Origin of the sequence: Streptomyces luteolus (assembly GCF_029968015.1) — a bacterium.
In the GTDB taxonomy this organism is placed as follows: domain Bacteria; phylum Actinomycetota; class Actinomycetes; order Streptomycetales; family Streptomycetaceae; genus Streptomyces; species Streptomyces luteolus.
This window is the reverse complement of sequence record NZ_JASCIS010000003.1, coordinates 112260-166691: the sequence shown is the minus strand read 5'-3', so window position 1 is coordinate 166691 and position 54432 is coordinate 112260. Positions and strand designations below refer to the sequence as shown.

General features: G+C 72.1%; 55 protein-coding genes and 2 pseudogenes (2 of these 57 running past the window's edge). 25 read left to right on the top strand and 32 right to left on the bottom strand.

Translation table 11 applies throughout. From position 1 onward, the window contains the following. Positions 1-1313: the 3' portion of an MFS transporter gene (locus QIT00_RS03995; RefSeq protein WP_282533649.1), read on the top strand. 31 nt of this gene lie to the left of the window's left edge; 1313 of the gene's 1344 nt are visible here — the last part of the coding sequence; its start codon lies beyond the left edge, outside the window; it ends in the stop codon at positions 1311-1313. 466 nt (positions 1314-1779) lie between these two features. On the opposite strand, the gene QIT00_RS03990 is transcribed toward QIT00_RS03995, so the two are convergent. Continuing rightward, entirely contained in the window at positions 1780-2355 is a 576-nt protein-coding gene (locus QIT00_RS03990) for a GNAT family N-acetyltransferase (RefSeq protein WP_282533648.1), read from the bottom strand. A gap of 207 nt (positions 2356-2562) precedes the next feature. Here QIT00_RS03990 and QIT00_RS03985 point away from each other — a divergent pair, with 207 nt between their 5' ends. Next, positions 2563-3132: a GNAT family N-acetyltransferase gene (locus QIT00_RS03985; RefSeq protein ID WP_282533647.1), complete on the top strand. Its 570-nt coding sequence runs from the start codon at positions 2563-2565 to the stop codon at positions 3130-3132. Here the strand turns inward: QIT00_RS03985 and QIT00_RS03980 are convergent. Next, positions 3127-3832, bottom strand: a pseudogene (locus QIT00_RS03980) (helix-turn-helix domain-containing protein). The gene QIT00_RS03985 and the pseudogene QIT00_RS03980 overlap by 6 nt on opposite strands. A 91-nt stretch (positions 3833-3923) precedes the next feature. Here QIT00_RS03980 and QIT00_RS03975 point away from each other — a divergent pair. Further along, the gene (locus tag QIT00_RS03975; RefSeq protein ID WP_282533646.1) at positions 3924-4394 is read left to right on the top strand and encodes a DUF2000 domain-containing protein; all 471 of its coding nucleotides are present in this window, start codon (positions 3924-3926) and stop codon (positions 4392-4394) included. Between the two features lie 300 nt (positions 4395-4694). Next, a complete protein-coding gene (locus QIT00_RS03970; protein WP_282533750.1) occupies positions 4695-5276 on the top strand; it encodes a TMEM165/GDT1 family protein in 582 nt (193 codons plus the stop codon). Positions 5277-5910: 634 nt separating this feature from the next. Here the strand turns inward: QIT00_RS03970 and QIT00_RS03965 are convergent. Next, complete coding sequence (locus QIT00_RS03965; protein ID WP_282533645.1) at positions 5911-6747, bottom strand: SDR family oxidoreductase; 837 nt, start codon at positions 6745-6747, stop codon at positions 5911-5913. Between the two features lie 170 nt (positions 6748-6917). Continuing rightward, positions 6918-7607, bottom strand: a complete 690-nt coding sequence (locus QIT00_RS03960; protein ID WP_282533644.1) for an ArsR/SmtB family transcription factor — start codon at positions 7605-7607, stop codon at positions 6918-6920. Positions 7608-7672: 65 nt separating this feature from the next. On the opposite strand from QIT00_RS03960, the gene QIT00_RS03955 reads away from it, so the two are divergent. Next, on the top strand, positions 7673-8542 hold the full coding sequence (locus QIT00_RS03955) for an isocitrate lyase/PEP mutase family protein (protein ID WP_282533643.1): 870 nt from the start codon (positions 7673-7675) through the stop codon (positions 8540-8542). Between the two features lie 93 nt (positions 8543-8635). Continuing rightward, positions 8636-9139 carry a DinB family protein gene (locus tag QIT00_RS03950; RefSeq protein ID WP_282533642.1) on the top strand — a complete coding sequence of 168 codons (504 nt, stop codon included), beginning with the start codon at positions 8636-8638 and terminating at the stop codon, positions 9137-9139. A gap of 36 nt (positions 9140-9175) precedes the next feature. Here the strand turns inward: QIT00_RS03950 and QIT00_RS03945 are convergent, their stop codons facing one another. Further along, positions 9176-9688 carry a GNAT family N-acetyltransferase gene (locus tag QIT00_RS03945; protein ID WP_282533641.1) on the bottom strand — a complete coding sequence of 171 codons (513 nt, stop codon included), beginning with the start codon at positions 9686-9688 and terminating at the stop codon, positions 9176-9178. 11 nt (positions 9689-9699) lie between these two features. Further along, positions 9700-10683 carry a hypothetical protein gene (locus QIT00_RS03940; RefSeq protein ID WP_282533640.1) on the bottom strand — a complete coding sequence of 328 codons (984 nt, stop codon included), beginning with the start codon at positions 10681-10683 and terminating at the stop codon, positions 9700-9702. Between the two features lie 188 nt (positions 10684-10871). Here QIT00_RS03940 and QIT00_RS03935 point away from each other — a divergent pair, with 188 nt between their 5' ends. Next, positions 10872-11627: a PepSY domain-containing protein gene (locus tag QIT00_RS03935; RefSeq protein ID WP_282533639.1), complete on the top strand. Its 756-nt coding sequence runs from the start codon at positions 10872-10874 to the stop codon at positions 11625-11627. Between the two features lie 68 nt (positions 11628-11695). Here the strand turns inward: QIT00_RS03935 and QIT00_RS03930 are convergent, their stop codons facing one another. The 6 genes from QIT00_RS03930 to QIT00_RS38720 all read right to left on the bottom strand — a co-directional run bounded on the left by QIT00_RS03930 (position 11696) and on the right by QIT00_RS38720 (position 17083). Further along, the gene (locus tag QIT00_RS03930) at positions 11696-12193 is read right to left on the bottom strand and encodes a GNAT family N-acetyltransferase (RefSeq protein ID WP_282533638.1); all 498 of its coding nucleotides are present in this window, start codon (positions 12191-12193) and stop codon (positions 11696-11698) included. Next, complete coding sequence (locus QIT00_RS03925) at positions 12190-12813, bottom strand: maleylpyruvate isomerase family mycothiol-dependent enzyme (RefSeq protein WP_282533637.1); 624 nt, start codon at positions 12811-12813, stop codon at positions 12190-12192. The genes QIT00_RS03930 and QIT00_RS03925 overlap by 4 nt, the downstream gene beginning before the upstream one ends. A gap of 51 nt (positions 12814-12864) precedes the next feature. Further along, entirely contained in the window at positions 12865-13563 is a 699-nt protein-coding gene (locus tag QIT00_RS03920; protein ID WP_282533636.1) for a TetR/AcrR family transcriptional regulator, read from the bottom strand. Between the two features lie 339 nt (positions 13564-13902). Further along, a complete protein-coding gene (locus QIT00_RS03915) occupies positions 13903-14556 on the bottom strand; it encodes an SDR family NAD(P)-dependent oxidoreductase (RefSeq protein ID WP_282533635.1) in 654 nt (217 codons plus the stop codon). Next, on the bottom strand, positions 14556-16193 hold the full coding sequence (locus tag QIT00_RS03910) for a DUF6114 domain-containing protein (protein WP_282533634.1): 1638 nt from the start codon (positions 16191-16193) through the stop codon (positions 14556-14558). Before QIT00_RS03910 ends, QIT00_RS03915 begins: the two co-directional genes overlap by 1 nt. Beyond that, entirely contained in the window at positions 16184-17083 is a 900-nt protein-coding gene (locus tag QIT00_RS38720; protein WP_349017157.1) for a DUF6230 family protein, read from the bottom strand. Before QIT00_RS38720 ends, QIT00_RS03910 begins: the two co-directional genes overlap by 10 nt. A 135-nt stretch (positions 17084-17218) precedes the next feature. Here QIT00_RS38720 and QIT00_RS03900 point away from each other — a divergent pair, with 135 nt between their 5' ends. Beyond that, positions 17219-19711, top strand: coding sequence for an ATP-binding protein (locus QIT00_RS03900; RefSeq protein WP_282533633.1), 2493 nt, complete (start codon positions 17219-17221; stop codon positions 19709-19711). A gap of 126 nt (positions 19712-19837) precedes the next feature. Then, positions 19838-21061 carry a low temperature requirement protein A gene (locus tag QIT00_RS03895; protein WP_408909720.1) on the top strand — a complete coding sequence of 408 codons (1224 nt, stop codon included), beginning with the start codon at positions 19838-19840 and terminating at the stop codon, positions 21059-21061. A 198-nt stretch (positions 21062-21259) separates the two neighbouring features. Here QIT00_RS03895 and QIT00_RS03890 read toward each other — a convergent pair whose 3' ends face one another. Beyond that, positions 21260-22243, bottom strand: a complete 984-nt coding sequence (locus tag QIT00_RS03890; protein WP_282533631.1) for a DUF4436 family protein — start codon at positions 22241-22243, stop codon at positions 21260-21262. Between the two features lie 218 nt (positions 22244-22461). On the opposite strand from QIT00_RS03890, the gene QIT00_RS03885 reads away from it, so the two are divergent. The 4 genes from QIT00_RS03885 to QIT00_RS03870 all read left to right on the top strand — a co-directional run bounded on the left by QIT00_RS03885 (position 22462) and on the right by QIT00_RS03870 (position 26186). After that, entirely contained in the window at positions 22462-23811 is a 1350-nt protein-coding gene (locus QIT00_RS03885; protein WP_282533630.1) for a hypothetical protein, read from the top strand. A gap of 330 nt (positions 23812-24141) precedes the next feature. Then, positions 24142-25137: a S8 family serine peptidase gene (locus tag QIT00_RS03880; RefSeq protein ID WP_282533629.1), complete on the top strand. Its 996-nt coding sequence runs from the start codon at positions 24142-24144 to the stop codon at positions 25135-25137. A gap of 214 nt (positions 25138-25351) precedes the next feature. Next, on the top strand, positions 25352-25582 hold the full coding sequence (locus tag QIT00_RS03875) for a hypothetical protein (protein ID WP_282533628.1): 231 nt from the start codon (positions 25352-25354) through the stop codon (positions 25580-25582). Between the two features lie 127 nt (positions 25583-25709). After that, on the top strand, positions 25710-26186 hold the full coding sequence (locus tag QIT00_RS03870; protein WP_282533627.1) for a carboxymuconolactone decarboxylase family protein: 477 nt from the start codon (positions 25710-25712) through the stop codon (positions 26184-26186). Between the two features lie 99 nt (positions 26187-26285). On the opposite strand, the gene QIT00_RS03865 is transcribed toward QIT00_RS03870, so the two are convergent. After that, entirely contained in the window at positions 26286-26663 is a 378-nt protein-coding gene (locus QIT00_RS03865) for a MerR family transcriptional regulator (protein ID WP_282533626.1), read from the bottom strand. Between the two features lie 61 nt (positions 26664-26724). On the opposite strand from QIT00_RS03865, the gene QIT00_RS03860 reads away from it, so the two are divergent. Continuing rightward, positions 26725-27918: an alkene reductase gene (locus QIT00_RS03860; protein WP_282533625.1), complete on the top strand. Its 1194-nt coding sequence runs from the start codon at positions 26725-26727 to the stop codon at positions 27916-27918. On the opposite strand, the gene QIT00_RS03855 is transcribed toward QIT00_RS03860, so the two are convergent. The 5 genes from QIT00_RS03855 to QIT00_RS03835 form a co-directional block, all read right to left on the bottom strand. Beyond that, complete coding sequence (locus QIT00_RS03855) at positions 27881-29101, bottom strand: LLM class flavin-dependent oxidoreductase (protein ID WP_282533624.1); 1221 nt, start codon at positions 29099-29101, stop codon at positions 27881-27883. The genes QIT00_RS03860 and QIT00_RS03855 overlap by 38 nt on opposite strands. A gap of 254 nt (positions 29102-29355) precedes the next feature. Continuing rightward, positions 29356-30846 (bottom strand): VCBS repeat-containing protein, encoded by a 1491-nt coding sequence (locus QIT00_RS03850; RefSeq protein ID WP_282533623.1) that lies wholly within the window; start codon positions 30844-30846, stop codon positions 29356-29358. Between the two features lie 132 nt (positions 30847-30978). After that, positions 30979-32736 carry an ABC-F family ATP-binding cassette domain-containing protein gene (locus QIT00_RS03845; RefSeq protein WP_282533622.1) on the bottom strand — a complete coding sequence of 586 codons (1758 nt, stop codon included), beginning with the start codon at positions 32734-32736 and terminating at the stop codon, positions 30979-30981. A gap of 46 nt (positions 32737-32782) precedes the next feature. Beyond that, entirely contained in the window at positions 32783-33865 is a 1083-nt protein-coding gene (locus QIT00_RS03840) for an amidinotransferase (RefSeq protein ID WP_282533621.1), read from the bottom strand. 96 nt (positions 33866-33961) lie between these two features. Continuing rightward, positions 33962-34750, bottom strand: coding sequence for a thioesterase family protein (locus QIT00_RS03835; protein ID WP_282533620.1), 789 nt, complete (start codon positions 34748-34750; stop codon positions 33962-33964). Between the two features lie 304 nt (positions 34751-35054). Between QIT00_RS03835 and QIT00_RS03830 the strand changes: the two are divergent. Both QIT00_RS03830 and QIT00_RS03825 read left to right on the top strand, forming a co-directional pair. After that, positions 35055-35505, top strand: a pseudogene (locus QIT00_RS03830) (sigma factor). Positions 35506-35555: 50 nt separating this feature from the next. Continuing rightward, entirely contained in the window at positions 35556-36098 is a 543-nt protein-coding gene (locus tag QIT00_RS03825) for a hypothetical protein (RefSeq protein ID WP_282533619.1), read from the top strand. Between the two features lie 7 nt (positions 36099-36105). Here QIT00_RS03825 and alc read toward each other — a convergent pair whose 3' ends face one another. The 4 genes from alc to QIT00_RS03805 form a co-directional block, all read right to left on the bottom strand. After that, positions 36106-37221 (bottom strand): allantoicase, encoded by a 1116-nt coding sequence (gene alc / locus QIT00_RS03820; RefSeq protein WP_282533618.1) that lies wholly within the window; start codon positions 37219-37221, stop codon positions 36106-36108. A 123-nt stretch (positions 37222-37344) separates the two neighbouring features. Further along, positions 37345-38877, bottom strand: coding sequence for a hypothetical protein (locus QIT00_RS03815; RefSeq protein ID WP_282533617.1), 1533 nt, complete (start codon positions 38875-38877; stop codon positions 37345-37347). A 111-nt stretch (positions 38878-38988) separates the two neighbouring features. Then, complete coding sequence (locus tag QIT00_RS03810; RefSeq protein ID WP_282533616.1) at positions 38989-39318, bottom strand: branched-chain amino acid transporter permease; 330 nt, start codon at positions 39316-39318, stop codon at positions 38989-38991. Continuing rightward, complete coding sequence (locus QIT00_RS03805) at positions 39311-40168, bottom strand: AzlC family ABC transporter permease (RefSeq protein WP_282533615.1); 858 nt, start codon at positions 40166-40168, stop codon at positions 39311-39313. Before QIT00_RS03805 ends, QIT00_RS03810 begins: the two co-directional genes overlap by 8 nt. 62 nt (positions 40169-40230) lie before the next feature. Between QIT00_RS03805 and QIT00_RS03800 the strand changes: the two genes are divergently transcribed. After that, positions 40231-40689, top strand: coding sequence for an Lrp/AsnC family transcriptional regulator (locus QIT00_RS03800; RefSeq protein ID WP_282533614.1), 459 nt, complete (start codon positions 40231-40233; stop codon positions 40687-40689). A 60-nt stretch (positions 40690-40749) separates the two neighbouring features. Here QIT00_RS03800 and QIT00_RS03795 read toward each other — a convergent pair whose 3' ends face one another. Beyond that, positions 40750-41343 carry a 3'-5' exonuclease gene (locus tag QIT00_RS03795; RefSeq protein ID WP_282533613.1) on the bottom strand — a complete coding sequence of 198 codons (594 nt, stop codon included), beginning with the start codon at positions 41341-41343 and terminating at the stop codon, positions 40750-40752. Positions 41344-41567: 224 nt separating this feature from the next. Further along, a complete protein-coding gene (locus tag QIT00_RS03790) occupies positions 41568-42308 on the bottom strand; it encodes an HdeD family acid-resistance protein (protein ID WP_282533612.1) in 741 nt (246 codons plus the stop codon). A 125-nt stretch (positions 42309-42433) separates the two neighbouring features. Between QIT00_RS03790 and QIT00_RS03785 the strand changes: the two genes are divergently transcribed. Then, on the top strand, positions 42434-43015 hold the full coding sequence (locus QIT00_RS03785; protein ID WP_282533611.1) for a sugar O-acetyltransferase: 582 nt from the start codon (positions 42434-42436) through the stop codon (positions 43013-43015). 19 nt (positions 43016-43034) lie between these two features. Then, positions 43035-43595 (top strand): TetR/AcrR family transcriptional regulator, encoded by a 561-nt coding sequence (locus tag QIT00_RS03780; protein ID WP_282533610.1) that lies wholly within the window; start codon positions 43035-43037, stop codon positions 43593-43595. Positions 43596-43742: 147 nt separating this feature from the next. Here QIT00_RS03780 and QIT00_RS03775 read toward each other — a convergent pair whose 3' ends face one another. Continuing rightward, positions 43743-44528: a TioE family transcriptional regulator gene (locus tag QIT00_RS03775; protein ID WP_282533609.1), complete on the bottom strand. Its 786-nt coding sequence runs from the start codon at positions 44526-44528 to the stop codon at positions 43743-43745. Positions 44529-44598: 70 nt separating this feature from the next. On the opposite strand from QIT00_RS03775, the gene QIT00_RS03770 reads away from it, so the two are divergent. After that, positions 44599-45861 carry an erythromycin esterase family protein gene (locus tag QIT00_RS03770; protein ID WP_282533608.1) on the top strand — a complete coding sequence of 421 codons (1263 nt, stop codon included), beginning with the start codon at positions 44599-44601 and terminating at the stop codon, positions 45859-45861. A 36-nt stretch (positions 45862-45897) separates the two neighbouring features. On the opposite strand, the gene QIT00_RS03765 is transcribed toward QIT00_RS03770, so the two are convergent. The 4 genes from QIT00_RS03765 to QIT00_RS03750 all read right to left on the bottom strand — a co-directional run bounded on the left by QIT00_RS03765 (position 45898) and on the right by QIT00_RS03750 (position 49246). Further along, positions 45898-47031 carry a substrate-binding domain-containing protein gene (locus QIT00_RS03765; RefSeq protein WP_282533607.1) on the bottom strand — a complete coding sequence of 378 codons (1134 nt, stop codon included), beginning with the start codon at positions 47029-47031 and terminating at the stop codon, positions 45898-45900. A gap of 214 nt (positions 47032-47245) precedes the next feature. Then, complete coding sequence (locus QIT00_RS03760) at positions 47246-47401, bottom strand: hypothetical protein (protein WP_282533606.1); 156 nt, start codon at positions 47399-47401, stop codon at positions 47246-47248. Between the two features lie 137 nt (positions 47402-47538). After that, entirely contained in the window at positions 47539-48093 is a 555-nt protein-coding gene (locus tag QIT00_RS03755; protein WP_282533605.1) for a hypothetical protein, read from the bottom strand. Positions 48094-48238: 145 nt separating this feature from the next. Then, complete coding sequence (locus QIT00_RS03750) at positions 48239-49246, bottom strand: mechanosensitive ion channel family protein (RefSeq protein ID WP_282533604.1); 1008 nt, start codon at positions 49244-49246, stop codon at positions 48239-48241. 238 nt (positions 49247-49484) lie between these two features. On the opposite strand from QIT00_RS03750, the gene QIT00_RS03745 reads away from it, so the two are divergent. From QIT00_RS03745 to QIT00_RS03730, 4 genes are all read left to right on the top strand, one after another. Beyond that, entirely contained in the window at positions 49485-50312 is an 828-nt protein-coding gene (locus tag QIT00_RS03745) for a metalloregulator ArsR/SmtB family transcription factor (protein WP_282533603.1), read from the top strand. Between the two features lie 169 nt (positions 50313-50481). Further along, positions 50482-51081 carry a dihydrofolate reductase family protein gene (locus tag QIT00_RS03740; RefSeq protein ID WP_282533748.1) on the top strand — a complete coding sequence of 200 codons (600 nt, stop codon included), beginning with the start codon at positions 50482-50484 and terminating at the stop codon, positions 51079-51081. A 59-nt stretch (positions 51082-51140) separates the two neighbouring features. Then, the gene (locus tag QIT00_RS03735) at positions 51141-51425 is read left to right on the top strand and encodes a hypothetical protein (RefSeq protein WP_282533747.1); all 285 of its coding nucleotides are present in this window, start codon (positions 51141-51143) and stop codon (positions 51423-51425) included. Between the two features lie 128 nt (positions 51426-51553). Further along, on the top strand, positions 51554-52594 hold the full coding sequence (locus QIT00_RS03730) for an NAD(P)-dependent alcohol dehydrogenase (RefSeq protein WP_282533602.1): 1041 nt from the start codon (positions 51554-51556) through the stop codon (positions 52592-52594). Positions 52595-52710: 116 nt separating this feature from the next. Here the strand turns inward: QIT00_RS03730 and QIT00_RS03725 are convergent, their stop codons facing one another. Further along, entirely contained in the window at positions 52711-53253 is a 543-nt protein-coding gene (locus tag QIT00_RS03725; protein WP_282533601.1) for an MOSC domain-containing protein, read from the bottom strand. Positions 53254-53353: 100 nt separating this feature from the next. Between QIT00_RS03725 and QIT00_RS03720 the strand changes: the two genes are divergently transcribed. Next, positions 53354-53992: a hypothetical protein gene (locus QIT00_RS03720; protein ID WP_282533600.1), complete on the top strand. Its 639-nt coding sequence runs from the start codon at positions 53354-53356 to the stop codon at positions 53990-53992. Here QIT00_RS03720 and helR read toward each other — a convergent pair. Continuing rightward, a protein-coding gene (gene helR / locus QIT00_RS03715; RefSeq protein WP_282533599.1) for an RNA polymerase recycling motor ATPase HelR crosses the window boundary here: on the bottom strand, positions 53961-54432 show its end. Its footprint extends 1688 nt past the window's final position; 472 of the gene's 2160 nt are visible here — the last part of the coding sequence; its start codon lies beyond the right edge, outside the window — the gene reads right to left on this strand; its stop codon occupies positions 53961-53963. The two genes, QIT00_RS03720 and helR, sit on opposite strands and share 32 nt — an antisense overlap.

Here is a 54432-nt window from a genome sequence, read left to right as displayed (position 1 = left end):
GCCGCCTCTTCACCGCACAGGTCGTGGCGCTCGTGGGCACGGGACTCGCGACGGTGGCGCTCGGGCTGCTCGCGTACGACATCGCCGGGGAGAGGGCCTCGGCGGTCCTCGGCACCGCCCTCGCGATCAAGATGGTGGCGTACGTGACGGTCGCCCCGCTGGTCGACGCCGTCGCACACCGGCTGCCCCGGCGCACGCTGCTCGTCGCCGCCGACCTGACCCGCGCCGCGGTCGCCCTCGCGCTGCCGTTCGTCACGCAGGTCTGGCAGGTCTACGTCCTGATCCTGCTGCTCCAGGCCGCCTCCGCCGCATTCACGCCGACCTTCCAGGCCGCGCTGCCCACCGTCCTGCCGGACGAGCGGGACTACACGCGCGCGCTGTCGATGTCCCGGCTCGCGTACGACCTGGAGAGCCTGTTCAGCCCGGCCCTGGCGGCGGGCCTGCTGTCGCTCGTCTCGTACAACTGGCTGTTCGCGGGCACCACTTCGGGCTTTCTCGCCTCCGCCGCCCTGGTCGTCTCCTGCGTCCTGCCCAAGCCTTCCCCGCAGGGCGGCGGTGCGCGCGGGGCCGCCCGACGGGCCGCGTTCGGCCTCCGGCTGTTCCGGGCCACGCCCCGGCTGCGGGCGCTGCTCGCCCTCGACCTGGCGGTGGCGGCCGCCGGGGCCATGGTCATCGTCAACACCGTGGTCCTGGTCCGCCACGACCTGGGCCGCTCCGCCGGCGCGGTGTCGGTCGCGCTCGCCGCGTACGGCGCCGGGTCGATGCTGGTCGCCCTGCTCCTGCCGCGCGTACTGGACCGGGTCGGCGACCGAACCGTGATGCTGCCCGCCGCGTTCGCCCTGCCGGTCGTCTTCACCGCGTACGGGATCGCCACGCTCGCCGGGCCGTCCTGGCCCGCGCTGCTCGGCGCCTGGTGCGCGTTCGGGGCGGCGAGCTCGGCGCTGCTGACCCCGACGGGGCGGCTGCTGCGCCGCTCGGCGGCACCCGCGGACCTGCCGGCGGCCTTCGCGGCACAGTTCTCGCTCAGCCACGCCTGCTGGCTGCTCACGTATCCCCTTGCGGGCGGGGTCGCGGTGGGCGTGGGCCCGGAGGCCGCGGGGTGGGTGCTCGGTGCGCTGGCCCTCGCGGGCGCGCTCACGGCCACACTGCTCTGGCCGACCCGAGACGTCACCCGACTCACCCACCGCCACCCCGAACTACCGCCCCACCACCCGCACTTGGCCGAGTCGACCGGCTCCGGGCACAGTCACCCGTACGTCATCGACGAACTGCACCGGCGCTGGCCGCGCGCGTACGGGGCGGTGGGCAGGTGAGTCGGGTCAGTGGGGTCAGTCGGGTCAGCGGGTCAGCGGGTCAGTCGGGCTCAGTCGTCGACGGGCGTGAGCGGATCGGGCCGCGCGAGCACCTCGGCCCACGGCAGCCCAAGCCGCTCCGCGACGACCCGCCGGGCCCGCACTTCGGCACGCGTCCGGGGCCGGAACTTGGGCTCCTTGCCGCAGCCGCAGCCGCAGCCGCAGCCGCAGCCGCAGCCGCAGCCGCAGCCGCAGCCGCAGCCGCTGAGCCCCTCGTCCGGCTGAAAGAGCGGTCACCTGCGCTCAGCGCCAGAGGTCTTTCCCCTCCCCGCCCCTTCCCGGCTGTGCAGATATGCGGCTGGCGCCGCGTGGCTGCGGAGCTTCGGGGGCCAGCCCCCGGACCCCCGCTCCTCAATCGCCGGAGGGGCTCGATTTGGCAGGACACCGGGAAGGGGCGGGGAGGGGAAAACCGCAGGCGCCGCACGCCTCACCGCAGATCAAGCCGCATGACCACCCGTGGATGCCCCGCAAGCACCGACGTCGTGTCGGCGGCGTGTGTGAAACCCACGCGTTCGAAGTTCTTGCGCAGGCCCGGGTAGGCCATCGTCAGGTCGACCTTGGCGTCCCCGTTGTCCAGCGGGTACGCCTCGATCGCCGGGGCGCCGTGGGCGCGGGCGAAGTCGACGGCGCCGGCGATCAGGGCGTGCGAGATGCCCTGCTTGCGGTGGCCGGGGCGGACGCGGATGCACCACAGGGACCACACCGGCAGATCGTCCACGTGCGGGATCTTGCGGCTGTGCGCGAACGCGGTGTCCGCGCGCGGTGCCACCGCCGCCCAGCCGACCGGCTCGTCCCCGTCGTACGCGAGCACCCCGGGCGCGGGCTCGGCGCGGCACAGCTCGGCCACGTAATCGCCACGGGCCGGGCCGCGCAGCTCGTTGTTGAGCTTCGACGGGATGCGGTAGCTGAGGCACCAACACACGTTGGCCTGCGGCGACTTGGGCCCGACCAGGGCACGTACGTCCGCGAAGACGGAGGCGGGGCGGACGGTGAGGGTGGTCATGGCGCCACGATGCCACGGTCCGGGCGCGTCCGCCGGGTGGACGGGCACTCGGCGGAACCGGGGAGCAAGGTGTCGGGCCTCAAGCGCAAGCCCCCGACCGCCAGCCCCCGACCGCAAGCCCTCGACCGCAAGCCCCCGGCCGCAAGCCCCCGAGTGCACCCTCAATTCGCTCGCTTCCCCCGCCCACCCCCGGCTACCGTCCGCCCCATGCCAGACCTCCGCACCGACCGTCTCCTGCTGCGCAGTTGGCGGGAGTCCGACCTCGCGCCGTGGGCCGCTCTGAACGCCGACCCGGTGGTGCGCGAGCACTTCCCGGACGTCCTGACGCCCGAGCGCAGCGCCGCCTCCCTGGCCCGCTTCCAGGCCGACCTCGACGAGCGCGGCTGGGGCTGGTGGGCGGTCGAAGTGGTGGAGACGGGCGCGTTCGTGGGGTTCGCGGGGCTCGACCCGGTCGAGGACGGGATGCCGTTCGGCGGAATCGAGGCCGGCTGGCGGCTCGCCCGGACTGCCTGGGGGCACGGGTACGCGACCGAAGCGGCCCGTGCCGTCGTGGAGTTCGGCTTCGACGTGCTCGACCTGCCGGAGATCCTCGCCGTGACCACCGTCGGCAACGTCCGCTCGCAGGCCGTGATGCGCCGCCTCGGCATGACGCACGACCCGGCGGAGGACTTTGACGACCCGACCGTCCCCGAGGGGCCCTGGCGGCGCAGCGTCGTCCTCCGGCTCAGGCGGGAGGAGGGGCTCCGGGACGGGGAGCGGTCGCGGGGGCGCTCATGACGGAGCGGTCGCGGGGGCGCTCCTGACGTAACTGCCCGGGGTCGTGCCCATGAGGCGCTTGAAGTGCCGGTTCAGATGCGACTGGTCGTAGAACCCCGCCTCGGCCGCCACCTCCGCCGGGCGCAGGCCGTCGAGCAGCAGCCGCCTGGCCCGGTCGAGCCTGCGGGACGTCAGATACTGGTGCGGGGCGATGCCGTACGCCGCGGTGAACGCCCGTACCAGATGCGCCGGATGGGCATGCAGCAGACCCGCGGCCTCGTCCAGCCTCAGCCCCTCCGGCACCCGCGCGTCCAGGAGCTCCCGCAGCTCGGCGGCGACCCCGGGGTCGCCCTGCGGCGGCCGGTCGGCGAGCCGGGGACACAGGTGCGCGCGCAGCCGCTCCCCGAGGTGGGGCAGGTGCACACGGGTAGAGCACGCGTTTGCGGAAGCCGTGCACGGTCGCGGGCGAGCCGTTGTGCGGAACGTGCGGGGGTAGCAGTGTCACGCGGTCGTGCGGGGTGCCGTGCTTGCGCCGGTCCAGGTCGTAGCGGACCGCGCCGTCGTCGACGATCAGCAGAGTCCACACGTCGTGCACATGCATCGGGTACGCGTGCTCCAGGAACCGCGCGTGGAAGACCTCCACGACCCCGGGCACCCGCGGGCGCCACGCTGCCACCCGCTGCCCCTGCGACGCCGCGGCCCCGCTCGCACCGGCCTCCATGCCGCTCTCACCGGCCTCCATGCCCATCGCACCGGCCTCCATGCAAAGAACGTACAAGATGCCCGAAGGGCCAGGTCGGCAGGATCGGACCATGACGACCGAGCACACCCCCGCACCCGCCCCACAGCCCGCTTCCGAGGCCGCCGCCCCCGTCCGCTTCGACTCCAAGATCGCCGTGCTCCTGCGCGAGGACCTGGAGCCCTGGCAACGGCTCAACGTGACCGCGTTCCTGGTCAGCGGGCTCGGCACCGAGGCGCCCGAGGTGATCGGCGAGCCCTGCGCCGACGCCGACGGCACCCCGTACCTGCCGATGTTCCGCCAGCCCGTCCTGGTCTTCGAGGGCGGCAAGGAGACGCTGACCGCCGCGCACGGCCGCGCCCTGTCCCGCTCGCTGCCCCGGTCCGTCTTCACGTCCGACCTCTTCGCCACCGGCAACGACCGGGACAACCGCGCCGCCGTCCGGGCCGTCCCGAAGGATGACCTCGACGTGGTGGGGATCGCCGTGTACGGGCCGAAGAACGCGGTCGACAAAGTCCTCAAGGGCGCCCGAATGCACCCCTGACCTGCACGGATGCCGGGGCCCCGGAGGAGCTTCCGCGGCGGATGTGTAGCATGGGTGTTCGCGAAGGGGAGTAGTCCCGAGAACCGCTGGTCGACACACTGGACGTCCGAGGACGCCCCGGCCACCGGGCCGCCCGCACCGAGTGCGGGGGCGGACGAGACCTTCGGCCAGGCATGACCCTGCCCGCACCACCGTGCGGGCGGATCCGTCGTGCCGGGCCGAAAGGGTTCTCCCCGTCGCCCGCCCGGGTGCCGTACGAGTCCTTCGGCCCGGCCCCAGCAGAAAGCACCCGTGCCAGAGATGACACTCGACCCCCTGGCGATCCTCACCGCCTTCGGGCTGATCTTCCTCGCCGAACTCCCCGACAAGACCATGTTCGCGTCGCTCGCCATGGGCACCCGCATGCGGCCCCTGTACGTCTGGTTCGGCACGTCCACCGCGTTCGTCGTGCACGTCGCCATCGCCGTGGGCGCCGGAAGCCTCCTCGGCCTGCTGCCGGCCATGGTGGTCAAACTCGTCTCGGCGGCCCTGTTCGCCTTCGGCGCGTTCGTGCTGCTGCGCAGCGGCGACGACGAGGACGAGGACGGCGCGGCCCGCACCGTCACCGGCTTCTGGCCCGTCTACACCACGGCCTTCATGGCGGTCTTCATCAGCGAGTGGGGCGACCTGACCCAGATCACCACCGCCAACCTCGCCGCCACCAACGGCTGGCTCCCCACGGCCATCGGCTCCGCCGCCGCGCTGATGTCCGTCTCGGCCCTGGCCCTGCTCGTCGGCAAGTTCATCGCCCAGCGCGTCCCGCTGAAGACGGTGCAGCGCATCGGCGCGGCCTGCATGGCGGGCCTCGCGATCTGGACCCTGGTGGAGGCATTCACCGGCTGAGCGCCCACGTCAGCCCTGTTGTACGTACGGGCCCCTGGACCTCTGCGGTCCGGGGGCCCGAGGGGTTTCGGCCAGGCTCGTGGCCGAGTTCGTGATCGTGCAGTACGAGGTGATACGCGTCCCCCAGCGCTCGCGTACCCCGGCGGTGGCGGGGGCTATTCCGCCTGGGGCAGCCGTGGGTGGGGAGCGGTCAACGCGTCGGCGAGGCACGAGGGTTCGGTGCGGGACCGCTCGGCGGGCCGGGGTAGCGCCATCACAGCTCGGGCCGTGGCGGCGGCGAGCGCCAGGCGCAGGAGCGCGCGCCGGGTGGGAGCATTCAGGGCCGGTCTCCTCGCGGGTCAACTGGCATGCGGGATGGCGGAGTTGGCGTACGAGGGGGAGACCCCGGCGCCGCCCGGGGAGGGGGAGACGGTCGGGCGCCGGGGTCGTTGCGGTGGCCGGGAGGCTCGACGGACCGCTGCGAATGGGTCACTCGGATGGTGCCCCGGAAGATCGCGGACGGAGCGTCGGTCGCGGCGGTGATCCGTTGAATGCGTTGAACCCCGGGCCGGAACCTTCTCTGCCACCGCGGGGTTCAAGGGCGGAGCGGCGGGTTCAGCGGTAGGGCGGCGGGTTCAGCGGTAGAGCGGCGGGTTCATCGGAACAGCCCCGCGTTCTCCGTTGCCCACTGCCGGAACGGCCTGGCGGGGACCCCGGTGATCCGGGCCACCGTGTCGCGCACCGCGAGGAGTTCGTCGTTCACGTCGCCGCCCGTGACGTCGAGTACCGCGTCCGCCGCCTCGTCCCCGAAAACCGCGACCATCTGCGCGTACGCCTCCTGCCGGCTGATCTCGGCGAACGGCACGTCCCGTCCGACGGCCGCCGCGACGGCCTCGACCTGATGGCGGGCGCTCACCGGCTTCGGCCCGGTCAGGGCGTACGTCCGGCCCCGGTGGCCGGGCTCGGTCAGCGCCACGCGCGCCACGGACGCGATGTCCGCGGGGTGGATCGTCGGCAGCCCGGTGTCCGCGTACGGCGCGCGGACCGTCTCACCGGCGCGGATGGCCTCCGCCCACATCAGGGAGTTCGAGGCGAACTGGGTCGGCCGCAGAATCGTCCAGGCCAGGCCGCTGTCCTTGACCAGCCGCTCGACCCGCAGGTTCTCGCGGGCCGGACCCAGGTGCGGATGGGTCAGGGCGGTGATGGACGAGACGAGCACCACGTGCTCCACCCCGGCCGCACGCGCCGCCGTGAGGATCTCCGCGTCCGGCCCGAGCCGGGACAGGAGGAACAGCGAACGCACCCCGTCCAGAGCGCGCTTCACCGACTCCGGCTCCGCCAGATCGCCCTCGACGGCCTCAACTCCGGCGGGAAACGCGGCCCGCGCGGCGTCCCGCGTGAGCCCGCGCACCGGCCACCCCGCCCCTCGTGCGCGCACCTCCCCGAGCAGCGCCCGGCCGATGTTCCCGGTGGCTCCGGTCACGAGCAACATGCGTGCGTCCCCTCGTTGTCGGGCGATCGACGTCGTCCGGTGGTCGACTCCACGCAACGCTAGAAACTCAAGGGCACTTGAGGTCAAGGAGTGAACTGACGGCCACTGGAGGTCACGGAGCGAGCTGAAGGCCACTTGAGGTCAAGGAGTGAACCGAAGGCCGCTACAGGTCACGGAGCGACCGGCTCGACCACGACCCCGAGCAGCTCCCCGAACGCCTCGCGCCCCGCCTCCGTCACCCGTACCGCCCGGCCCGAGCCCACCCGCCGTACCCAGGACCGATCGAGCGCGGCTGCGCACAACGCGGCGCCCAGGGCGCCCGCCAGGTGGGGGCGGCGTTCCGTCCAGTCGAGGCAGCCGCGGACCAGGGGACGGCGGCTGCCCCTGGGGTGCTCGTAGTGCAGAGACTCGGCCAGCCAGGCGCGGCCCTCGGGCGTGACGGCGAGCCCGGCGTCGTCGGCGACCAGGTTCCGGGCGATCATCGCGTCGGCCAGGGCCACGCCCAACTGCCCGGCGAGATGGTCGTAGCAGGTCCGGGCCCTGGCCTCGGCGCCGAGGCGCACCGACTGGTGCAGGTTGCGCGGACGCGGGGTGTCCGGGGCGTACGAGGCGAGGGCCTCGATCAGCGCGGCGGCCTCGGGGCCCGCGAGCCGCACGTACCGGTGGCGGCCCTGGCGCTCCTCGGTGAGCAGTCCGCCCTTGACGAGCCGCGAGAGCTGCTCGCTCGCCGTGGACGGCCGCACGTCGGCGTGGCGCGCGAGCTCGCCCGCGGTCCAGGCGCGGCCGTCGAGCAGGGCCTGGCAGAAGGCGGCCCGGGTGGGGTCGGCGAGGAGCCGGGCGGTATCGGCGAGGGACGACATACCGCCATGGTCCCGCAACCACGGTTCGGCCCGCGCCGAACTGTCGCGCGCCTAGCGTCAGGACCATGACGTACGAAAGGGATGAGACCGCTACAGCAGTGACGGCTACGGCAGTGACCGCTACGGCCGAGACCGCTGCGGCCGAGACCACTGCGGCCCGGGACCGTTTCGCCCGGCTGCACCACGGGGATGAGCCGCTGCTGCTGCCGAACGCCTGGGACCACGCCTCGGCGGCGGCCCTCGCGGCAGCCGGCTTCGAGGCCGTCGGCACCACCAGCCTGGGAGTGGCCGCGGGCCTCGGCGTGCCGGACGGCGCGGCCGCGACCGCCGAAGCGACGCTGGCGCTCGCCCGCAGAGTCGGCGAAGGCCCAGGAGGCGTGCTCCTCAGCGTCGACGCGGAGGGCGGATTCAGCGACGGTCCCGCTCAAGTTGCCGCGTACGCAAGGCAGTTGGCGGACGCGGGCGCCGTCGGCATCAACCTGGAGGACGGCCGCCCCGACGGCACGCTCGCCCCGGTCGAGCTGCACGCTGCGAAGATCGCGGCGGTCAAGCAGGCCGTGCCGGACCTGTTCGTGAACGCGCGCACCGACACCCACTGGCTGAACCGCGACCACGCCGCCACCGCGTCCCGCCTCGCCCGCTACGAACAGGCGGGCGCCGACGGGGTGTTCGCGCCCGGCCTCTCCGACCCCGACGCCATCGCCGCCCTGACGGCCGTCCTGCGCACCCCGCTGAACGTCCTCGCCGCCCCCGCCGGCCCCACGCTCCGCGAACTCGCCGCGCTCGGGGTCCGTCGCGTCAGCCTCGGCTCGCTGCTCTACCGCACCGCCCTCACGGCGGCCCTGGACACGGCGCGAGCGGTACGCGACGGGGGTCTGCCGGTCGGCGCCCGGGTCATGTCGTACGGCGAGGTCCAGGAGCTGGGCCGGGGGTGAGCGCGCGGGCGGTCGCGGGGCGTGAGGTCCAAGTCCCGTCCGCCCGCCCGTAATTGAGTTTCGCTCCTCGTGCGTACGTGCCATCATCCGGGCATGCCACGTACAGATATGCCGTCCGGCTGGGACGAGCGCACCATGCTGAGCACCTTCCTCGACTACGCCCGCGCCACCGCCGTCGCCAAGTGCGCCGGACTCTCCGACGAAGAGTCCGGCAACGCGCCGCTGCCCGGGTCGCCGCTGATGACGCCCGGCGGGGTGCTCAGCCATCTGCGGTGGGTGGAGCACTGGTGGCTGGACGTGGTCTTCCTCGGGGAGGCCGACCGCGGGCCCTGGACCGACGAGGACCCCGACCGGGAGATGCGCATCGGCGCCGAACTCCCGCTGGCGCGGCTCGTCGAGGAGTACGAGGAGCAGAGCGCCCGCTTCCGTGAGCTGGTCGCCGCCCACGACCTGCGGGACCTCGCGAAGAATCCGGTACGGGGCGGCACGCACGTGACCCTCGGCTGGATCCTGATGCACCTCATCGAGGAGACCTCGCGGCACAACGGCCACCTCGACATCCTGCGCGAGCTCACGGACGGCGCCACCGGCTCCTGACCCGCCCACGCCGCGCCCGTGGGGGCGCGGCCTGCGCTACGCCGACAGCGCGCACTCGCCCACCACCTGATCCCCGCTGAACTCACCCGTCCGCCGGAAACCCAGCTTCAGGTAGAACTCCTCGGGACCGTCCTCGCCGGGATGCCAGGTCACGGTCAGCCGATCGCCGCCGCGCCTGCGGATCTCGTCGGAGACGGACCGTACCGCGAAACTGCCGTATCCGCGGCCCTGTTCGGACGCCGAGATGTTCAGCCGCCACAGTCCGGAGCGCAGGTCGGGGCGGGGGAGGCCCGCCGCGCGGTGGTCACCGTCGACGGAGGAGCCGCCCGCCGCGAAGTCGGCGTCGAAGAACCCCATCAGGAAGCCGACGGGCCTGCCCCCGTCGACGATGAGCCGCGGCCAGGCGATCTCGGGGTGTACGTACGCCTCGGCGAGGGACTTCACGACCGGGGCGACCAAGTGCGCCTGATCCGGGCGCACTTGAATGCCGAGTGCCGCGTCGAGGTTGGCCTCGGTGATCTGCTCCAGACGGAGTGCAGTGGTCGACATCAGGGTTCCCTTCAGGGGCGCAGCGCGGCGCGCAGGCTCAGGCCGTGGTGGCGGCGGAGGCGGTATGCCTCCCAGCAGGACAGGGTGGTCACAGTCAGGGGCGCACCGAGGATGAACAGGGTGCGGACCGGGCCGGGTACGTCGGCGTACGCGCCGTTGACGACGTCGAGCAGGGCCATCTCCCAGACGAGCAGGGTGGCGAGCACGGGAGGCATGAACTCGTGGATGTCGGCCGTGCGGAACACATGCACCAGCGACAGGCCGACCCCGTACAGCGCGAAGCCGAGCGACCACAGGCAGGCGAGGCCGATGACGATCTTGCCGGGCAGGCCGACCAGGTCGCGGAAGCCCTCCGCGTCCGGCGCGACGGCCAGCGGAAACGTCGCCATGGACGCCACCAGGGCGACGATCGCTCCCAATGGCCGCAGCGCGCGTCGCAGATACAGTCGCCGAAGCTGCCCGTGCGCCTTCGCCGCGAACGCGCCGAACACCACGGTGAACGTGCAGATCAGCACCAGCGCGCTGTGCCAGCTCTGATTGCCGCGTTCGGTGAGGGTCTTCTCGGCCTCCTCGGCGCCGTCGAGCATGCCGTAGCCGATCGACATCCACAGCCAGATGGCCAGCCCGAGAATCGTGCGCCACAGCTGCAGACGGCCGACGGTGCGGTCCTCGACGCGGTCGGGGCGCGAGGGGCGGAACACCCGCTGCGCGGCGTGCAGCGGATTGCGGACACAGCGCCAGAAGCGCTGCCCGCGCGTGGGCGGGGGCGGAGGCAGGGGCGGTCCGGGCAGGGGCGGACGGCCGTACGGGTACGGCGGCTGCTGACCCCAGCCGGGTGGAGGTGCCTGCCGCGGTACGGGATGGGGCGCGGGGTGCGGTCCGGGGTGCTGTCCGGGGTGCTGTCCGCGGTGGGGGCCGGGCTGTTGAGGGCCCTGGTACTGCCCCTGCGGTCCTCCCGGCCACGTGCCGTGGCCACTTCCTCCGTACGCGCTCACGGCGTTCCCCCGTCGTCCGATCCTGCCGAGCCCGCCGCATAGTAGCGGGTTTCCGTCGCAGGTCACGCGGGGTTTACGGGGGCGCGGGAGCAGGCCCGTCCCGGGATGGAATCCGGAATGCGAGCTTCCGGACTGCTGGCTACCTTGAACCCATGGCAACTGAAAGTAGCTACACCCTTACTGAAAGCATGCGCGCTCCGCACAGGCTGCGCGCTGTCGGCGTTCTCTGCGCGGTCGCCGCGGCGGGCGGCCTGCTGACCGGCTGCGGCAGCGACAACGGCACGGGAGGCGAGAAGACGTCCAAGGCCGCCGCCGCGGCGGCTGCCGCTGCCCAGACCGAGCGACCGACCGGCCCCGCGTCGCCGACCAGCACCGCGTCACCGACCGGTACGGCGTCTCCGACCAGTACCGCGTCTCCGACCGGTACCGCGTCGCCGAGCCCGGGCAGCACGCTCACCGACGACCAGGCCGAGCGCAAGGCCCTCGTGCCCAAGGTCAAGGTGACCTACGACAAGGCGCTCACGACCGCCGTGGACGCCGTGCCGGACTCCAAGCCGGTGGCGATCGAGCTCCAGAGCGACCCCAGCGGCGCCCCGTGGTGGGACGCGGAGGTCGCCAAGGCGGACGGCAGCGTGTCCACGGTGCGCGTCGACGCCGTCTCCGGCAAGGCCGAACAGCCGCGGGCCGACACCGACGACGACGCCGACGACAAGCGGCAGCTCGCCGACCTCCTCACCAAGGCCAAGATCACGCCGGAGGACGCGGCCGCCGTCGCCACCGGCAGGACGAAGGGCACGGTCAGCTCCGTCGAACTCGACGACAACGACCAGGGCGTCACCATCTGGTCCGTCGACGTGATCGACCCGAAGAACTGGAACAAGACCTCGTACGACATCGACGCGGTGAACAAGAAGGTGCTGAAGGAGGAAGTGGACCGCGACTGAGTCCACCGACTGCGCGCAGCCCCGGGCCCCGGCGCCGACATCGGCGCCGGGGCCTCGTCGTTGGACCGTCAGCGTTCCGGCGCCGCCGCGCCCGGCAGCCGCACCATGAACATGTCCACCGGGTCCTCCGAGTCCGGCGTGAACCCGTGCCGGGCGTAGAGGCGGCGGGCCCGGCTGCCCTGGAGGACGTTGAGGCGGACGGGGACGCGTTCGCGGTCGCAGCGGTCCAGGAGGCTCCGCAGTACGGCCGTGCCGAGGCCGGTGCCCTGGAGGTGCGGGGCGAGGTAGAAGTGCTCCAGCCAGTGCGCGTCGGCGGCCGGGCGCAGGGCGACACAGCCGGCGAACGCGCCGTCCGTCTCGATCACCCACGTGTGCTCCGGCTCGAACCCGTCCCGCAGGCGCTGGCGTACGCGCTGCTCGTCGTACCGGCCGAGGCGTTCCAGGTCCGGTCGCAGCACCACGGCGCGCAGCTCGGCGACGGGTTCGGCATCGGCGGGAGCGGCGGGGCGCAGGGCCCAGTCGGGCGGGACCGGCGCGTCGGCGTGCCTCCCGTTCGCCCGGCTCATGCGCACCGCTCCCGCAGCAACTCCACGCCCTCGCCCCGCAGTTCGTCGCAGTACGTGCCACGGCCCGTCATCGCCATGATCAGGGCCAGGGTCGGGCCGGTCACGAGCGCGCCCGCCCCGGCCGTGAACGGGCCGTCGCTCGCCTCCAGGCGCAGAGCGCCGATCCGCCCCTTGGCGAGGACGACCTGGTCCGTGGACGCGTAGTACGTGGCGAGGCGCGTGAGCACGTCGACCGGGTACGCGCGCCGGATGCCCAGGGGACGGCGGATGTCCTCGCCGTGGACCACCGTCTCGCCCAGCATCGCGCGCAGCGGCAACGGCGGCTTGGTCCTGCTCGGCACGGACGCGCGGAAGCGGGCCAACGTCTCGGCCGGGTCGGCCCCGAGCTGTTCGGCGAGGCGCATGGCCACTTGCCGGTCGAAGTCGAACCGGCAGCGGATCACTCCCGCCAGCCAGCGCACCGGGCCGAGCCGGGCCGCGGCCGTGAGGTGGGCGAGCACCTCGCGGACCGTGAGGCCGGTGCAGAGCGACGGCGTCGCCCACCGCTCGTCGCTCAGACCGGTGAGGTCGTCGGCGAGCGCGGCGCGCTCGGCGTGGATCAGGTGCCAGAGGTCGGTCATGTGCGGTGCGTGTCCCGTCGGCTTGCTCGTCAAAGGATCGATCCAGGGCGCTCAGGCAAGCATGCGTGCCGCCAGCGTGACCAGCGGGTCTTCCAGGGCGCGCAGTCCGTCGAGGTCGTCGGCGACCAGGCGGACGTCCACGAGTTGGGCGATGGCGGCGACGAGGGCCTCGCAGGCGAAGCGCTGCTCGGCCGAGTGGGCGCCGAAGATGTCGGCGATCGTGTCGCGGAAGCGGCCGTGGATCGCGTTGCGCCGCTCGATGGCCTCGGGGCCGACCGCGTAGATCTCCACCAGGAACAGCCGGGCCAGGGCGGGGTGTTCGGCGAGGGTGCGGAGGTAGATGTGCAGGAGGGTGCGGAAGGCTTCGACGGGTTCGGCGTCGGCGTCGGCGTCGGAGGGTTCGGGGCCGGAGGGCTCGTCATCGGAGGGTTCGGCATCGGGGGTAACGTCCCGCCGCCCCTCCATCAGTTGCACCAGCAGCTCGGCCGCCGCGTCCAGGGACTGGATGAAGCAGTCCTGCTTCGACCGGAACTGCTGGTAGAACGTCTCACGCGACACCCCGGCCCTGCGGATGATCTCCGCGACCGGTGTGCCGACGTACCCCTTCTCCTGCATCGCCTCGGCCATCGCCATCAGCATCCGCACCCGCTGTGAGGCCACCACCTGCTCACGGGCCAGGCGGTGCCGGCCGCTCGGCAAGGGGCGGGGGCGCGGGCGGGACTGCGGGGGATCGGTCGATGCGTACGCCACGTCTGCCTCCGCCTCCGCGTTCCGGGTCCGGGTCCGGCTCAAGGCGCAGTGTAATGAGGGCGGTGGCGGGCATCTCGTAGTGCCCGACCAGGCCTCGTCGTCCAGGTCACGGTCCGCGTGCAGCAGGTCGACAGCGGCCGACAGCGCCCGCTCCCGCGTGGACCAGCCGCTCGCGTCCGGGCCTTCGGTCACCCGTCGTATGTCGTACCGTCCGACGCCGAAGCGCAGCAGCCCCGGAACCGCGGCCGGTTCCTGACGAGCGTGAGGAACAGCGGAGGCGCCCGCGTCCCCGCGACCCGCCCCGCGATCTGGCTGAACACCCAGATCCGCAGGCCCACTTCACGCCGCCCACCGGGGCCGAGTCCGGGCGGCCGGGCCCGGTTGTGAGTCCGTCATCGCGTTGGCCACCCGCTCGGGACTGGCCGCGTGGCGCCGGAAGCGGGCGCGGAGGCGGCTGATCGCGGGATCGTCCGGGTCGACGCCGACGATCTCCACGGTCCCGGTGAGCGGCGTGTCCACCGCGCCGGGGCAGACCAGGCTCACCCCGATCCCGTACCGCCGCAGGTCGAAGCGGAGGACTTCGGAGACGCCGCGAAGCCCGAACTTGCCCGCGCTGTACGCGGCGTGCCACGGCAGCCCGATCAGCCCGGCCGCCGAGGACACGTTGACGAGGTGACCGCCGCGGCCGGCCTCGGTCATCGGCGGCACGAACTCATCGATCACGTGGATCGGACCCATCAGGTCCACCTCGACGACCAACCGCCAGTGCCGGTACCGCAGGCCCGTCACGGAACCCCGGACGGAGATCCCGGCGACGTTCATGACTACGTCCATCGCGTCGCCCCGCGCGTGCATCCCCGTGGCCATCGTCCGGACGGCCTCGTGGTCGGTGAGATCGACGGCGGTGGCGCACGCGACGGTGCCGCTGCCCGCGCCGGTGATGAACACCCGTTGGCGGGACAGGTGTCGAGGGTTGCGTGAGGGCCAGGTCATCAGTCGCCGCCACGCAACCTGTCAGTTGTCACCGTTCGTCCGTCACGGTCACGCGGTACGTCCACCCGTGCCGAGCGACCCTCGGAGTGGACCGCGCTCACCCGGTGCTCCAGGCGGTGCCCGAACAGGAAGCCGGGCGCGTACCGTTCGGACACACAGACCCGCCAGTCGTGCCTGCGGCTCTCACCGGGGTCGAGTACGCCCGGTACGTCCTGCCGTGAGGTCTCGGTCGCCCGGACCCGGCCGAGCGCGCCGACGATTTTCGTATCGAAGACGACCACGGCACCGGAGACCGGCCTGCCGCCCGTGTTGCGGACGGTGAGCGTGACCTTCTCGCACCACGGCACGTCGACCGCCTCCCGGCGCGGGTCGCGGAGCGTGAGCACTGCTCCGAGGGCGTCTCCGGGCCGGGGCTCTGGCCGGTCCTCGGGCGAGCCGTCCCCGGATCCGTCGTCCCCGGATCCGTCGTCCTCGGGGCGGTCAGGGGCGGCCTCGTCCGGCCGGTCCTCGCCCGCGGGCTGCTCCGCACCCGGCAGCGGCCCATCGGGCACCTCGACCGTGCGGGGCGGGCCGTCGGAGGACCGGATGCGCAGGCCGTCGACGTTCAGGGAGTCGGTCGTCACCAGGGCCTGTTCCGCCCGTACGCGGGTCATGAAGACGAAGGGCGGAATCACCGGCGGGGTCGGCAGCCCCTCGGGCGAGAACGTCACGCACAGCGGGCTGCCCTCGATACAGCCGTGGAACTTGCGCATGTACAGGGTGACGTCCCCCTTCAGCTCCAAGTCGTCGGCGCTCAGGGTCTGTTGGGGCCGCCGCGGGTCCCTGGTCGTACTCACGTAGTCGGTCAGCGTCGCGGCCTTCATGCGCAGCACGATCACCTTCAGCGGCCCTTCGGCGGTGTCGAGCTCCTCGACGCCCGCGAAGAGGAAACCCTGCGGGCTGAACCGTGAGGTGGTGATGACGGTCGGCACCGCACCAGGTCGGACGTCCCCAGGCCTGACGGCCCCCGGTGTGACGGATCCCGGCGTGACGGATCCCGGCCTGACGGCCTGCGCGCCGTCCCGTTTCGCCTTCGCCGCGTGGGCGGGCGGTGCCGATGCCAGTCCGCCGCCGAGCCCGGCAAGGAGCGTCAGCGGCAGGATCACGGCGAGCGCCCGCCGTCCATGACTCGCACCGTCCTGGCCACCGCCACCGCCACCCCCCTCGTCGGACTCGGCGCTCGGCCGTACGGGAGTCCAGGCGAAGCCCAGCGCGCTGCCCGCGACGCCGAGGAGCGAGCCGACGAGGAAGCCGCCCAGGTTGGTCACCGCGAAGGCGGCCACGGACAGGAGCAGCGCGTTGAGGCTGACGTACGCGCGCGTGTGCGGCGCCGCCCACAGGAATCCGCCCGCGAGCATCAGGGCCAGACCGATCACCACGGCCGCGATGCCGCCCACGCCGAGACTGAGCAGCACACCCAGCGGGGACAGCGGGGCGAGCAGCAGCTCCGCCCCGGCGGCGATCAGCAACAGGCCGCCCCAGAACGGGCGTCGGCGGCGCCAGCGGCGTAACGCGGCCCTCCGCTCGGGCCACGGCAGAAGGGCCTCGACCTTTCCGCCGAGCCGGTTCCGTACCCGGCCCCCGCGGCTCAGAAGCACTCCTCACCACCGGGCCCGACGGAGATCCTCATGCCCTTGAGCTTGAAGTTGCCGCCCATCGCCGACCAGGCGCGGGACTGCACCCCGGACACGTTGACGTCCTCGACCTGAAGGCCGAACTGGCCCGGTTCGCCCCGGGTGTCCGGCACCGCGTCGAGCGTCGAGGCGTCGCGGCCGATCTGGGCCGAGCCGAAGCGGGCGTCGCCGGTGAGGTCGTCCGCGTCGATGACGAGCCGGTCGGCGGTGACCGGACCGGCCTCGCCGCCCGCGGTGAGGCGGAACACCATCGTGCCGATGGGGGTCTTGACCTGCGTGGACTGGCAGATGTCGGAGAGGCTGACATCCTGCAGCGCGAGCAGCGACACCGGGTGCTGCTTGCCGTCCCCCGACTTGTCGACATCGACGTACGAGGCGAGGCCGGAGCTGGACAGCTGCCCCGAGCCGACCTTGAAGTGGTTGCCGGACACGGCGAAGCTCGCCGCCATGGCGCCCTGTGACATCAGTACGCCGAGGGTGGCGAGGGCGGCCAGGCCGGGCACCGCGACGAAGGCGGCCCTCTTCCAGACGACACGCCCCTCGGACGGTGGGCGCCCCTCGGACGATGCGCGCTCCTCGGACGATGCGGCCGCGTGGCCGCCGTTGCGCTCTTCGGTCACGGTTCCTCCTGTGCGGGTCAGCGACTTGGTGCAGGAGGTGCGGAGGTGCTGCGGTGCCGGAGGTGCTGTGGTGCCGGTGGTGCTGCGGTGCCGGAGGTGCTGTGGTGCGGAAGGTGCTGCGGTGCGGACGAAGCGCGGTGCGATAGAAGCGCGGTGCGGAAGAATCGTGGTGCGGAAGGTGCCGTGGTGCCGGACGACGGCGTGCGCCCGGTCCGGCGCGGCGAACGCTAGCATTCACGAACACCCTTGTACATCAATCACTCGTGCTGGATTCACCTCCTTCGAGGACGCGCGAACTCGGCCTGATCGGGCCTTACTTAAACTGAGCAGCGCATTCGGTAGGGGTACGCAACAGGCGCAAGGGGAACGATGGCCGACAGTGCACGCACCGCCCTCACCGGCGGCCTCCCGGTCGAACTGACGCGCCTGGTCGGCCGCGCGGCCGAACTGGCCGAGGTCGCCGAGGCATTGGGGCAGGAGCGGCTCGTCACGCTGATGGGCGTGGGCGGCGTCGGCAAGACCAGGATCGGGCTGCGCGTGGCCCGGCAGGTGCGCGAATCCTTCCCGGCCGGTGTGTACTTCGTGGAGCTCTCCGGCCTGCGCGACCCCGAGCTGCTGCCCAACGCGGTGGCCGCCGTCGTCGACCTGCCCGAGCAGAGCGCCGCCGCGGACGCGGCGGGCGCCTCCCAACTCCGCACGCTCATCTCCTACTTCGCCGACAAGCGGCTCCTCATCGTCCTCGACACCTGCGAGCATCTGGCCGACGCCTGCGCCCGGTTCAGCCGTGCGGTGCTCCAGTCCTGCCCCGGCGTACGGATTCTCGCCACAAGCCGACGGCCCCTCGACGCGCCCGGCGAGCGGCTGCTGCAGATCCCCCCGCTCGACGCCCCCGACCCCGACGACGAACGGGCCGACGCGGGCCCGCCCTGCGGCCCGGCCACCGACGCCATGGAGCTCTTCGTCGAGCGGGCGGCGGCCGTGGCCCGGGGCTTCCGCCTCACCGACGCCAACCGCACCCAGATCGCCCGCCTCTGCCACCGCCTCGACGGCATCCCGCTCGCCATCGAACTCGCCGCCGTCCGCGTACGGGCCCTGCCCCTCGAACAGATCCTGCGCCGACTCGACAACCGCTTCAGCCTCCTGACCGGCGGCAGTCGCGCCGCGCTGCCCCGGCACCAGACCCTGCGCACCGCCACCGACTGGAGCCACGAGCTCTGCTCGGAACGGGAACAGATCCTCTGGCGGCGGCTGTCCGTCTTCGCCGGGGAGTTCGAGCTGAGCGCGGCCGTCGAGATCTGCGCGGGGCCCGACCTGTCCGAGGACGACGTCCTGGACTGCCTCATCGGCCTCGTCGACAAGGCGATCGTGCTGCGCGTCGAATCCGACGACGAGGCGGCCGAGCCGGACCACGCGGGGCCGGACCACGTCCGCCCGGACCACGCCCGCCCGGACCACGCCGGCCCGGACCACGCTCGCCCGGACCACGCCGAGCCCGACCACGCCGACGGCACCTGCGGCCGGGCCCGCTACCGGATGCTCGACACCCTCCGCGAGTACGGCCTCGAACGCCTCCAGGCGGCCGGCGAGGAGTACCCGTACGCCGCCCGGCACCGCGACCACCACCTCGCCCTGGCACGGGAGTTCGGGCGCCGCTGGCTCACCGGCGGGCAGGTGCCGCGGATGCGCGCGATGTGGCGGGCGCGGCCCAGCCTGCGCAGCGCGCTTGAGTTCTGCTGCGCCAACCCGCAGGAGGCCCCGGCAGGCCTGGAGATGGCGACCGCCCTGTGGGGGCTCTGGCTCGGCATGGGCCGGATCGTGGAGGGCCACTACTGGCTCGGCCGGCTCCTCCCGCTCTGCCCCGAGCCCAGCCCCGTCCGCATGCGCGCCCTGTGCGCACTCGGCGACCTCACCCTCATGACCGGCCACCACCGGCAGGGCCTCGACCTGTCCGACGAGGCGGCGGGCCTCGCCGAGAAGTACGACGACCGGCTCGCCCTCGGCTACGTCGCCAAGAACCGCGGCCTGTACGCCACCCTCACCGGCGACGCCGAACGCGCGCTCAAACACGTCACCGAGGCCCGCACCCTGTTCGCCGCCCAGGGCGAACGCGCCCTGGAGGGCTGGGCGTTGGCGACCCTGTGCGGCGCGTACACCGTCGCCGCGCAGCCGGAGAAGAGCCTCGCCCTGCACGACGAGGCGATCGCCCTCATGGACCGCGGCGAGCGCTGGGTGCAGGGCTGGCTGCACTGGCAGAAGGGCTGCTCCCAGTGGGGCCTCGGCCGCTTCGACGAGGCCAAGCAGACCCTCAGCACGGCGGCCGTGCTCTGCCTGGAGATCAACCACACACAGGTGCTCGCCTTCTCCCTGGACACGCTCGCGTGGGTGGCCGCCGCCGAGGGGCGGTACGCGCAGACCGCCCGCTGCCTCGGCGCCGCGGCGAAGCTGTGGGAGAAGTTCCACGAACCCCGCCTCGGCATCCGGAGCATGCACGAGGCGCACCAGGCGGCCTGGGCGCTGGCCGAACGCCGACTCGGCCCGCGACGCCACCGGCTCCTCCTCGACGAGGGTGCCGCCCTGCCCCTGCACGAGGCGGCCGCCCAGGCCGTCGGACCGGCCAGGCCCGCGCTCCCCGCGGCCCGGCGCGCGCCCACGGCGAACTGGGAGGCGCTCACCGCACGCGAGCGTGAGATCGCCCTGCTCGTCGCGGAGGGCCTCTCCAACCGCCGGATCGCCGAGCGCCTCGTCATCTCCAAGCGCACGGTCGACTCGCACCTGGAACACATCCTGGGCAAACTCGCGTACGCCTCACGGACCCAGATCACGACCCTCGCGCACGCGCAGGGGCGGCGAACCCCGCCGTGACCGGGAATCCTCGAGTTGAAGCCGCAGGGACATCCGGCAAGCATGCTGGACATGGGCACCCCCGATGACAGCGCCGGGGCCGCTGACGGCGGTGGGCGCCGCCGCGTGGCACACCGCCGCATCCGCATGACCGGTCGCGACCCCGCCGAGCACCACCGCGCCGCCACCCCGCTTGAACTGCTCTTCGACCTGACCTTCGTCGTCGCCATCGGCACCGCCGCGCACCACTTCGCGGAGATGCTCGCCGAGGACCACGCGGTGCAGGCGATCACGGCGTTCGTCATGGCGATGTTCGCCATCAGCGTCGCCTGGATCAGCTTCACCTGGTTCGCCTCCGCGTTCGGCACCGACGACTGGCTCGACCGGGTCCTGACGATGGTCCAGATGATGGGCGTCGTCGTGTTCGCGCTCGGCCTGCCCGCGTTCTTCCACGCCATCGAGGAGGGCGACCACCTCGAACTGCGCGGCATCGTCATCGGGTACGTGGTCATGCGCGTCGCGATGGTCTCGCAGTGGTGGCGCGCGGCCCGTGAGTCACCGGAGTTCCGGCACGTCGGCCGCGCCAACATCCGCTGGACCGTGATCGCGCAGATCGGCTGGATCGCGCTCGCCTTCGCCACCGGACTCCCGCTCGGCCTCGCGTTCGTCGCCTTCATCCTGCTCGGCGCCCTGGAGCTGCTCCTGCCCGTCCTCAGCCAGGGCAGGGCGGGCGGCACACCCTGGCACCCGCACCACATCGCCGAGCGGTACGCCCTGTTCGCCATCATCACCCTCGGCGAAGGCGTCGTCGGCACCGTCGCCTCCTCCGGCGACCTGCTCGGCGGCCCGGACGGCAAGCACTGGAGCGTGGACGCCGTAGCCGTCGTCGTCGCGGGCGTCGGCCTCACGTTCGCCATGTGGTGGGTCTACTTCACGACCCCCTTCGGCGACATCCTGATCCACCGCCGAGGCCGCGGATACCTCTTCGGATACGGGCACATCCCGCTGTTCATCGGCATCGCGGGCGCCGGAGCGGGGCTGCACGTGGCGGGGCTGCAGCTGGAGCACCACTCGAAGCTCGGCGAGCCCGCCGTGGTCCTCTCCCTCGCCGTCCCCGTCGGCCTCTACATCCTGATGGTCTACCTGCTGCACACCTTCCTGCTCTCCACCACCGATCCCTTCCACGCGCTCCTCATCGGCCTGACCGTGCTGGTGCTCGCCGCGGCGGTGCTCCTGTCGGTGGCCGGGGTGGCGCTGTCGGTCTGCCTCCTGGTGGTGATGCTCGCCCCGTTCGTCACGGTCGTCGGCTTCGAGACGATCGGGCACCGGCACCAGCGGGCGATGCTGGCGGGCCTTGGAGGGGCGGACTAGGGGCGTCTCGCACCGGGCACGAAGGGCGGCGCCCCGCAAGGGTTCCAGACGCGAAGAGCCGCGCCCCGCAAGGGAGTTCCAGACACGAAGAGCCGCCGCGACGTCACCCCCGTACCGGACCCGTGCACGCCCCCGCCGTACGTCCAGCGATGCGAGGTCGTCCATACCTGAGGTTGAGGGCGAGCCGGTCGAAGAGGCTCAAGCCCGCCCCCGCACTCGCCGCCGCCGCACCCTCCCGGACCCCCGCGCCCGTACGCGCCCGCTCGCCGCCCGCCCGCGTGCCCGGCGCCGTGTGCCTCCGCGCGGCGGCGGGGGAGCGGTCGGGGTGAGGTCGACCGGGCCGCCCGCGTGGTGTTCGAGGCGGATGCCGTGGGCGACCAGGCGGACCAGGCTGAGCGCGATCAGGGCCTCGGCCCAGTAGAACGCCGCGTAGTCGAGCAGGCAGCCGTTGGGAGGCGAGCCCGGAGCCGCGCCGCGCAGGCCGACCAGGGCGAACAGGCTCGCGGCCGCCCAGCCGAGCGCGCCCCACTGCAGGCCGCGCCGCTGACCGACCACCAGCCAGCACGCCACCGCCACGGAGAGGCCGACCGCCCACATCGAGCCGATCATGAACCAGGCGAGGATGAACGTGCTCCGGGACCGGCCGGCCGTGCCGTCGAAGGCCGCCCACGCACCGTCCCCACCGGTGGCCCGCGGGTCGAAGCTGAAGTGCGCGTTCTGGTCGCGGAACCGCAGCGCCACGGGCACCCGTTCCCCGCCGGACTCCGCGGAGAGCGCGATGCGGGTGGCGTACCGGTCGAAGGGATAGTCCGACGGCGTGCCCTCGAGCAGCGCCACGTCGACGACCTTCACCCAGTTCACGTTCTGCTGCCGGAACGTCAGCCGCTCCTGGCCGGGGGCGTTGGTGTGCAGCGTGATGTCCTCGGCGGCGTTGCCGAACGCGTCGGCGTACCTGCCCTTGGGGAAGACCTTCAACTGCACCGTCGCGCGCCGCATCTCGGGGTCGACGGCCTGCACGGCGGCGTTCACGTCGATCCGGTCCCGGGCGTCCGGCGCACCCGCGGTCACCACCCTCTGCCGCGTCTGGCGCTCGTCCACGTACAGGCCGATGCCGAGGCCGAAGAGGCCGGTCAGCGCGACCACGCCGATGAGCAGGCGGCGGAGGGCGGACGGACCGGGCATGAGCCGATCTTCGACCGGCGAGGAGGGCCGCGCCAGGCGACGACCCCGTACGGGAGACGGAGCCGGGACCGGGACGGCACCGGGACGGCACGGGGACGGCACGGGGACGGCACCGGGGCCGAAATGGCCTGAAGCGTCCGTCTGGCCGGGAACGCCCGTGGGCATGCTGGTGGCATAGAACCGGGGGACCGGCGGAGCCGTGGAAAGAGCCGTGAACAGTGGAAAGACGACCCAATTCGCGGTTGCGCGCCCTCCTCGCCGAAGCGGCCTGGAGCAATGAGCAGTGCGCCCGCGCGGTGAACGCCGTCGGGGCCGAGATAGGCCTCGTCCTGCGCTACGACCGCACCTCGGTGGCCCACTGGCTCTCCGGTACGCAGCCCAGGCCACCCGTGCCGCACCTCGTCGCGGAGACCTTCTCGCGGCGGCTCGGGCGCGTCATGACACCGGTCGCCGTCGGCTTCGCGCACTCCGCCCCGGCCGTCGAACCGGACCGCAGGGCCGGACCGTGCACGGCTCCCGCCCCCGCCGTCCGTACCCTCGGCTCGCTCGCCGGGCACGACGCCGACCCCGTCGAGCGGACCGCACTCGCGGGCGAGCCCTACCGCGCGCTCGGCGCCCCGCCGCACTGGCCGGAAGGCGGTGGTACGGGCCGAAGGGGCGCGGGTCGGCGGGAGTTGGCGCGGGTCGGCGTGGCCGAGGTCGACCTGCTGCGCGGGGCCGTACGGCACTTCGCGGCGGCCATGGACGTGCACGGCGGCGGCCACGCCCGCCCCGCCCTCGCGCACTACCTCGCCGACACGGCCACGACCTGGCTGCACGCCCCCGGCGACGACCGCACCCACCGCCAACTCGGCACCCAGAGCGCGTACTTGGTGTTCATCCTGGCCCGCATGCACAGCGACATGGGCTGCCACGGCATCGCCCAGCGCTACCTCCACCTCGCCCTCGACCTGGCCCACGAGGTCCAGGACCGGGCCGCGTGGGCCATCACCCTGCGCGCGATGGCCGCCCAGGCGCTGCACCTGGAGCACCGGCGCACCGCCCGGCAGTACGCGCAGGCCGCCGTGGACGCCCTGCCCGCGCACGTCGGCGACGCCGTACGGGCCTTCGCCCTCGCGCAGTTGGCGGTCACACAGGCCGCACTCGGCGAGCGGGACGCCGCGCTCGCCGTGCTGAGCCGAGCCGAGGACCACGGGCGCAGGGCCGGCGTCGGGGACCCGTTCGGCGACTACCCGTCCGGCGCGCTGTCCTTCCAGAAGGCCGAGGTGCACCGGGAGCTGGGCGACCTGCGCGCCGCCGCGCGGGCCCTGCACCGCTCCACCCGGGAGCGCCCCGCCCACGACCGGCGCGGCCTCGCCCTCACCCTGGCCCGCCGCACCGAACTCCTGCTGCGCAGCGGCCGGATCGGCGAGGCCTGCGAGGTGGGCCACCAGTTCCTGGAGGCGGGCGGCGGGCTGCGCTCGCACAGCGTCGTCACCGCCGTACGCACGATGCGCGGCAGCCTCGAACCCCTGGCCCGGCACCCGTCCGTACGGGCCCTCCTCGAACGGGAGCGCTCGCTCGGCTAGCCGCCCGCCCGCACCGCCCCACATGCGGGCGCCCCCGACTTGTGTTCGTATGCCATGGAGTTCGGCCCGCCCGGGACCGCTCCGGGATACGAGAGGAAGTCCGCCCATGAACGACCCCTTCGCGTTCAGCCGCCTGATCCCCGCCCCGCCGGAACCCGCTCCCGCCGCGCCTGCCGCGGATCGCTGCCAGAGCCGTCCGGCCGGGGAGTTACGCGCCCCGGAAACCGGCCCGAAGGCCCCGGCCGCGGGCCCTGATCCGGCCCGTCGCTCGAAAGGCGCAGCCACCGTGGTGCCGGGGGACAAGTGACGGAGGTTCCCGTGCGGGAAGGCGTGGCACAGCAGACGGAACCCGGACAGCGGAGGCGGGTTCCGAGGCGTACGACGACGGCGGGACTGGCGACGCTGCTGCTCGTCGGAGCGCTCGCCACCGGCTGCGGCGACGACAGCGAGCCGGACCCCATGCGCGGACAGCAGTGGGCCCTGGACACGCTGAAGCTGCCGGGCGCCTGGGGGACGGCGAAGGGCGACGACACGGTGATCGCCGTGGTCGACTCCGGCGCCGACCTCGAACACCCGGACCTGAAGGGCCGGTTGGTCGACGGACACGATTTCGTCGACGGCGACGACGAGCCTCTGGACCGCAACGGCCACGGCACCCACGTCGCCGGGATCGCCGCGGCGCACACCGACAACGGCGTCGGCGTCGCGGGCGGGGCACCGGGCGCGAAGATCATGCCGGTGCGCGTGCTCGGCGCCAACGGCAGCGGCACCAACGCGAACATCACCAAGGGCATCGTCTGGGCCGCCGACCACGGCGCCGACGTCATCAACCTCTCCCTCGGCGAGGGCCCGCTGATGTCCAACCTGCTCAAGGGCGGCATCCTCAACGCGGCCATGCGGCACGCGCACGCGAAGGGCGCCGTCGTCGTGGCCGCCGCGGGCAACGACGGGGCGAACACCCAGCCGTACAAAGTGAGCACGCCGGTCCTGGTCGTCGGCGCCAGCGACCAGAACGGCCGGGCCGCCGAGTTCTCCAACTTCGGCGCGCAGAACGCGGTTTCGGCCCCCGGCGTCGGCATCCTGTCGACCCTCCCGACGTACAAGACCCGGGAGACCCTGAAGAACGACTCCGGTTACGGCGAGCTCGACGGCACCTCGATGGCCTCCCCGTACGTCGCCGCCGTGGCCGCGGTGCTGCACGCGCAGGACCGCGACCCGGACCAGATCATGCGGGCCATCCGCTCCACCGCGAAGAACCCGGACGCGGACGCCAAGCTCGGTCTCGGCATCGTGGACGCGGAGGCGGCGGTGCAGTCCAAGAAGTAGCGGTCCTCGCGACCGCCGTTCTCGGCACGCTCGGCAACGCACCCGTGGCCCATGCCCGCCCCGAACCGTCCCGGCAGGCCGCCTGCCCCGGACCGCCGAACTCCCGCACCTGAATCGCACGCATTGTGATCACACCTCTGTCTGTAGTCGCGTCCGCCTCGACGGGGACGTGCCTGAAAGGGGACGTGCCTGAAACGTAGAAGTTGAAGCAAGGTTGAGGTCAAGCGCCACGAGCCCGTACGGCCACCTGCGCCAGTACGTCCTGTCGAAGTCGCTCGACGCGGTCGCCGTGCCCGACGAGCTCGTCGTCAAGATCAACCCGGTCGCCGTCGGCGCGGGCGTCCCGCTCTTCGACGGGCCGTACTCCCCGCAGCGCTATACCGTCGTCTCGGGCAAGGTCTACGACAGCGGCGTCACCGTTCTCACGTACGCCCGCCGGGACTGAACGCGCCCCGGCCCCGGCCGGTGTGCGGCCGGTACCGTGCCGATGTCACGTCCGGGCCCGGCCGATCCGTCTTGAGGGTCAAAGGGGTGCCTGACAGGCCCCGCCCACCACAGCACGGGAGTTCATCATGGAAGAAGCGCGTCTTCCGCTCTTCAGCGGCACCGTCGGTCCCAAGGTGTTCCGGCATCTCAACGCGGCGAACAAGGCGATCGACGAATCGGGGCTGCCGGTCGCCACGCAGAACCTGGTGAAGCTGAGGGCCAGCCAGATCAACGGCTGCGGATTCTGCACCGACATGCACTCCAAGGACGCGGCGGCCGCCGGGGAGACCCAGCTGCGTCTCAACCTGGTGGCGGCCTGGCGTGACGCCACCGTCTTCACCGAGCCCGAGCGTGCGGCCCTGGAGGTCGCGGAGCAGGGCACCCGCATCGCCGACGGAGCGAGCGGCGTCACCGATGAGGCCTGGTCCCGGGCCGCCAAGCACTACGACGAGGAACAGCTCGCCGCCCTGGTCGCCCTGATCGCGCTCATCAACGCCTACAACCGCGTCAACGTGATCGCGCGCAACCCTGCGGGGGGCTACGAGCCGGGCCAGTTCGGCTGAGCTGCGGCTCGGGGGCGGGCGAGGGTTCCGGGCCCCTCTCCCGCCGCGGCGCTGCGGAGCCTCACAGTCGACGGCACGTCAGAAACCGGCCGCACAACGTCACTTGACCGCCTCCGGCAGCGGCTGCGACGCCGCCTCGATCGCCGAGTCGAGCAGTGACCGGGACCGCCGCAGATCCTCGATCATCCGGTCGATCCGCTCCCGCTCCACCGTCAACTCCCTGACGAGACCGGCGTCCGCGATCTCGGAAGGGCCGCCGTCGCTGTCCCGCATGCAGGGCAGCAACTGCACGATCTTCGCGCTGCACAGCCCCGCCGAGTACAACTCCTGGATCCGCCGCACCCGGTCCACCGCCGCCTCGGCGTACGCGCGGTGCCCGCCGGGGGTGCGCTCGGCCGACAGGAGGCCCTCCTGCTCGTAGTAGCGAAGGGAGCGTTCGCTCACTCCGGTCCGGCGGGCCAGTTCACCGATGCGCATGACGCAGATCACACTCCGAAGCCTTGAATCTGACATGGATGTCAGGTTCTACGGTACCTGCATGACGCACACAGAGACCACATCCGAGACCACTCCCGGGACCACTCCCGAGACCACGCCCGGGACCACCCGCGAGCCCACCGCCGCCCCGAGCCCCCTCCTCGCCCCCGCCCGCCTCGGCGCCCACCGGCTCGCCAACCACCTCGTGATGGCGCCCCTGACCCGCAACCGCGCCGAGCACGACGGCACCGCGACGCCGCTGATGGCCGAGTACTACGCGCAGCGCGCCACCGCCGGACTGATCATCGCCGAGGCGTCCACTCCCAACGCCGAAGGCCAGACGTACCCCAACATCACGGCCCTCCACACCGACCGGCACACCGAGGGCTGGCGTCAGGTCGTCAAGGCCGTGGACGCGGCGGGCGGCGGCCCGATGTTCCTGCAGCTCCAGCACGGCGGCCGCGCCGGACACCCCGACACCAGCGGGTACGTGCCCGTGGCTCCGTCGGCAGTGCCGCTGCCCGAGACGATCCACACCCCCACCGGGCGCCAACAGGCCGTCGTACCGAGGGAGATGGACCTCGCCGACATCCGCCGCACCGTGGTCGACTTCGCCGCCGCGGCCCGCCGTGCCGTCGCCGCGGGCTTCGCCGGGGTCGAGGTGCACAGCGCCAACGGGCATCTGCTGCACCAGTTCCTCGCCGGCAACACCAACCGGCGCACGGACGCCTACGGCGGCAGTGTCGAGAACCGCATCCGCTTCACCACCGAGGTCCTGGACGCCGTGGCGGACGCCATCGGACCCGAGCGCACCGGCCTGCGCATCTCACCCGGCAACACCGTCAACGGCATCGCCGAGACCGACACCGAGCTGCTCTACCCGGCCCTGATCGAGGCCAACGCCGGGAAGGACCTCGCCTATCTGCACCTCGTCTTCGCCGACCCAGACCAGCCTCTCTACGCCCGCCTGCGCGCCGCCTGGCCCGGCACCCTCATCGCCAACCCCGCCCTGCCCGCCGAACTCCCCGCCGACGGGGGCCGGGCGGCCGGGGAGCGCCTCCTCGCCGAGGGCGCCGACCTGGTCGCCCTCGGCCGCGCCTTCCTCGCCAACCCCGACCTCGTCGCCCGCATCCGCACCGGCGCACCCCTGAACCCCGTACGCGACAAGTACTTCATGTACACCGGGGGCCCGACCGGCTACACGGACTACCCGGCGCTCACTGCCGCAACGGCAGGATCGCGCTCTCGGGGATGACGCTGTGCCTCAGGTCCGCCGGGACGGGACCGTTGTGCGAGGGGTACTTGGGGCCCTGTGCGTTCCTCCGGTACACGGCCGTCGAGTGCTCGGGGTCGGTGTCGAACTCGGGGATGACCTTGTCCCCGAAGACCTCCAGCATCTCCAGGTGCTCCTCGAACGTCATCCCGCCCGTGAGCCCGAACACCACCTGGTCGCAGCCGACGGTCTGGTACGCGGCGACCTGCTCGCACACCTCCTCGGGCGTACCGCACAGCATCAGACCGGCCTTGATGACCTCGTCGAGGATCTCCTCGCCGCCCAACTGGCTGAGCGCGATGGGGGGTTGCGGCCAGGTGATGGCGTCCAGGGACTTCGGCATCGTGTCGTGGTACAGGTTGACCAGCGTCACCAGATAGCCGAGCCCCGCGTTCATGGCGATCTCACGGGCCCGCTTGCGGTCGTTCAGGCAGATGACGGTGTTGGTCATCATCACGTTGTTGTTCTGGTAGTCGCCCAGGATCTCGACCGGGTCGGCCGCCGCCTCCTTGTACGCGTCGATCCGCCCCTTCAGCTCGAAGATCGGCTCGAAGTTGAAGGCGATCGCCCCGATCCCGAGCGACCCGGCCTTCGCGAACGACGGCGGGTTGCCGCACGCCATCCAGATCGGCGGGTGCGAGTGCCCGTACGGCTTCGGCAGGATGTTGTGCGGGGTCGGCACCGTGAAGTGCTCGCCGTGGAAGGAGTAGTCGTACTGCTCCCACATGCGCACGATCTCCGGCGCGACCTCGTCCCACTCGGCCTTGGTCGTGGCGGTGTCCATGATGTTGAACGACGCCACCTCGTGGCTGCCCGCGCCCCGCCCGGTGCCCCACTCGAAACGGCCCTCGGTGATGTGGTCCAGCATCGCGGCCCGCTCCGCGTACCGGACGGGGTGCTCCTTGCGCGGGGAGAGGCTGTTGATCCCGGTGCCGAGGTGGATGCGCTCGGTCTTTCCGGCGACATAGCCCATCAGAACCTCGGGCGCCGACATATGGCTGTACTCGGTGAGCGAGTGGTGTTCGCCGAACCACACGTACTTCCAGTTGTGCCGGTCGGCCTTGATCGCCAGGTCCAACTCCCGCTTCAGGGCGAGGTGTTCGGAGGACCGGTCGTGCGCGGCGGGGCCGGGGATGAAACCGTTCAGAAAGATGCCGAACTCCATGAGGAGCCTCCGTGATGCATACGCGGTTCTGGGTGCGCGCAGGATGCACCAGAGAACGCGAAGGAGCCAGCACTACGGCACATCTGGATCAAAGTCATCCGGGTGCCCGAGCGGCCTGCCCGCCCGGGCCCAAAACCCCTGACCAGAGCCGAAAGTGACGAAGTGTCAGGTCAGCGGCTGATCACCGGCTGATCAACGGCTGATCACCGGCTGATGGCCGGCTGGTCACGGGCTGATGACCGGCTGATGGTCCGTCACCGAGCCTCGCTGTCCGCACTCCCCGCGAGCCCCACCGTGCTGAACGACGACTGGTCCTTCGCCGTCGTGCCCTCGGTGATCCACCAGTGCGTCGGGTCCTCGCCGTACAGCCCGAACGACGTGCCCGCGCCCCAGTGCAGCACCAGCTCGTCCTTGCCGTCGCCGTCGAAGTCCCCGGCGCCCGCCGGACGCGCGTGCCGCCACTTCGCGGGCGTCTTCTCGCCGCCGCTCACGGCCGGGCCCTCGCGCAGTACGGCCGTACGCCGGTCGCCGTCGATCAGCGTGGCGCCCTCGTACGTGGCGACGAGGATGCCGTCGCGACCGTCACCGTCCGGGTCCGCCGCCACGAACCCGCCGGGGCCGTAGTCCGTGCCCCCGCTCTCCGGCACCTTCGGCAGCCGGTGCGTGACGGGCGCGCCGCCCTTGCCCGGGTACACGGCCAGGGAACCCGCGACATCCGGAGCCTCCGTCCCGGCGTAGGGCTCGTTGTTGCGGCCGCCGTCGTCGCCGATCGCCACGTCCCGTACGCCGTCGCCGTCGAAGTCGCCGAAGGCGTGCGCGCTGCCGACGCGCAGTTTCTCGCCGCGCGCCTCCAGGCCGCCGCCCTCGCGGGCCCGGTACAGGGTGTTCTGAGACTGCTCGCCGTCGCTCGCGGACTGGACGAGCAGGGACGTGGCGCGCGGCTCGCCGGACGGGTCGATGGCGTCGGCGATCAGCGTGCCCTCGGCGGGCGGAAAGCCGGTGTCGGTCCGCGCCGGGGCACCGGCACGCGTGAACGGGCCGTAAAGCACCACCAGGCGCGTCCCCGTGCTGCGCGCGAGACCCGCGAGGTCGTGGTGGCCGTCCCCGTCGAAGTCGCCGCGCACCAGTCGCTCCACGCCGAGCTTCGTCATGTCCTGCGGCAGGCGTACCTCCGTCGCCCCGCCCTTCGGGCCGCTCGGGCCGCCCCAGGTCACGCGCGGGACCGTGCGGGGCGCGGAGACCTGACCGTCCGTGGCGGTCTCGCCCGCGACGGACGACACGAAGTCCGGGAATCCGTCACCGTCCAGGTCGGCCGTGAGCAGCTGGGCCGCGGCGAGCGAGTTCCGGCCGTCGCTCTCCGGCCGGGCGGGCAGGCCGAGTTCACTCCGGCCGAGCACCGTGCGCGTCGCCGGGTCGAGGCCCTTCGCCGAGCCGTACACCACGGCCACCCGCTGGTCCGCGCCCGGCTGCTCCTTCGTACCCGCCGACACCGGCACGAGGAGGTCGCGGTGGCCGTCCCCGTTCACGTCGTCGGGGTCCTTCGTGCCCTTGCCCGCGGCCGGCGGGCGGCTCTCGCCCGGCACGGCGGGCTCCTTCGCCGCGGGCTTCCCACCGCCCGCCGCGGACTCGTCGCCCGCCGGGCCACCGCAGCCGGCGAGCGGCACGAGCAGCAGAGACACGGCACAGGCCGCGGCCGCCGACAGGGCGGCCCGCGAGACGGAACGAGCATGCGTACGAGAGGTCATGCGGGTCACCCTCACATCCCGGGGGCGGCTGCTCAAGCCCGTACGTGCTGGTGGGCGCCGTAGGCCGACACGGCCGCGACCGTACGCCGCGCCCGTACGCCGTACGCCATGCCCGTACGCCGCGCCCGTACGTCAGCCCTTGCCGCGCCCGCAGAACGCCTCCGCGTCGGCATCGGCACCGGCATCGGCACCGGCATCGGCACCGGCCCCCGTGATCGCCTCCGTGTCCGACACCGGCGCGCCCGCCGTGAGCCGCAGTTCGCGGCCTGCCCAGCGGCGGCGCAGCCAGCGGTCGTGGCTCGCCAGGACGATCGCGCCCGGACTGCTGCCGAGGGCGTCCTCCACCTCGTCGCAGAGGCGCGGCGAGAGGTGGTTCGTGGGCTCGTCGAGCAACAGCAACTGCGGCGGACGCGCCACGAGCAGGGCGAGCGCGAGCCTGCGCCGCTGGCCCACCGACAGCTGCCCGACCGGCTTGTCCAGGTCCGGCCCGCGCAGCAGCCCCAGCGACGCCAACGGCACCGCATCCGCCCGTTCGGCACCGAGCAGGCCCACGTACGTCTCCCGCGCGGACCGCCACCCGTCCACGAACTCCGTGTCCTGCGCGAGGAGTTGGACCGTCAGACCGGATCGTCTGCGCACCTCGCCCCGCACCTCCAGGTCCCCGGCGAGGACCGCGAGCAGCGTGGACTTCCCGGCCGCGTTGGCGCCGGTGACGAGGAGGCGTTCGCGGGCCGTCACGTCCAGGCGGTCGACGGTGAGCCGGTTGGGCACGTGGACGCCGCGCAGCTTCACCAGCGGGCCCACGGGGGTCTCCTGAGTGTCCTCGGCGTCGGCCTCCTCGGCGAGCGCCGCCGGCCGGAACCGCAGCGGTGCCGGGGGAGCGGCGACCTGTGTGCGTTCCAGTTCGTCGAGCCGCCGCAACGCGTTGCGCACCCTCCGGGAGATCTGCTTCTGCACGCGACCGGCCCGCAGGTCGTACCCCATCTTGTTGTTGTCGCGGCGCTCACGGTCCGGCGCGACACCACGCGCGGTCACCGCCGCCGAGCGGCGCAGCGCCCCCAACTCCTCCTGCTCCTCGGCGTATCGACGCTCCCAGCGCTCCCGCTCGGCGCGCTTCTCGGCCAGGTACGAGCTGTAGTCGCCGCCGTACCGCACCGGGCCGTCCACCGCCGGATCGAGGTCGACGACATCCGTGCACACCGCGTCGAGGAATGCCCGGTCGTGGCAGGCGAGCACAACTGCCCCGGGCAGAGCGCGCAGTTGCTGCTCCAGGAACTCGGCGGCGGCGTCGTCCAGGTGGTTGGTCGGCTCGTCGAGCAGCAGCGCGGCGGGCCGTCGCACCAGCAGGCAGGCGAGCGCGAGCCGTCCCCGCTGCCCTCCGGAGAGCGATCCGAGCGTACGCGGGTGCGCCACGCCGCCGAGGCCGAGCCCTTCGAGCAGGAATTGCGCGCGCCGGTCGGCGTCCCACACCTCCTGCAGCTGGGCCTGGTCGAGCAACGCGTCGTAGGCGTACAGGAGTTGCGTGCCGGTCTGTTCGCCGTCCGGTAACTCCCCCGGCGTACGGGCGAGTTCGTCGGCGAGGCGTTCCAGTTCGGCGACGACGTCCCGGGCCGGGCGGAGGGCGTCGTCGAGGACGTCGGCGAGCGTCGCGTGCGCGTCGAACGGCATCTCCTGGTGCAGCAGACCGAGGTCCGCGGGGCGTACGACATCCCCCGCGTCCGGCTCGTCCGCGCCGCCGAGGATGCGCAGGAACGTGGACTTACCGACGCCGTTGTCGCCGATCAGGCCGATGCGGTGGCCGGGCGCGGCGGTCAGGCTGACGCCGTCGAGGACCCTGCGGTCGCCGAACGCGCGGACGACGTCGTGGGCGAGCAGGGCGGCCTTGGGCATGGTGAAGCACTCCGGTCGTTCGGGGGCACGGGCTCGGGCGCGCGGCTCACTCGCAGTACGACTGGAGCGTGCCACGCCTTCTGATGTCGAGTGTGGCGCAGTGGTAGGAACCGCCGAACGGCGCGTAGTGCAGCAGGTCGCAGGGGATGGGCTCGAAACCCCACTTCTCCAGGGCGCGCAGCATGCCGGTGTGATGCCGGTCGGCGATGACGCGTTTCTCGTCGATCATCAGGACGTTCAGGCTGAGCCATTTCCCGCACAGCGACGTGAGTTTGAGGAGATTCCCGCCGATCGGCTCCGGCTCCGGGGCCACGAGAATGTCCCAGGAGTCGAGGACCGCGGGCAGCCGGGCGGGGTTCACGTATTCCGGATTGATCAGGGCCTTTCCCGGAGCGAGGACGAGGAAGCTCGTGTCGATGTGCATCGGTGTGCGGCAGCTGCTCTCGATCTCGTGGATACGAAATCCCGGACCGAGGTGGCGGCGCAGCCATTCGATTCCCATCGCGTTGGTGACATTGCTCCGCGTGACGAACAGATCGCGGCCGGCCCGCACGAAGTCCGCGGCGTCGAAGACCGGCTCGAAGTCGGTGAGGATGTACCGCATCGCCTCGTCCGCTTTCGGCGTACGGAATCCCGGCACGAACAACTCGTCCGTGAGCTGCGGACGCGGCGCCGACGTCCAGCGTGCGCCGCCCTGGAAGTACTCCTTGAGCAGCGGGCGATAGCTATGGGTCTCGAAAGAGCGGCACGGCCAGGCCATCGGCGTCTCGATGATCTCGTCGCCGATCACGAGCAGGCTGTCGCGCGGACAGGTGTTGCAGAATCCGCGCGACGACCAATCCGGAGTGCCGAACCGGCGGCGATGGTCGATCGCCTCCGGCCGCCGCACGGTGACACCGAGTGACTCGAGGAGCGCGATGAATCCGTCGAGTTCCTCCTGCGCGCGCTCCACCATCATCCGCGGATACCGCATACCGGCGGCGAGCCGCTGGAAGCGCGCGGCCCAGGGCGGAATATTGCAGGTCACGACCGGGTGGCTGGACGGAATCGTCGCACCTTCGAGCCGCCCTACGATCACTTCCTCCAACGGGTCCCACTCATTGTGGGAGTTCACGGGGGAGGACGTCATATCTGCTCCTGCGCCTATTCCCTGACATGGTCCATTGACAAGGTCCTATTTGAGAATAGGCGAGCGGAGCGGACCGGACCGCTCGTGCAGGCTCGGTCACATCGGGCGGACGGTGAGGAGCTGCTGCGCGTGGCCGACGGCACCCTCGACGTCGTGCAGGACGGTGCTGGTGACGCCCTGGCCCGTCGGCCCGAACGTGACCGTGGTGTCCAGGCCCGTCCACCCGCCGACCGGCTGCCGGTGCAGGTGCAGCGTCAGGTCGACGTTCGGGAACATCCACTCCGTGGGCGACTGCCGTACGGCGATGCCGTTGGCCGTGTCGACCAGGGCGACGTACGAGGCGAGCGCACTGCTCGCCTGGCCTGCGACGAGGTCGAGCGGCGTCGCGATCCACGCGGTCGTGCGGCCGGGCTGCGGGGGAGCGAGCGGGCGCACGTCGATGGACGCGATGTAGCCGCCGGGCCAGACGGACTTCATCGCCCAGGGCTCGACCTCCTCGGGCGGTGTGAGGCGGTCGGCCGCGCCCCCGGCGACGGAGGCCGTGTCGGAGGCGGCGAGCCGCCAGGCCCGCGCCCGGACCACGGGCCGGCCGGCGATCAGCGCGACGGCCTCCAGGAGCTCGATCGTGCGGCCGGGCCGCAGCGTCTCGACCCGGATCTCGGTCTCGTCCAGGGCGAGCCTGCCCAGGATGTCGAAGCTGACCCGGGACAGCACGAGCCCGTCGGACGGCCCCTCCCGCTCCGCGAGGTGCCGGTCCATGGCGTGCACGATCAGTCCGCCGAGCGGGCTGAAGTGCTGCTCGTTCACGTCCCAGGCGCCACTCGCGTGCGTGGTGGGCTTGTAGCGGTGCTCGTCGATGGGCTCGAAGTAACTGCCGGTGTTCAACGGGTGATCCTTCTCGTGCTGGCGGATTCTCGGGCGCGCTGCCGAAAGAGTGCTGCATACACGGGTCTCCGCGCCAGCCCCGGTCGAGGGTGCCCCCGCACCGGAGCCCCGGCCCGCGCCGGGTTGACCGGTACGCGACAGCCCCTGACCGTTTCGCGTTCGCCATCGGAGACGACGTACGAAATGCCGAACATGCGGGTGTCGGGCCGCAGTTGAGGCGTGAGGCGTGAGGCGCGAGCGGGTCGATGCGGTCGGCGATGCGGTGGGCGTGCGGTGGGCCATGCGGAAGGGGTGGGCGACGGGCATGGACGAGGCCAGGGGTGGCGAGTCGGCCGAAGAGTTCCACGCCTTCTTCGCACAGCACTACGCGGCCCTCGCCCGGCTCGCCCACCTGCTCACCGGAGACACGGACGGCGCCGACGACCTCGCCGCCGACGCCTTCCTCGTGCTCTGGCGCCGCTGGGACCGGGTCCGTGCGGCCGAGCACCCCGCCGCGTACGCCCGTGGAGTGCTGGCCAACATGGCGCGCAGCCGCATCCGCAGTGCCGTGCGCGAACGCCGCCGCATCACTCCTCGTCCTGCGGCACGCCTTCGACCTCTCGGAGCGGGAGACCGCCCGCACCCTGGGCGTCTCGGTGGGTACGGTGAAGAGCCAGACGTCCAAGGGCATGGCCGAACTGCGGCGGCTGCTCGGACCTCAACAGGCCCTGGAACGCGTGCGGATGACCGCGGCCGGTCCGGGCGGTGACCGATGAGAGGCGCGGAACGGCGCGGGGCGCGGGGGCGAGCGAAAGGGCCGGCGGGGATGGGCGCGGGACAGCAGGAGGTGCGCGACCGCCTGCGCGAGGCAGCCCAGGCGCACATCCCGGACCGTGAACGGATACGCGCCTGCGTCGAACGCGGGATGTCGGCGCCGGGGGGCGCCCGGTCCCCCGGCCCGCGCCGCCGGGCGCCGCAGTGGCTGCGCGTGACCGGGGCGACCGTCGCCGTCGCCGCCGTGCTCGCCGCGGGCGGCTACGGGGTGGCCGGTGCCGTCCGTACCGATGAGGCGCCGCAGCGGACCGTGGCGACGGACCCGGCGCCGTACCGTGCCGCCGCGGGGGAGGTGGTGTGGGCGGACGGTTCGATCGACCCGGGCAGTTCCGCGTACTGGAGTCAGAGCAACGTCACGGTCAAGGTGCGCGGGCCCCTCACGGCCCTGACCGTCGAGGTGCGCCTCGACGCACGTGACGCACCCAAGAGCACGGGCAGTTGGCGGACCCGGGCGTACGGTCCCGGTCCGCGAGCAGTGAGCGGGCCTCTCCTTGCCTCGCCGCGCGGTGAGGCAAGGAGAGACGACACCAGGTGACCCCTGCTCAGCTCGTGAGTTCCGCGAAGCGGCGGGTCAGTTCGGCGCTGCCCTGCTCGGTCAGGCTGCCGTGCAGGCGCAGCCGGGAGATGCCGCCGTCGGGGTACACGTCCAGGCGCACCTCGGTGGCCGTGGCAGGCGCGGCCAGCGGCAGCCGGTGCAGGGTGTCGGGCTGCAACCGCGTGCGCGGGACGATCTCGGTCCACTCGCCGCTCTCGCCGTCCCGCACGGACAGGCTGATCCAGCCCGCCGAGTTGCCCTTCAGGTAGGCCGTGTCGACCTCCACGGCGCGGATCTCGCCCTGCGCCGGAAGGCGGTATTCGATCCAGTCGTTGCCCTTGTCGCGGCGTCGCCGGGTCTCCCAGCCGTCGTCCATCTTGCGGGACGTGCCGGGCAGGATCGTGTTGCCGGGGGAGGAGTAGAACGCGTCCGAGGCGTCGGTGACCGTACCGCCGTTGACCACGCACGCCAGGTCGAAGCTGCCCAGGAGCGCCAGCCAGGCCGGGTCGGGCACGACCTCGCCGTGCACCCGGAGACGGGCGATGCCGCCGTCGGGGTGCTGGTTGAGGCGCAGGTGCGTGAAGCGGCGCTCCACCGTGACCTCGAAGCCGTTGGCCGCGTGACCGCGCACCGCCGTGCGGGGCACGATCTCCTCCCACTTCACCGCGTCGGACAGCAGCTCCTCCGGACCGGCGTCCGGCCGGGCGCAGGCGCCCTCGACGCTGATCTGCTGCGGGTAGTTGCCGCGGAAGTGCGCGGTGTCGACGATGATCCCGCGCACGATGCCGGGAACGCCGAGCCGGATCACCGCCCAGTCGTGCTCGTCCGCCTCCGGGTGCGGGGTGTCGGCGCCCGCACCGCGGCGGCGGCGAGTCTCCCAGCCGTCCATGACCTTGCCCTTGTGGCCGAAGGCCTCCGGGTCGAACACGGCGCGGTGCGGAAGCAGCAGGTTCTCGCGCTGCGCGAAGAACTCGTCGTTGGCGGCGATCACTCCGCCCCCGAGCCGCCGGTCGGCGAGGTCGGGCAGCTGCGTGAAGCCGAAGTCCCCGCCGCGGAAGTCGGCGTACGGGTCGCCTCCGCCGTACGGGTTCGCGTCGTTCTTGCGGGACGGGTCGAGGGTCATGGCCTGCCTTCCGTGCGGTGCGCGCGCTGATCGCGGTCGCGGTGACTCGACTGTCACAGAACGAGAGCAGGTAGGTCCATCGAAAGTTTACGAACAGTACATTCAGCAGAAGTGAATGGTCCCTCAGTGCAGCTGCACCCCCAGCACCTTCTCCAGCGCCTCCGCCTGCTCGTCCGTCGCGAACACCATGTATGTCTCGTAGTTCGCGTTCCGCAGGCGTACGAAGTCGACCTCCCGGAATCTGCGCCGGTCGACCCCCGGGTCCGGCTCCGCGTGGCCGACGATGCTGGGGACGGACACGTGGTCGAGGTACTCGTCCGACAGGTGCTCGACGTCCTCACGGACCAGGACGCCGTTGCGCCGGAACTCCAGCGTCTCGTAGTCCTCGTCGTCCCGGAGCAGCCGCACGTCCGTGATCGTGACCGCCCCGGCGGTGAGCGCGGCGGCCTCCTCCAGGATGTGTGTGTAGCTCTCCTCCAGGTCGTCGACGTCGTCGCCGTGGGCCTGCACACCCACCCCGAACGCCATCATGGCGCTGGGCACCCAGGACGGCTCGTCCAGCGGTTTGTGCGCCCACTCGGAGATGCCGTCGAGCACCTCGGCGACGCGCTCCGCCGGGGCCATGCCGATGTCCTGGAGGACCGCGCCCACGTACGCGTACGTCGGCGGTCTGAACCAGAACAGGACGTCCCTCAACGGCTCGGCCGGACGCCCGGGTTTGGCCTCCCGCAGCTCCCGCAGCTCCCGCAGGCAGCCCAGCGGATGGGCCGCGCCAGGGAGCCGTTTGCCGGGCTGGTCCACGAACGGCACCCCGGTCCAGGGGTGCTCCCGCGATCCGAGGGAGCCCGGTTCGGCGGACTCGTCGAGCGGGACGTACTGCCACATCGCGCCCTTGGTGCGGCGGATCACCTCGCCCAGATACCAGCAGGCCCCCTGCACGAACGGCTCGTCCCGCGCCGCGTCGAACTCCTCGACGGTGGGGAAGCGTTGACGTATGACGTTCTCCAGCCAGTCGAGCGTCTCAGGGTGGAAGTTCCACCGCCACTCCCCGCCGAACGCCTCCTCCGCCCACTTCGGCAGGGCTTCGCGCCGCTCGGCCGTCCAACGCCTCAGGAACGGGTCCTCGGCGAGCGCGGGGACCGGATCGACCTGCGGCGTATGCGCCTTGACCGGGGCCCAGCCCGGCACCTGCTCCGCCAGCGCGCCGACCGCCTCCCGCAGCCGGGCCACCTCCGCACCGAACGCCCGGCCCGAACCGGCCCGCAGCGCATGCGCGATCAGCAGCTTCGGCGCGACGGGCGAGAGCCCCAAATCGGCGTCAGGGCACACCACCGGCTGCCCCGGCGCGCCGTCCACGGGCCGGGTGTTCCACCCCCACGCCCCGCCCGCGAAGCCGAGCAGCACCTCACCCACGTACGCCGCGGCCGCGCCCGTCCACTCGGCCCGGTCCTTCGCGGACCAGGAGGCCGAGCGCCTCAACAGCTCTTCTTCCAGGGTGTCCAGGGAGGCGGGCCTGAAGTCGAACCACTCCCCGTCCGGCAGCAGCACCTTGTCCAGGAGCAGCAGTTCGTACGGCAGGCTGCGTGTCCACCGCCGCAGCGACTCCTCCGGATCCGAGGCCTCGCCGGTCCCGTCCGCATGCGTCTCACTGGTCATGCGGCCACCCTAGGCGCCACCACTGACAACGCCGCCCGGCCGCCGAACTCCCGTTACCGGAACGGGTAGTTCAGCCGCAGCGGACGGCGTTCGACCGCAGGGCGGCAACGCTCAGTGCGCGAAGACCACGCTGGCCAGGACCACGTGCGTGGCGGTGCCGCCGAGGATGCTCAGGAGCGCGTTGCGCCGCCACAGATGCAGCCCGACCGTGACCGCCATGGCGATCAGTGGCGCGAGGACCCGGGTCTCGGTCACGGGCAGATCGCGCAGGCAGTACACGAGCAGGATCACCATGATCCCCGCCGGCATGCGCGTACTCAGGTACTGCACGGTGCTGCTCGCGCGCAGCGGCGCGAGGGCGGCGAACGGCAGGGCGCGCAGGCCCCACGTGATGACGGCGGAGACCGCGACGGCGGCCAGCAGGTAGGGCGTCTCAGGCATGACGCTCCGTCCCGTGGGCGCGGTCAGCGGAACGCCGGGTCATGAAGTGCCGTGCCATCAGCGCGACGGCGAACAGCGAGCAGGCGGCGAGCATCATCTGCGAGGGGAAAAGGACACGCGCGACCACCGCACTGAGCAGGGCGAGCGCGGGCGTGGGCAGGTCGTCGAGCCGGTCCCGGATCGCGTCGAGGGCGAGGACGGTGAACAGGGCGGTGAGCGCGAAGTCCAACCCCGTGACCCCCTCGGGCACGAGGGAGCCGAGCAGTCCGCCGAGGGTGGCTCCGCCGACCCAGTACAGGTGCATGTACAGCTGCAGGAACACCGTGCGCCGCCCCGACCAGGCGCGGGCCCGCTCGCTGGTGGCGAGCGCGAACGCCTCGTCGGTGAGGGCGAACGTGCTGTACGCCTTCGCCGCCCGGCCGTCGACCCGGTGCAGAGGGAAGGACAGCGCGTAGAAGACGTGCCGGATGTTGACCAGGAAGGCGGTCAGCGCCACCGTCGCCAACGGCGCCACGGCCGTAACCAGGCCGATGAGCAGGAACTCGAACGACCCGGCGTAGATGAACGCGGTGAACGCGGTCGCCCACCACCAGTCGAGCCCGGCCTGGGCGATGAGCACGCCGAAGGCGAGCCCGAGCGGCACGAGGGCAAGCCCCACGGTGGCGGAGTCCTTGAGCGCCGAGAGCGCGGCGGGCGGCGCGGCCGGAGCCGGGAGGGAGGCCGGGGCGACGGGCGCGGTCGTCCGGGGCGCGGGTATCAGCAGTGGCGCAGAGGGCGTCGACGGCTCGGCGACCAGCTGACGGTCGACGGGCCGGAGAGGTTCGCCGACGACCGGTGTACGTATGGGCATGCCGCAATTTTAGGAAAGATTGCGCCTAATTTGGTTGCCGAAGATGGCCGTATGATCTGCGTATGAGCAATGAAGTGCCCATTGATGAGATCGACAGCGAAATCTTGTTTCAACTGAGCCAGGACGGGCGTCTGACCAACGTCGAACTGGCGAAGCGGGTCGGGCTGACTCCGCCGCCCTGCCTGCGCCGCGTGAAACGTCTGGAGGAGAGCGGCGCGATCTCCGGATACCGGGCCGTCATCGACCCCGCGGCGCTCGGCCGCGGCCTGGACGTGCTCATCGACGTCGAGGTCAGCGCGAACGACCGCAGGACGTTCCTGGAGTTCGAGGAGACGGTGACGTCCTTCGAGGAGGTCGTGGAGTTCCGCCGCATGTTCGGCCGCCCCGACTACTTCATCCGCGTCGCCGTCGCCGACCACGCGGCCTACGAGGTCTTCCTCACCGACAAGTTGAGCGCTCAGGCGTGCGTACTGCGGGTGGTCTCCCACCTCACCATGAAGCGGATCAAGGGCGGCCCCTGAACCCTTCGCCGCGCCAGCTCGACGAGAACGCCGCGTATATCCCCTGCCATCGCACCGACCCTACAGAAATCCGTCCGGCAGAGTCGCCCCGACCGAACGCAGATGCCCGAGGGCCGCGGCGAGCGAGTAGCAGTCGAAGAGGGCCGAATGCTCCTGGCCCGAGCCGGGCTTGGGCAGGCCGAGCACCTGCCACAGACGGCCCACGTTCGCCGCCGCCGTCGTGGGTGCGACATGGTTCAACCACGGCCGTACGTTGACGAATCGCGCCGCGAGCCAGCTGTGCTTCAGCACTTCCCCGCGGGCCCGGGCCCAGCCGACGTTCTCGCCGAGTACGACCATGTCGTTGCCGTACGAGAGCACGGACTGGTCCTGGCAGAACCCCAGGAAATCGCCCAACGCCCGGGCCGGAGAGACCCCTTCGCGGTCCACCTTCTCCTGCTGGATTCCGGTGAGTCCGGTGAAATAGGGCGAGAGCCGGGGGTTCGTCACCGGGCGGACGAGCGTCTCGAACTCCTCGACCACGGCGTACCGCTCGTCCAGCCGCAGCGCCCCGATCTGCACGATCTCCCGCAACTGGCCGGGCTCCGCCCAGTCCCGCTCCAGCGCGCCGGGCCATGACGTGAACTCCAGGTCGAACAGAACGAATGTCGTCACAGTCTCCGTGCTCCTTGGTGGGGGGGCTCGGAACGCATTCTCCGGGGCTGACGCCGGAGCGGTGCCTCTGGACACCGTCCGTTCCGGGGAAGCACGGCCCACCGGCACCTGCTGTCCACCTCTGGTCAAGGTGTGAGCGCGTACGCCCGTACGCCCGTACGTGCAAGGCGAGTTCGGGCGTACGCACGTACGCGGAAGGCGAAGGGTTCCGGGAGGCGAACTCCCTACACCCCCGCGGGAGTCCGCTTCGCGCGCGAGCGCACCTGGAGGGCCGTGACGATCTCGACCACGCCCATCACCACCAGCCACACCCCGCCCCACACCGTCAGCACCGCGACCGACTCGAACGGCGACACGATCAGGACCGCGCCCGCCACCGCGCTCACGATGCCGAGGAACACCTGCCAGCCGCGCGCCGGCATGTCCGGGTCGGAGAGTGCAGCGACGGTCTGCGTGATGCCGCGGAACAACCAGCCGATCCCGATCCACAGGGCGAGCAGCAGCAGCGACTGCATCGGCCCGCGGAAGCAGAACAGGCCGAGCAGCACGGACAGGGCGCCGCTGATGAACGTGATGATCCGCATCGCCGAGGCCACGTGCGAGCCGAACGCCGAGACGAGCTGGAAGACGCCGCTCACGATGAGATAGAGGCCGAAGAACACACCGGCCGCAAGCAGCGAGGCACCCGGCCAGACCAGGACGAGAACGCCGAGGACCAGTGACGCCAGACCGGCCAGCAGGATGGCCGGCCAGGTGGACCTGGCGAGCAGACCGAGCGGTCCGGGCGCGCCCGGTGGCGTCGTCCGCCCCTCGCCGGGTGGAGTCCGCCCTTCGCCGGGTGGAGTCCGCCCTTCGCCGGGTGGCGTCGGGTGCGATGCCTGAGGGTGCGGGGTCTGAGCGTCCGGGGTCTGGGGGCCAGATGCCTGCGGGCCCGGTGCCTGCGGTTCGTGCGGCGCTTGGGTCATGTTCGACTGTTCGTTCAGCCGCAGACGGGCCGCGACCGGGACTGGGCCGGACGGGGGACGCCGGGGAGACCAGAGACCCCGGCCTGAGCGTACGGTCGTACCTTCCAAGGTGTACGGTCGTCCCCATGCCGACGGACCACTTTGCGGACGACCCGCGGACCAACCTGGAGCGGATGCTCGCGGGCGACCTCTACATCGCCGACGACCCGGAGATCGGCCGCCGCGTGCAGCGCGCGATGCGCCTCACCGCCCGGTACCAGGAGCTCTACCTGGAGGACCGGCCGGGGGCCAGATCCGTACTCGAAGAGCTGCTCGCCGAGGTGGGCGAGGACGTGGACCTGCGGCCACCGCTGTACGTCGACCTCGGCAGCAACATCACCATCGGCGCGCGCACCTCCGTCAACTACCACCTGACCGCCCTCGACGTCGCCGCGATCACCATCGGCGACGACTGCCTGATCGGCCCGAACGTCCAACTCCTCACGCCCACCCACCCGGTGGAGCCCGAGCCGAGGCGGGACAAACTGGAGGCGGCGCTGCCCATCACCATCGGGGACAACGTCTGGCTCGGCGGCGGAGTCATCGTCTGCCCCGGCGTGACCATCGGCGACAACAGCGTCATCGGCGCCGGAGCGGTGGTCAGCAGGGACATCCCCGCCGGTGTCGTAGCCGTGGGCAACCCGGCCCGCCCGATCCGCGATATCTGAAGAACTTCGGGAGCACATCATGGCCACCGGACACGCGGACCCGCAGCGGCGCGCGCGCATCCTCGCCGCCACCCTCGACCACATCGCCGAGGAGGGCGTCGCGGGCGTCTCCCACCGCAAGATCGCCACCCGCGCCGGGGTGCCCCTCGGCTCGATGACGTACCACTTCTCCGGCATCGACGAACTGCTGCGCGAGGCCTTCACCGGCTTCGCGGACCACTTCGTGACCGTCTTCGAGGAGCACCTCGGCCACGCCACCACGGCGGAAGAGGCCTGCGAGGCGGTCACGGACCTCGTCCACACACTGTCCGAAGGGCCCCGCCGCGACCTGGTCCTCACCCAGGAGCTCTACACCCTGGCCGCTCGCCGCCCCGAGTACCGGAAACTCACGCAGTCCTGGATGCGCCGGAGTCGGCAACGCCTGGAGGAGCACTTCGACCCGGAGACCGCACGCCAACTCGACGCGCTCATCGAGGGCCTGACCCTGCACCGCGCCCTCGACCCGGCCCCACACGACCGCGCCCTGACACGCGAGGCGATCCGCCGCATCACGACGCCCGAGCGTCAACGCGTCAGGTGATCCGGCCGGGCGCGCCCGTGCGCTGACGTGCGGGGTGACCGGGCGGATTGCGATGCCCGCGCGTCAACGGATCTCTTGGTCCGTCCGCAATCACCGCCTCATGCGATCACAGGGCGACGGCCCCCTTCCAACGCGCCGGAGGGGAGCTCAACCGCGTTCACGCAGGTACGCGTCCAGCTCGGCGGCGCCCGTCAGCATGGCCCGGCCGCGGGCGGACAGCCGGCCGTGCCAGTCCGACAGGGCGCCCTCCAACGGTTCGAGTCCACCGGCCGCGCGCACCTGGGCGATCAGCGGGGCGATCTGCTCCAACAGGTGGCCGCCGCGCCGGAGTTGGTGGGCCAGGCGGGCGTCCCGTACGTCGGCCTCGTCGTACACCCGATACCCCGTCCGCGGATCGCGGCGCGGGCTGATCAGTCCGGCGCGCTCCCACTTGCGGAGCGTCGCGGGACGGATGCCGAGGCGGTGTGCCAGCGGGCCGATGAAGGTGTCGCCGGACGGGGGAGTGCCCCGGTCGCCGCCCGGCCGTGTGGGTTTCAGGTCGCCGCCCGGCCGGGTGGGTTCCAGGTCGCCGCCCCGCCGTGTGGGTTCCAGGTCGCGCAAGGCGTCCTCCACCGCCCGCAACGTCCGCCGGTCGTCCAGGAGTTGGGCGTGACTCTCGTCGATCAGCCGGTACGCCTCCTCGCGGGCGCCCTCGTTCACGGCCCGCATGATCGACGCGGCCGTGGGGTGACCATGGCCGGGGAGCAGGGCGAGGAAGGCGCGCAGGGCACTCGCATGCACGGGGGTGTACGTGCGGTAGCCGGACGCGGTGCGGTCCGCGGGCGGGAGGATGCCGGACTCCTCGTAGTTGCGCACCGCCTGGGTGGACAGACCGTGCCCGCGCGCCAGATCCACCGGCCGCAGCCGCACCCGGGTTTGAGGGTTGTCCGCCATGAATCCGCCTGATCTCCCCACCACACACGTCCAAAGTTTCCACCCGAGGTTCAACGATAGCGTTGAAGGCATGGCCACCGACATCCAGGAAATCACCGAAGCGACCCACGCCCTCGACGCCACCGCCGTCCTGAACCTGCTCCCCACCCGGCCCCGCGTCCTCGGCCTCGGCGAGCCCACCCACGGCGAGGACTCGCTGCTCGACCTGCGCAACGATGTGTTCCGGCAACTCGTCGAGCAGGAGGGCTACCGGACGATCGCGCTGGAGAGCGACTGCCTGCGGGGCCTGGCCGTGGACGCGTACGTCACCTCGGGAACCGGCACCCTCGACGAGGTCATGGCGCACGGCTTCAGCCACGGCTGGGGCGCATCGGCAGCCAACCGCGCACTCGTGCGCTGGATGCGCGCCTACAACGTCCGGGCCGACCACGACGGCCGCCCCGCCTCCGACCGCCTCCGCTTCGCAGGCTTCGACGGCCCGCTGGAGATCACCCACGCCGAGAGCCCCCGCCAGGCACTCCTGGCCCTGCACGGCCACCTCGCCGCCCACCTGCCCGCCGACCTCCTGCCCTGCACGGCGCAGACCCTCGACGACCTGCTCGGCACCGACGACCGCTGGACCGAGCCCGCCGCGATGATGGACCCGGAACGCTCCGTGGGCCAGTCGCCCGAAGCCCGTCAACTACGCCTGTACGCCGACGACTTGACGGCCCTCCTCGAAGCGCAGTCCCCGCACCTGCTCGCCACCTGCACCCCGGACGAACAGCAGCGGGCCCACCTGCACGCGCGCACCGCGACCGGCCTCCTGCGCTACCACCACTGGATGGCCGACACCTCACCGGTCCGCATGTCCCGTCTCATCGGCATACGGGACCACATGATGGCCGGCAACCTCCTCGCCCTGGCCGAGCGCGGAACGGTGCTCGTGCACGCGCAGAACTCCCATCTCCAGCGCGAGAAGAGCTCGATGCGCATGTGGGATCAGCCGCTCGTGGAGTGGTGGAGCGCCGGTGCCCTGGTGAGCGCACGCCTCGGCGAGGAGTACGCCTTCCTGGCCACGGCGCTCGGCACCATCCGGCACCAGGGAGTGGACACCCCGCCGCCGGACACCCTCGAAGGACTCCTGTACGCCCTCCCGGAGGGGCACCGCACCCCGGACCGGGAAGACCCGCTGGAGCATTGCCTGCTGGACGCTGCCCGCCTCGCCACCGCCCTCGGCGACCAGCGCCCGCGCCCCCGCGTCTCCCCGTGGTTCGGCTACGCCCCGCTGGACCCGGCCCACCTGGAGAGCATCGACGGCGTCGTCTTCGTCAAGGACGTACCGCAGCGTTAGGGGGCGTCTCCGCCGGGCGGAGCCGGGTGTCGTCCCTCAGTCGGTCTCCTTCGTCAGCCCGGCCTCCGCGCACGCCGTCGCGTACTTCGCCGTGCAGATCTCCGACACCTTGAAGATGCCGTCCTTGATGACCGTGCTCTTGATGTTCCTGCGGGTCAGCGGCTCCACCACCACCGTGTGCGCCCGGATGTCCTTGGCGGTCGGGCTGTCCACGCGGTCGGCCGTCATCGCCTCGAACTCGATGTCGCGCCCCTGTGAGAGCCGCACCGCCATCTCGGCGGCCGTCGCGGCCTCCTCCGTATAGGGCTTGTACACACTCATGTACTGATCGCCCGTCAGGATCCGTCGTACGGCGGCGAGTTCGGCGTCCTGGCCGGTGACCGGCGGCAGGGTGCCGACGCCGGAGTCCTTCAGGGCCTCGATGATGCCACCGGCCATGCCGTCGTTGGCCGAGTAGACCGCCGCGATGTTCTCGGCGCCGAGCTCGGAGATCGCCTGCTCCATGTGCTCCTTGGCGTTCGAGGGCTTCCAGCCCGCCGTGTCGTACGACTTGGCGATCGTCACCGTGAGTTTGAGGCGGCTGGTCGCCCCGGCCTCCAGTTGCGCGCTGTTCGGGTCGGTCGGCGAGCCGTTGATCATCACGACCTTGCTCTTCTTCGTCGCGTCGTCACCGAGCGCGTCCAGGATCGACTTGCCCTGGACCTCGCCGACCAGCTGGTTGTCGAAGCCGATGTACGCGTCGATCGGCCCCTCCGCGAGGCGGTCGTACGCGATGACGTTGACGCCCGCGTCCTTGGCGGCCCGTACGGAAGGGGCGATGGCGTGGGCGTCGACCGGGTCCACGACGATCGTGTCCACCTTGTCGGCGATCATCGAGCGCATCTGCCGGCTCTGCCGCTTCGGGTCCTGATCGGCGTTGGCGTACACGAGGCGGCCCTTGCCGTGCGTGAGCTCCTCGACCTGCTGCTCGATGATGGGCTGGTCGAACTTCTCGTACCGGGCCGTGTCCTTCTCCGGGAGCAGCAGGCCGATCGTCACGTCGTCGCCCTTGGTCGCCTCCGGGCTGCTGGTGCTCTCGCTCCCGGGCAGCATGCCACCGCAGGCCGTGAGCGTGACCAGCTGGACGGATGCGATGCAGGTTGCGGCTGCGCATCGCATGCGCGTGTTCATGGGGTGCCTCCCTGAGATGGCCGCGACGTTACGGCCGAATGGAGGGCAGCCAACTCGGTCACCCCACCCGAGTCAAGAGGTGAAGCCGCAACGCAACCGGGGGGGTTCCGGCGTTCGCCGGGTGAAGCGGCGGCCGTCCCTCAGCGGCACCTGCTCACGCGGCCGCACAGCCCGCACAGCCCGCACAGCCCGCACAGCGGCCCGGGCCCCGCGGTCACTTCACCGCCCGGCCGCCCGGCGTGTACGCGAGATACACCTGGCCCATCCCGCCACTGCCGATCCGACCCCGCAGCGAAAAGCCGCCGACCCGCTCCGGATCGTCCGGGGTGAGCGCCTGCACACGCGCCAACTGCGCGCCGGACTCGTTCATGGACTGCCGTACCTCGCCCCCGTACACCCGCACTGAACGCGGGAACGCTACCGAACCCGCCGTACGCCATCCGCGCGGGGCCGCGATTCCCGGCGCCGACACGAGCGAGTCCAGCCTGAGCCGGGGCCTTGCCTGCCCTAGTGCTGCTGCCCCAGCGCACTGTGCTCCTGGGCGCCCGCCGTGTGGTCGCCGTCCCGGCCAGGGGTCTTCGCGAGGGTCGACTCCCGCAGTTGCGCGCGGAGTTCATCGGCAGGTTCGCCCAGAATGACCGCGCTGACGACGAGTTCCAGCATCAGGCGGTCGTAGGCATCGCTCAGCGGCTTGTAGTGTGTCCGGTCGCCCTCGACCACGGCGCCGACGATCCGCCGGCCGCCGTCGGGCGCGGGCGCGAAGGTCGCCTCGTAGATTCCGCGACCGGTCCAACTCCGGTGCAGGAAGAGGACGTTGCCCTCGGCGAAGGCGTTCCATCTCTGGTCCATGGACCGGGCGTGGCAGCCGCGGCTGATCCGTTCCCACTCCGTGTCCGTCCAGACGCGTTCAGGAAGCGGCGAGAGCGTCCGCGGCTCGACGATCGGGTGGAGGCGCCGGAACGCGTCGCGGGTCAGGAGCGCGGGCGGCGCGGTGGCGTCGTCGGCCCCGGAGCCGTCCCCGGAGCGGACCACCCCGGAGCCGGTGGGGATGTCAGCTGTCATGGCGCGGATCGTACGGTCAACTCCCGGCCCTCGAACAACTCTCGTCCCCCGAACAACTTCCGCCCCGGAGCGGATCCCCCGCCGGGCAACGTGCGCGGGCGGGGGAACCGGGGGAACCCAGGGGAGGAGGGAACGGTCGGCGGGGTCAGCGGCCGGCGGGGATCGAGGGGCGGTCGCCCTCGACGTCGGCCTCCTCGCCGCCCCGCACCCAGACCGTGCGCTGCGGGAAGGGCATCTCGATGCCGGCGGCGTCCAGGGCGTCCTTGACGCGGCGGCGCAGCTCGCGCGTGACGGCCCACTGCTTGAGCGGGGCGGTCTTCACGACGAGGCGGACGACGACGCCGTCGGGGCTGAGCGACTGCACACCCCAGACCGACGGGTCCTCAAGCAGGACGTCCTTGAAGTCCGGGTTCTCCCGCAGGGCGAGGCCGGTCTCCTCCAGGACGTCGAAGACCGTCTCCAGGTTGGAGTCGTAGGCCACGGACACGTCGAGGACCGCGCGGGCCCACTCCTGGCTGTCGTTGCGGACGCGCATGATCTCGCCGTTGCGGATGTGCCACAGGCCGCCGTTGAGGTCGCGGACCTGCGTGAGGCGAAGCCCGACGTGCTCGACCTCGCCGATGGCCTCGCCCAGGTCGACCGAGTCGCCCACGCCGTACTGGTCCTCGACCATGATCAGCATGCCCGCGAGGTAGTCCGCTACAAGGCTCTGCGCACCGAAACCGATCGCCAGACCGACCACGCCCGCGCTGGCGAGCAGCGGGCCGAGCGCGATGCCGATCTGGTCCAGGACCATGGCCAGGCCCATCACGGCGATCACGATGGTCACGATGCTGCTGAGCACCGAGCCGATCGTGCGTGCCCGCTGCTCGCGGCGCTCGTCCGCGCGGGTCTTGTCCCGCTGCAGCACGGCGGGGCCGCGCGTGGACCTGCGGGGCTCGTCGCCCCCGTTCTGGAGCACGCGCTCGACGACGCGAGTGATGGCCCGCTTGGCGAGCACACGTACCAGCATCGCCCCCAGCACGATCAGGAGGATGCGCAGCGGAACACCCACCAGGGTGCCGAGGTTGTCCTGCAGCCATGCCGGGGCGGCGATGGCCGGGTTGTCATGGCTGCTCAGGAGGTACGACGCGGACGCGTCGACGGATGACACGGGAGGGCTCCGTTCGATCGATGGCTGCGGCACCAGGGTCCCGGCGCCAGGAGGCCGAACCTATTTACGGGGCTCCGCCGAGGTCAAAAAGTGTGGAGAGCACGTACAGGCAGGGTGAACGCATGAGGAGCCCGGCGGGGCGGCGGCCGGGTGGGGGCTCGGCTGTGCTGGTGCGGAGCGCCATGGAAACTCCAATATTCCTTGACAGGAATATTCGTGTGCATGAATACTCGTGGTCATGGACGCACTTCTCTCCGCCCTGGCCGACCCCGTCCGCTGGCGGCTCGTGAGCCTGCTTGCCGAACGGCCCCGCTCCGTCGGGGTCCTCGCCCAGCTCGCCGAGGCACGGCAGCCCCAGACGACCAAGCACCTCCAGACCCTGGAGCGGGCCGGCCTCGTCACGGCGGAGCGCACCGGCCAGCGCCGCATCTACACCCTCCGTTCGGCCCCGCTCCGGGAGTTGGCCACCGCGCTGACCGGCCTCGCGGACACCGTGGACCAGGACGGAGGCGCGTACGAGACATACGAGCGCCACGGGCGCAGCGTCGACGCGGAACGCGGCGCGGCCGATCGGCGGGGCTGGGCGGACGGCCGGACCTTCGACTTCCACCGCCCGTTGGCAGGGAGCCCCGGGCAGGTCTGGCGCCATCTGACCGAGCCCGCGCTGCTCCACCGCTGGTGGACCCCGGACGACCTGAAGGTGTCCGAGCTGGTCTTCGAGGCGCGGCCGGGCGGGCGGATCGTCCTGGAGTACCGCGACGTCAAGGACGCGGCCGGCACCGACACGGTCGCCGGACGCGGAGAAGGCGTCGTCGAAGAGGCCCGCCCCGGCGAGCGCCTCACCTACCGGCTCTCCCCGCGCCTGCCCGACGGCGGCACCGCCTTCACCGCCCACGTCGACTTCGCCCTCAGGCCCGCGGCCACCGGCACCGACCTGGACGTCCGCTACAGCATCACCGACAGCGCCGTCGACTCCGCGGACTTCGTCGCCGGCATCGAACTCGGATTCGGCCAGAGCCTCGACAAGCTCGCCGCCGCTCTGTCCGCCGAGGGCGCAGAGCACTGACGACACGACCGACCGACCGACCCCTGATCACACTCGCACGCGGCACCGACACGAGGAGCACGAGATGACTGGGAATGAGATGACTGGGCACGAAACGACTGGGCACGAAACGGCCGAGTACGAGATGACCGGGCACGAGATGACCGGGCACGAGATGACCGAGCGCGAAATGACCGAGCGCACCGGCCGCCGCGTGACCGCCAACCTCAGCCTCTCCCTCGACGGGCGCTACCACGGCCCCGCCGGACCCGGCGACTTCAGCATGTTCGCCCCGTACGTGACCAGTGAAGTCGCCCGGGGCCAGCTCACCCGCATCTGGGAGGGCGCGACGACGGCGCTGCTCGGCCGGGTCAACGCCGAGGGCTTCCTCGGCTACTGGCCCGCGGTCGCCGCCGACGAGCACGCCGACCCGCGCGATCGCGGCTACGCGAAGTGGCTGGTCGACACGGAGAAGGTGGTCTTCTCGACCACCCTGAGCGAAGCGCCCTGGGAGCGGACCCGCGTGGTGAACGCCCCGGCCGCCGACGTCGTCGCCGAGCTCAAGGCGAGCGGCGAGGGCGACATCCTCGTCAACAGCTGCCCCAGCCTGATCAAGCCGCTCCTCGGGGCAGACCTGATCGACCGGCTCTACTTCATGATCTTTCCGGAGATCGCCGGAGGCGGAGGGCGCCTGTTCGACGACGGCCTGCCCGCCACGAAGTGGCAACTCACGCACCAGGAGACCGGTGAGCTGGGCGAGTTGGCCATGGTCTACGACCGCGTGCGGTAACCGGCCCCAGGGAACGGGCCGCGTTGTCAGTGGTGGGTGCGAGGCTGGGGCGCATGGACATGGACAGGAAAGAGGAGCTGCTCCGCGGCCGCGTCTACGGCCAGGACCACGACGACCCGCACCGAGGCCCCCAACCCGGCCGGACCTACGCCCAGTTGGTCGGCGGCCCGCTCGACGGCCTGCTTCTGGACGTCACGGGCCTGACGCCGGAGGAGGCCGCGACCGGCGTCGCGCTGGAGACGGAACTCGGACGGTTCGGCGCCGCAGGCCGCGCGCTCTACGACCCCCGCCCCGGCGGCCCCGCCCACTGGGACTGGTCCGGGGACACCCTCGAGACTCCCTGAGCCGAGGAGCGGTCACCGCCTCGCCGTGCGGCGGGTGTCACGGTGCAACATCATGAACGGGGCCGGTGCTTGCAACCCGCAGCCCTTGCCCGCCCCCTCCCCAGGCCCGGAGCCGGAAGGAACGCGTCATGAAGGCACTGCAGTACCGCGCTGTGGGCGCCGCCCCCGAAATCGTCACCGTCGCCGATCCGGAACCGGGGCCCGGCGAGGTTCTGCTGAAGGTCACCGCGGCCGGTGTCTGCCACTCCGACATCGCCGTGATGAGCCGGCCCGCCAACCAACTGCCGTTCCCGCTGCCCCTGACCCTCGGACACGAGGGAGTCGGCACCGTCGCCGCACTCGGGGACGGCGTCACCGGCTTCCAGGTCGGTGACGCGGTCGCGGTCTACGGCCCCTGGGGCTGCGGCAGCTGCCACATGTGCGCCCAGGGCAAGGAGAACTACTGCCTGCGGGCCGCCGAGCTCGGCATCAGACCGCCCGGACTCGGCGCCCCCGGCGCCATCGCCGAGCACATGATCGTCGACAGCCCGCGGCATCTCGTCCCGCTGGGCGACCTCGACCCGGTGCAGGCCGTGCCCCTGACCGACGCGGGGCTCACCCCGTACCACGCGATCAAGCTGTCGCTGCCCAAGCTGCTGCCGGGCAGCACGGCCGTGGTCATCGGCACGGGCGGGCTCGGCCATGTCGCCATCCAGCTGCTGCGCGCCATGACCGCCGCGCGAGTCGTCGCCCTGGACGTCACCGAGGAGAAGCTCGCCCTCGCCCGCGAGGTCGGCGCACATGAGGCGGTCCTCTCCGACGCGGCCGCCGCCACAGTGGTGCGCGAGCTGACCGACGGCAGGGGAGCGGAGGTCGTCCTGGACTTCGTGGGCGCCCCACCGACGGTCGCCTCAGCGGGCGCGATGGTGGCCGTCGAGGGTGACGTGACCCTCGTGGGCCTGGGCGGCGGCGCCCTCCCGGTCGGCTTCGGCGTGGTGCCGTACGAGGCCAAGGTCTGCTCGCCCTACTGGGGCACCCGAGCCGAGCTGATCGAGGTGCTCGACCTGGCCCGTGCGGGAGCGGTCGAGGTGCATGTGGAGGAGTACAGCCTGGACGAGGCGCCGCAGGCGTACGAGCGGCTGCACCACGGAAGGGTCGACGGCCGCGCGGTGATCCTGCCCCACGGCTGAGAGGAAGGGGGACTCGAGGGACAGGGAGACTCGAGGGACAGGGAGACTCGAGGGACAGGGAGACTCGAGGGGAAGGGCGACTCGAGAGGGAGAGGGTCTCGGCCCCTCGCGGCGAATCAGACCCGGTCGAGCGGCCGGTGCGGTGGAGCGGGGAGTTCCACCGCGACCGGGTCGCCGGGGCGGACCGTGCCGCCCGTCCGTACGACGCTCATGATCCCGGCCTTGCGGACCAGGTTCCCGGCCTCGTCGCGCCCGACGACCTGCTTCAGCAGACCCTGCTGGAAGGCGTCGATCTGCACACACGGATTGCGCAGCCCGGTCACTTCCACGACCGCCGCCTCGCCGATCCGCAGCAGCGTGCCCACCGGCAGGGCGAGCAGGTCGAGGCCGCGCGTGGTGATGTTCTCCCCGAGAGCGCCGGGCGTCACTTCGAACCCCTCCGCGGCTACCTCGGCGAACAACTCCTCGTGCATCAGGTGCACTTGACGCAGGTTCGGCCGGGTCGGGTCCTGGGCGACCCGCGAGCGGTGCTTCACCGTCACCCCGGCATGGACGTCACCCTCCACGCCGAGCCCGGCGAGCAGCGTGACGCTGTCCCGGTTGGGCTTGGTGAACGAGTAGCCCCCGTTGCTGCTGACCGCCGTGACTGTGCCGTTCATGGTCCGTCCCCCTCGCTGCCGGTGAGCGGGCACGAGCCTAACGCCCCGCAGCGGACGCCTCGAAGAACCGCACGATCCGCGGCAGTGCCATCATGCCGCGATGATCGTGATGCAGCCCGTCCTGGAGATCCACGGCCCCACCGGCTTCGACCTGTGGCCGGTGGCAGAAGTGCCGCCGTACAGCTTCCTGCCGCTCGGCGGAGCGCTCACCCCCGACGAGGTCGGCACCGCCGTCATGGCCGTCGCCGCCTGCAACGACATCGAGCCCGCCGCCGACGAACCGCCGCGCCCCACCGACCCCCTCGGCGGTTTCCTGCACGGACTGCTCACCCTGGACCCGCTCTTCGCCTCCGGCGGACTCCGCGTCACGGACACCGCGACCGGAGTGACGCTGGTGCCGGGATGCTGCAACGGCATGGACGAGCGCGGCGACTGGCAGATGGTGATCGACGGCGGCAGCGCGGGCTTCGGCCACCACCCGTCCCCGCTGGCCGAACGGCTCGGCGACACCGTCCGGTTGACCGTCGACGCCGAGGCCCCGGACAGCGAGCGTATCGAGCTCCCGGTGACGGACCTCCGTCGCCTCCTCGCGGCCGCGGAACACGACCTGCGAGCGTTCCACGCCCTGGCCTCAGTCTGGTGCACCAGGCAACTCCCCTACGTGGCAGAGGAATTGACCGAGGCGCTCGCCAGGGCCCTGGCCGTCCCTAACTCCCGAGAATCACCATCCGCTGAGTAGCCCGAGTCATCGCCACATACCGGTCGACCGCCCCCTCGACACCCGTACCGAACGACTTCGGATCCACCAGCACCACCAGGTCGAACTCCAGGCCCTTCGACAGCTCCGGCGTCAGCGACCGCACCCGCGGCCTCGCCTCGAAGGCCGCGTCGCCGATGACGCACGCCACGCCCTCCGCGTGCTCCGCCAGCCAGGCGTCAAGCACCGAGTCGAGCTCACCGACCGCCCCGTACGCGACGGGGATGCCGCTGCCGCGGATCGACGTCGGCACGTTCGCGTCCGGCAGTACCTCCCGGATCGCCGGCTCCGCCGCCGCCATCACCTCTTCCGGCGTGCGGTAGTTGATGCTCAGCGACGCCACCTCGATCCGGTCGAGGCCGACCCGTTCGAGCCGCTCCTGCCACGACTCCGTGAAACCGTGCCTGGCCTGCGCCCGGTCC

Excerpts from the sequence above, each read along its gene's own strand:
- QIT00_RS03990 (WP_282533648.1), bottom strand. The coding sequence starts at position 2,355 with ATGACCACCCTCACCGTCCGCCCCGCCTCCGTCTTCGCGGACGTACGT.
- QIT00_RS03985 (WP_282533647.1), top strand. The coding sequence starts at position 2,563 with ATGCCAGACCTCCGCACCGACCGTCTCCTGCTGCGCAGTTGGCGGGAG.
- QIT00_RS03975 (WP_282533646.1), top strand. The coding sequence starts at position 3,924 with ATGACGACCGAGCACACCCCCGCACCCGCCCCACAGCCCGCTTCCGAG.
- QIT00_RS03970 (WP_282533750.1), top strand. The coding sequence starts at position 4,695 with ATGACACTCGACCCCCTGGCGATCCTCACCGCCTTCGGGCTGATCTTC.
- QIT00_RS03965 (WP_282533645.1), bottom strand. The coding sequence starts at position 6,747 with ATGTTGCTCGTGACCGGAGCCACCGGGAACATCGGCCGGGCGCTGCTC.
- QIT00_RS03960 (WP_282533644.1), bottom strand. The coding sequence starts at position 7,607 with ATGTCGTCCCTCGCCGATACCGCCCGGCTCCTCGCCGACCCCACCCGG.
- QIT00_RS03955 (WP_282533643.1), top strand. The coding sequence starts at position 7,673 with ATGACGTACGAAAGGGATGAGACCGCTACAGCAGTGACGGCTACGGCA.
- QIT00_RS03950 (WP_282533642.1), top strand. The coding sequence starts at position 8,636 with ATGCCACGTACAGATATGCCGTCCGGCTGGGACGAGCGCACCATGCTG.
- QIT00_RS03945 (WP_282533641.1), bottom strand. The coding sequence starts at position 9,688 with ATGTCGACCACTGCACTCCGTCTGGAGCAGATCACCGAGGCCAACCTC.
- QIT00_RS03935 (WP_282533639.1), top strand. The coding sequence starts at position 10,872 with ATGCGCGCTCCGCACAGGCTGCGCGCTGTCGGCGTTCTCTGCGCGGTC.
- QIT00_RS03930 (WP_282533638.1), bottom strand. The coding sequence starts at position 12,193 with ATGAGCCGGGCGAACGGGAGGCACGCCGACGCGCCGGTCCCGCCCGAC.
- QIT00_RS03925 (WP_282533637.1), bottom strand. The coding sequence starts at position 12,813 with ATGACCGACCTCTGGCACCTGATCCACGCCGAGCGCGCCGCGCTCGCC.
- QIT00_RS03915 (WP_282533635.1), bottom strand. The coding sequence starts at position 14,556 with ATGACCTGGCCCTCACGCAACCCTCGACACCTGTCCCGCCAACGGGTG.
- QIT00_RS38720 (WP_349017157.1), bottom strand. The coding sequence starts at position 17,083 with ATGCTAGCGTTCGCCGCGCCGGACCGGGCGCACGCCGTCGTCCGGCAC.
- QIT00_RS03900 (WP_282533633.1), top strand. The coding sequence starts at position 17,219 with ATGGCCGACAGTGCACGCACCGCCCTCACCGGCGGCCTCCCGGTCGAA.
- QIT00_RS03895 (WP_408909720.1), top strand. The coding sequence starts at position 19,838 with ATGACCGGTCGCGACCCCGCCGAGCACCACCGCGCCGCCACCCCGCTT.
- QIT00_RS03890 (WP_282533631.1), bottom strand. The coding sequence starts at position 22,243 with ATGCCCGGTCCGTCCGCCCTCCGCCGCCTGCTCATCGGCGTGGTCGCG.
- QIT00_RS03870 (WP_282533627.1), top strand. The coding sequence starts at position 25,710 with ATGGAAGAAGCGCGTCTTCCGCTCTTCAGCGGCACCGTCGGTCCCAAG.
- QIT00_RS03865 (WP_282533626.1), bottom strand. The coding sequence starts at position 26,663 with ATGCGCATCGGTGAACTGGCCCGCCGGACCGGAGTGAGCGAACGCTCC.
- QIT00_RS03860 (WP_282533625.1), top strand. The coding sequence starts at position 26,725 with ATGACGCACACAGAGACCACATCCGAGACCACTCCCGGGACCACTCCC.
- QIT00_RS03855 (WP_282533624.1), bottom strand. The coding sequence starts at position 29,101 with ATGGAGTTCGGCATCTTTCTGAACGGTTTCATCCCCGGCCCCGCCGCG.
- QIT00_RS03850 (WP_282533623.1), bottom strand. The coding sequence starts at position 30,846 with ATGACCTCTCGTACGCATGCTCGTTCCGTCTCGCGGGCCGCCCTGTCG.
- QIT00_RS03845 (WP_282533622.1), bottom strand. The coding sequence starts at position 32,736 with ATGCCCAAGGCCGCCCTGCTCGCCCACGACGTCGTCCGCGCGTTCGGC.
- QIT00_RS03840 (WP_282533621.1), bottom strand. The coding sequence starts at position 33,865 with ATGACGTCCTCCCCCGTGAACTCCCACAATGAGTGGGACCCGTTGGAG.
- QIT00_RS03825 (WP_282533619.1), top strand. The coding sequence starts at position 35,556 with ATGGGCGCGGGACAGCAGGAGGTGCGCGACCGCCTGCGCGAGGCAGCC.
- alc (WP_282533618.1), bottom strand. The coding sequence starts at position 37,221 with ATGACCCTCGACCCGTCCCGCAAGAACGACGCGAACCCGTACGGCGGA.
- QIT00_RS03815 (WP_282533617.1), bottom strand. The coding sequence starts at position 38,877 with ATGACCAGTGAGACGCATGCGGACGGGACCGGCGAGGCCTCGGATCCG.
- QIT00_RS03810 (WP_282533616.1), bottom strand. The coding sequence starts at position 39,318 with ATGCCTGAGACGCCCTACCTGCTGGCCGCCGTCGCGGTCTCCGCCGTC.
- QIT00_RS03805 (WP_282533615.1), bottom strand. The coding sequence starts at position 40,168 with ATGCCCATACGTACACCGGTCGTCGGCGAACCTCTCCGGCCCGTCGAC.
- QIT00_RS03800 (WP_282533614.1), top strand. The coding sequence starts at position 40,231 with ATGAGCAATGAAGTGCCCATTGATGAGATCGACAGCGAAATCTTGTTT.
- QIT00_RS03790 (WP_282533612.1), bottom strand. The coding sequence starts at position 42,308 with ATGACCCAAGCGCCGCACGAACCGCAGGCACCGGGCCCGCAGGCATCT.
- QIT00_RS03785 (WP_282533611.1), top strand. The coding sequence starts at position 42,434 with ATGCCGACGGACCACTTTGCGGACGACCCGCGGACCAACCTGGAGCGG.
- QIT00_RS03780 (WP_282533610.1), top strand. The coding sequence starts at position 43,035 with ATGGCCACCGGACACGCGGACCCGCAGCGGCGCGCGCGCATCCTCGCC.
- QIT00_RS03775 (WP_282533609.1), bottom strand. The coding sequence starts at position 44,528 with ATGGCGGACAACCCTCAAACCCGGGTGCGGCTGCGGCCGGTGGATCTG.
- QIT00_RS03770 (WP_282533608.1), top strand. The coding sequence starts at position 44,599 with ATGGCCACCGACATCCAGGAAATCACCGAAGCGACCCACGCCCTCGAC.
- QIT00_RS03765 (WP_282533607.1), bottom strand. The coding sequence starts at position 47,031 with ATGAACACGCGCATGCGATGCGCAGCCGCAACCTGCATCGCATCCGTC.
- QIT00_RS03760 (WP_282533606.1), bottom strand. The coding sequence starts at position 47,401 with ATGAACGAGTCCGGCGCGCAGTTGGCGCGTGTGCAGGCGCTCACCCCG.
- QIT00_RS03755 (WP_282533605.1), bottom strand. The coding sequence starts at position 48,093 with ATGACAGCTGACATCCCCACCGGCTCCGGGGTGGTCCGCTCCGGGGAC.
- QIT00_RS03745 (WP_282533603.1), top strand. The coding sequence starts at position 49,485 with ATGGACGCACTTCTCTCCGCCCTGGCCGACCCCGTCCGCTGGCGGCTC.
- QIT00_RS03740 (WP_282533748.1), top strand. The coding sequence starts at position 50,482 with ATGACCGAGCGCACCGGCCGCCGCGTGACCGCCAACCTCAGCCTCTCC.
- QIT00_RS03735 (WP_282533747.1), top strand. The coding sequence starts at position 51,141 with ATGGACAGGAAAGAGGAGCTGCTCCGCGGCCGCGTCTACGGCCAGGAC.
- QIT00_RS03730 (WP_282533602.1), top strand. The coding sequence starts at position 51,554 with ATGAAGGCACTGCAGTACCGCGCTGTGGGCGCCGCCCCCGAAATCGTC.
- QIT00_RS03725 (WP_282533601.1), bottom strand. The coding sequence starts at position 53,253 with ATGAACGGCACAGTCACGGCGGTCAGCAGCAACGGGGGCTACTCGTTC.
- QIT00_RS03720 (WP_282533600.1), top strand. The coding sequence starts at position 53,354 with ATGATCGTGATGCAGCCCGTCCTGGAGATCCACGGCCCCACCGGCTTC.